This is a genomic window from Candidatus Uabimicrobium amorphum, from assembly GCF_009002475.1.
Taxonomy (GTDB): Bacteria; Planctomycetota; Uabimicrobiia; order Uabimicrobiales; family Uabimicrobiaceae; genus Uabimicrobium; species Uabimicrobium amorphum.
This window is the reverse complement of sequence record NZ_AP019860.1, coordinates 6,606,613-6,664,283: the sequence shown is the minus strand read 5'-3', so window position 1 is coordinate 6,664,283 and position 57,671 is coordinate 6,606,613. Positions and strand designations below refer to the sequence as shown.

39 protein-coding genes (2 of these 39 only partly in view) are annotated in these 57,671 nt (G+C 39.2%); 16 read left to right on the top strand and 23 right to left on the bottom strand.

Features of this window, described 5'->3' with window-relative positions:
* The 8 genes from UABAM_RS23535 to UABAM_RS23500 form a co-directional block, all read right to left on the bottom strand.
* On the bottom strand, positions 1-6,551 hold the 5' portion of the coding sequence (locus tag UABAM_RS23535) for a type I polyketide synthase (RefSeq protein ID WP_173013528.1). The gene continues 1,021 nt to the left of window position 1, outside the view; the window shows 6,551 of its 7,572 coding nt (coding positions 1-6,551); the start codon lies at positions 6,549-6,551; its stop codon lies beyond the left edge, outside the window.
* A gap of 111 nt (positions 6,552-6,662) precedes the next feature.
* Complete coding sequence (gene ribA / locus UABAM_RS23530) at positions 6,663-7,583, bottom strand: GTP cyclohydrolase II RibA (protein WP_151970444.1); 921 nt, start codon at positions 7,581-7,583, stop codon at positions 6,663-6,665.
* A gap of 31 nt (positions 7,584-7,614) precedes the next feature.
* Entirely contained in the window at positions 7,615-8,520 is a 906-nt protein-coding gene (locus tag UABAM_RS23525) for a class I SAM-dependent methyltransferase (protein WP_151970443.1), read from the bottom strand.
* A gap of 14 nt (positions 8,521-8,534) precedes the next feature.
* Positions 8,535-9,155, bottom strand: coding sequence for a CDP-alcohol phosphatidyltransferase family protein (locus UABAM_RS23520; RefSeq protein ID WP_151970442.1), 621 nt, complete (start codon positions 9,153-9,155; stop codon positions 8,535-8,537).
* 370 nt (positions 9,156-9,525) lie between these two features.
* Positions 9,526-10,254 carry a hypothetical protein gene (locus UABAM_RS23515; RefSeq protein ID WP_151970441.1) on the bottom strand — a complete coding sequence of 243 codons (729 nt, stop codon included), beginning with the start codon at positions 10,252-10,254 and terminating at the stop codon, positions 9,526-9,528.
* A 38-nt stretch (positions 10,255-10,292) separates the two neighbouring features.
* Positions 10,293-10,850, bottom strand: coding sequence for a hypothetical protein (locus tag UABAM_RS23510; protein WP_151970440.1), 558 nt, complete (start codon positions 10,848-10,850; stop codon positions 10,293-10,295).
* An 86-nt stretch (positions 10,851-10,936) separates the two neighbouring features.
* Positions 10,937-12,349 carry a C39 family peptidase gene (locus tag UABAM_RS23505; RefSeq protein ID WP_229759436.1) on the bottom strand — a complete coding sequence of 471 codons (1,413 nt, stop codon included), beginning with the start codon at positions 12,347-12,349 and terminating at the stop codon, positions 10,937-10,939.
* A 326-nt stretch (positions 12,350-12,675) separates the two neighbouring features.
* Positions 12,676-13,221 carry a hypothetical protein gene (locus UABAM_RS23500; protein ID WP_151970438.1) on the bottom strand — a complete coding sequence of 182 codons (546 nt, stop codon included), beginning with the start codon at positions 13,219-13,221 and terminating at the stop codon, positions 12,676-12,678.
* A gap of 291 nt (positions 13,222-13,512) precedes the next feature.
* Between UABAM_RS23500 and UABAM_RS23495 the strand changes: the two genes are divergently transcribed.
* The gene (locus tag UABAM_RS23495; RefSeq protein WP_151970437.1) at positions 13,513-14,832 is read left to right on the top strand and encodes a hypothetical protein; all 1,320 of its coding nucleotides are present in this window, start codon (positions 13,513-13,515) and stop codon (positions 14,830-14,832) included.
* Between the two features lie 251 nt (positions 14,833-15,083).
* Here the strand turns inward: UABAM_RS23495 and UABAM_RS23490 are convergent, their stop codons facing one another.
* Together UABAM_RS23490 and UABAM_RS23485 are read right to left on the bottom strand one after the other, a co-directional pair.
* Complete coding sequence (locus tag UABAM_RS23490; RefSeq protein ID WP_151970436.1) at positions 15,084-15,776, bottom strand: formylglycine-generating enzyme family protein; 693 nt, start codon at positions 15,774-15,776, stop codon at positions 15,084-15,086.
* Positions 15,777-18,002: a WD40 repeat domain-containing protein gene (locus tag UABAM_RS23485; protein ID WP_151970435.1), complete on the bottom strand. Its 2,226-nt coding sequence runs from the start codon at positions 18,000-18,002 to the stop codon at positions 15,777-15,779. It abuts the gene before it with no gap.
* Positions 18,003-18,345: 343 nt separating this feature from the next.
* On the opposite strand from UABAM_RS23485, the gene UABAM_RS23480 reads away from it, so the two are divergent.
* Positions 18,346-19,230 (top strand): phosphotransferase, encoded by an 885-nt coding sequence (locus UABAM_RS23480; RefSeq protein ID WP_151970434.1) that lies wholly within the window; start codon positions 18,346-18,348, stop codon positions 19,228-19,230.
* Positions 19,231-19,296: 66 nt separating this feature from the next.
* On the top strand, positions 19,297-20,853 hold the full coding sequence (locus UABAM_RS23475) for a flavin monoamine oxidase family protein (protein ID WP_151970433.1): 1,557 nt from the start codon (positions 19,297-19,299) through the stop codon (positions 20,851-20,853).
* A 29-nt stretch (positions 20,854-20,882) separates the two neighbouring features.
* On the opposite strand, the gene UABAM_RS23470 is transcribed toward UABAM_RS23475, so the two are convergent.
* The 5 genes from UABAM_RS23470 to UABAM_RS23450 all read right to left on the bottom strand — a co-directional run bounded on the left by UABAM_RS23470 (position 20,883) and on the right by UABAM_RS23450 (position 30,237).
* Entirely contained in the window at positions 20,883-21,587 is a 705-nt protein-coding gene (locus UABAM_RS23470; RefSeq protein ID WP_151970432.1) for a hypothetical protein, read from the bottom strand.
* Positions 21,588-21,707: 120 nt separating this feature from the next.
* Positions 21,708-26,171 (bottom strand): protein kinase domain-containing protein, encoded by a 4,464-nt coding sequence (locus UABAM_RS23465; RefSeq protein WP_151970431.1) that lies wholly within the window; start codon positions 26,169-26,171, stop codon positions 21,708-21,710.
* Between the two features lie 651 nt (positions 26,172-26,822).
* Entirely contained in the window at positions 26,823-27,557 is a 735-nt protein-coding gene (locus UABAM_RS23460) for a methyltransferase domain-containing protein (RefSeq protein WP_272483566.1), read from the bottom strand.
* A gap of 97 nt (positions 27,558-27,654) precedes the next feature.
* On the bottom strand, positions 27,655-29,493 hold the full coding sequence (locus UABAM_RS23455) for a serine hydrolase (protein ID WP_151970429.1): 1,839 nt from the start codon (positions 29,491-29,493) through the stop codon (positions 27,655-27,657).
* An 81-nt stretch (positions 29,494-29,574) separates the two neighbouring features.
* A complete protein-coding gene (locus UABAM_RS23450; RefSeq protein ID WP_151970428.1) occupies positions 29,575-30,237 on the bottom strand; it encodes an STAS domain-containing protein in 663 nt (220 codons plus the stop codon).
* Between the two features lie 165 nt (positions 30,238-30,402).
* Between UABAM_RS23450 and UABAM_RS23445 the strand changes: the two genes are divergently transcribed.
* The 5 genes from UABAM_RS23445 (at position 30,403) to UABAM_RS23430 (ending at position 33,529) form a co-directional block, all read left to right on the top strand.
* Positions 30,403-30,705: a hypothetical protein gene (locus UABAM_RS23445; RefSeq protein ID WP_151970427.1), complete on the top strand. Its 303-nt coding sequence runs from the start codon at positions 30,403-30,405 to the stop codon at positions 30,703-30,705.
* A gap of 12 nt (positions 30,706-30,717) precedes the next feature.
* On the top strand, positions 30,718-31,167 hold the full coding sequence (locus tag UABAM_RS23440) for a hypothetical protein (protein ID WP_151970426.1): 450 nt from the start codon (positions 30,718-30,720) through the stop codon (positions 31,165-31,167).
* A gap of 10 nt (positions 31,168-31,177) precedes the next feature.
* Positions 31,178-31,333 (top strand): hypothetical protein, encoded by a 156-nt coding sequence (locus UABAM_RS33555; RefSeq protein WP_173013527.1) that lies wholly within the window; start codon positions 31,178-31,180, stop codon positions 31,331-31,333.
* A 37-nt stretch (positions 31,334-31,370) separates the two neighbouring features.
* A complete protein-coding gene (locus tag UABAM_RS23435) occupies positions 31,371-32,360 on the top strand; it encodes an NAD-dependent epimerase/dehydratase family protein (RefSeq protein ID WP_151970425.1) in 990 nt (329 codons plus the stop codon).
* Positions 32,361-32,461: 101 nt separating this feature from the next.
* A complete protein-coding gene (locus tag UABAM_RS23430; protein WP_151970424.1) occupies positions 32,462-33,529 on the top strand; it encodes an LVIVD repeat-containing protein in 1,068 nt (355 codons plus the stop codon).
* Between the two features lie 115 nt (positions 33,530-33,644).
* On the opposite strand, the gene UABAM_RS23425 is transcribed toward UABAM_RS23430, so the two are convergent.
* A complete protein-coding gene (locus UABAM_RS23425) occupies positions 33,645-34,082 on the bottom strand; it encodes a hypothetical protein (protein WP_151970423.1) in 438 nt (145 codons plus the stop codon).
* Between the two features lie 226 nt (positions 34,083-34,308).
* Here UABAM_RS23425 and UABAM_RS23420 point away from each other — a divergent pair, with 226 nt between their 5' ends.
* Complete coding sequence (locus UABAM_RS23420) at positions 34,309-37,257, top strand: protein kinase domain-containing protein (RefSeq protein ID WP_151970422.1); 2,949 nt, start codon at positions 34,309-34,311, stop codon at positions 37,255-37,257.
* Positions 37,258-37,511: 254 nt separating this feature from the next.
* On the top strand, positions 37,512-39,923 hold the full coding sequence (locus UABAM_RS23415; protein WP_151970421.1) for an alpha/beta hydrolase family protein: 2,412 nt from the start codon (positions 37,512-37,514) through the stop codon (positions 39,921-39,923).
* Positions 39,924-40,001: 78 nt separating this feature from the next.
* On the opposite strand, the gene UABAM_RS23410 is transcribed toward UABAM_RS23415, so the two are convergent.
* A complete protein-coding gene (locus tag UABAM_RS23410; RefSeq protein WP_229759435.1) occupies positions 40,002-41,897 on the bottom strand; it encodes an eCIS core domain-containing protein in 1,896 nt (631 codons plus the stop codon).
* 460 nt (positions 41,898-42,357) lie between these two features.
* On the opposite strand from UABAM_RS23410, the gene UABAM_RS23405 reads away from it, so the two are divergent.
* Together UABAM_RS23405 and UABAM_RS23400 are read left to right on the top strand one after the other, a co-directional pair.
* Positions 42,358-42,783: a hypothetical protein gene (locus UABAM_RS23405; protein ID WP_151970420.1), complete on the top strand. Its 426-nt coding sequence runs from the start codon at positions 42,358-42,360 to the stop codon at positions 42,781-42,783.
* Between the two features lie 199 nt (positions 42,784-42,982).
* Positions 42,983-43,939: an aldo/keto reductase gene (locus UABAM_RS23400; protein ID WP_151970419.1), complete on the top strand. Its 957-nt coding sequence runs from the start codon at positions 42,983-42,985 to the stop codon at positions 43,937-43,939.
* A 57-nt stretch (positions 43,940-43,996) separates the two neighbouring features.
* Here UABAM_RS23400 and UABAM_RS23395 read toward each other — a convergent pair whose 3' ends face one another.
* Positions 43,997-45,022, bottom strand: coding sequence for an Lnb N-terminal periplasmic domain-containing protein (locus UABAM_RS23395; protein ID WP_151970418.1), 1,026 nt, complete (start codon positions 45,020-45,022; stop codon positions 43,997-43,999).
* A gap of 141 nt (positions 45,023-45,163) precedes the next feature.
* Here UABAM_RS23395 and UABAM_RS23390 point away from each other — a divergent pair, with 141 nt between their 5' ends.
* Positions 45,164-45,793, top strand: a complete 630-nt coding sequence (locus UABAM_RS23390) for a class I SAM-dependent DNA methyltransferase (RefSeq protein ID WP_151970417.1) — start codon at positions 45,164-45,166, stop codon at positions 45,791-45,793.
* 10 nt (positions 45,794-45,803) lie between these two features.
* Here the strand turns inward: UABAM_RS23390 and UABAM_RS23385 are convergent, their stop codons facing one another.
* Together UABAM_RS23385 and UABAM_RS23380 are read right to left on the bottom strand one after the other, a co-directional pair.
* Complete coding sequence (locus UABAM_RS23385) at positions 45,804-46,838, bottom strand: amidohydrolase family protein (protein ID WP_151970416.1); 1,035 nt, start codon at positions 46,836-46,838, stop codon at positions 45,804-45,806.
* 390 nt (positions 46,839-47,228) lie between these two features.
* Positions 47,229-50,192: a tetratricopeptide repeat protein gene (locus UABAM_RS23380; protein WP_173013526.1), complete on the bottom strand. Its 2,964-nt coding sequence runs from the start codon at positions 50,190-50,192 to the stop codon at positions 47,229-47,231.
* Positions 50,193-50,481: 289 nt separating this feature from the next.
* Here UABAM_RS23380 and UABAM_RS23375 point away from each other — a divergent pair, with 289 nt between their 5' ends.
* On the top strand, positions 50,482-52,227 hold the full coding sequence (locus UABAM_RS23375; protein ID WP_151970414.1) for a metallophosphoesterase: 1,746 nt from the start codon (positions 50,482-50,484) through the stop codon (positions 52,225-52,227).
* 21 nt (positions 52,228-52,248) lie between these two features.
* On the opposite strand, the gene UABAM_RS23370 is transcribed toward UABAM_RS23375, so the two are convergent.
* Positions 52,249-52,455: a hypothetical protein gene (locus UABAM_RS23370; protein WP_151970413.1), complete on the bottom strand. Its 207-nt coding sequence runs from the start codon at positions 52,453-52,455 to the stop codon at positions 52,249-52,251.
* A 105-nt stretch (positions 52,456-52,560) separates the two neighbouring features.
* Positions 52,561-53,451, bottom strand: coding sequence for an SEL1-like repeat protein (locus UABAM_RS23365; protein ID WP_173013525.1), 891 nt, complete (start codon positions 53,449-53,451; stop codon positions 52,561-52,563).
* A gap of 334 nt (positions 53,452-53,785) precedes the next feature.
* Here UABAM_RS23365 and UABAM_RS23360 point away from each other — a divergent pair, with 334 nt between their 5' ends.
* On the top strand, positions 53,786-55,792 hold the full coding sequence (locus tag UABAM_RS23360; RefSeq protein WP_151970411.1) for a serine/threonine-protein kinase: 2,007 nt from the start codon (positions 53,786-53,788) through the stop codon (positions 55,790-55,792).
* Between the two features lie 149 nt (positions 55,793-55,941).
* Positions 55,942-57,558, top strand: a complete 1,617-nt coding sequence (locus UABAM_RS23355) for a serine/threonine protein kinase (RefSeq protein ID WP_151970410.1) — start codon at positions 55,942-55,944, stop codon at positions 57,556-57,558.
* 49 nt (positions 57,559-57,607) lie between these two features.
* On the opposite strand, the gene UABAM_RS23350 is transcribed toward UABAM_RS23355, so the two are convergent.
* Positions 57,608-57,671, bottom strand: the 3' portion of a protein-coding gene (locus UABAM_RS23350) for an FHA domain-containing serine/threonine-protein kinase (protein WP_173013523.1). The gene runs 1,478 nt beyond the window's last position; only the last 64 of its 1,542 coding nucleotides appear in the window; its start codon lies off the right edge, out of view; it ends in the stop codon at positions 57,608-57,610.

Below are 57,671 nucleotides of genomic sequence, written 5' to 3'. Positions count from 1 at the left end.
TAAAGGCCAATGGCCTGCTGTGCCGCTTCGCTTACATAAGGGTGACCGGACAAACCAATGTAGTTATAGCTAGAAAAACTAATAAGCTCTTTGTCTTGTATCTGAGTAGTTCCTGTGGTGATGGTTTCATTTACGCGGAAATACGGATTTTCGATTTGTAAATCTTGAAGAATAAGCTTTTGTTTTTCTAAATCCACACACTCCACAAAATGGTCAGGACTGTACAAGTTTTTGGCAATTTCTAATTTTTGAGTTTGAGGCATTTGTTGTTCTTTTGCTGGTTTATCTTCGATAATTTCCACTTCAGGTATTGACTTTTCTGTCCCAACAAGTTGCGAAGTGTCTATCTTTGACATGAGTAACTTAGAAAGTTCTGCAACTGTTGTTGCTCCCATTAGTTCGACATTAGACAACTCTATTCCCGTCTCTTCCCCAATGAAAGTTTTCAGCTCAACAGTCATCAAAGAGTCAATTCCCAGCTGATTTAGCTTTTGATGGATGTCTATTTTCGCTGTGGGAAGTTGTAAAATCTTAGATAGTATCTTCTTTATAATATTCTCAATATGCTCTTGATGTTGTTCCTGCGAAAGATGCGCCATAGAACTACTTAATCTTTCCAAACCAGGATTTTCATTTGCCAGATGCACAACATCGCGAAAACGCGTTGTTGTCGCAATGCGTGTATTTAGCTTTGCCCACTTATGCCAATCCACATCAAAAAATCCCAATTGCGTGCATTGTGACGCTTGCAGTATATGCTCTAAACCATCGAGAAATTTTTCATTTTGTAGCCCGCAAATACCACTTTGTTCGAGTATTCTCCGCACATCTTCATTGCGCGTGGCAACTCCTGTTTCCGACAGTACCCCGAGATTGATCGTCGTTGCCGGCAACTGCTGTGTACGGCGATAGTAAGCAAAAGCATCGAGAAAAGCATTGGCAGCCACATAGTTTCCTTGGCCGGCGTTGCCGATCACGGAAGAAATAGAGGAAAAGCACACAAAAAAATCGAGAGACATCTTCTTGGTTGCGTTATGCAAATGAATCGCTCCTGCCACTTTAGGTTGCATGACGTATCTAAAGCGTTCCTCGTTGAGATCATGGATAAAGCCGTCATCTAAAACCATTGCTCCGTGGAATATTCCTTTTAGAGGAAACATTTCATTACGCACGCGCTCTATGATATTGTAAACAGCCTCCTTGTCACTAACATCCATGGCCTCTACATGAACTTTCGTCCCAGCACGTTCCATAGAATCTATCTCCTGTTGCAACACAGGGGAGTTTCCACTACGACTGATCAAAACGACCTGACCCGCCTTTTTTGTCGCCAACCATTTTGCAATGACAACACCTAAACCACGTGTTCCCCCGGTGATTATATATGTACCTTGGCGATCAATCCCCACATCTTCTTTTTTCGCTACCGGAACTTGTTGCCCTTGCATTTGAATGACCACGCGTCCAATGTGCTTACTCTGAGAAAAGAAACGAAAAGCATCTGTTGCTTTGTCGGCAGGAAAAACGGTGACAGGCATCGCATAAAAATGTCCTGCGGCAAAACATTTGCTTATTTTTTGGAATACAGATTGTGCCAGTTTCGGTTTTTCGGCAAACATTCTGTCAACATCAATCGCGGCAAACGTCAAGTTGTAGTTAAAGCGCTCCATGGGCAATAAGCTATTGTTGGTAATATCTCTTTTACCAATCTCGATAAAACGTCCAAACGAAGCCAACAATGAAAAACTTTGAAAAAGAGCCTCTCCCGAAATGGCATTTATTACAATATCAACGCCTTTACCCGCGGTGAGATCATATATCGTTTGCGCAAATTTCAAGTCGCGAGAGTTCATTACGTGCTCGATTCCTATAGAGCGTAAATAGTCACGCTTTTCTTCTGTTCCTGCGGTGGCAAAGATTTTGGCTTTTTTCCACTTTGCAATTTGAACCGCTGCAAGCCCCACTCCACCACTTGCGTTGTGGATAAGAATGCTCTCGCCTTCTTTGATTTTGGCAATATCAATAAGTCCGTAGTATGTTGTTAAATACGAAACATAAAGCGGTGCTTCGTTAAAACTCAAATAATCTGGTTTGTGCACGACAAATGTCGGAGGCACCGTAATATAAGATTGAAAACAACCTGGAACCGTGGCAATCACCGCGTCGCCCACCTGGAAATGTTTAATATTCTCGCCAACGGCAACAATCGTACCCGAACATTCCATACCAATCGTCGTTCCAAGGTATGTGTTCTCAATCGCTTTGCGATCGATTTGCCCATAGACTTTTAACATATCTTTAAAATTCAAAGCGGTGGTGTGAATTTTAATTTCAACTTCCCCTGGACCTGGGGCACGACGTCCCACTTCACGGTACTGTAGGCTGTCCAGTTTACCTGTGTGGGGAACAAACAATTCGAGATTCGCGTCATGCATGTCTTGCATGGATACCTGAGATGTTTTGCGTTGCAGTTGCTTTTTTACTAGACGTTTCACGTAACGTTTATCGCGTAGTGCGATATCGGTGTCGTTGTCCTTCACCATAATCTCATTTTTTACTTTTGCCATGATCGCATCATCGCAATGTAGGGGAATGTCAATCAAACGCGTTTGTAGTTGGGAATCTTCATTGGTAATCAGGTACCCTAAACCCCACAAAGCAGAGGACGTTAGGTTTGTCACTTTATCGTTTTCGATTACCTGTTGTGCGTTACATGTCACAACGCAAATCTGTGCTTCATGCCCCTTCTTAGACAACAACTGTAACAAATGGAGAAATCGTGTTGTTTGTTCTAAGGTATTTGCAAACGTGACATCTTGCCCATGGAGTCCCCATAAGTAAACAATTTTTGAAAACGGCGGTAGATCGGTGAACAAAGCGGACAGACTGTCACTACTTTGATAGTCATCTTCCGTTATAACAGAACAGTCTCCTGTCTTAAAAAGATCGACCACTAATTTTTGCGCCAATTCACTTTTCTCTGCAAAAACAAGCACATGTTGCGAATATTCTTCCACGGAAATTTCCGGCGTTTCTTGCCAGTCGTACTCATAAAATAAATTCGTCTTGTTCTCTTTAGATGCGGCAATGGCTTGACACGTGACTTTGTGCATTTCAAGAAGAACCGTACCATCATTGCGAAAAAACTGTATATTACCCTTTATCTGATCATCGCTCACCTCTGTTACAACCACATGACACCAACACGCTGTTCCTACTTCCTCGAAAAAAGTCATGCGTTCCACAGAAATAGGAACCATCAATTTCTTACCTCCGGTATTTTCTACCGCAATCATTGATTGAAAAGCCCCATCTAACATTGTAGGATGGCAAAAATACGGCTGTGACTCATGGCCGTTCAATCGCGCCAAAACTTCATTTTTACAGCGACTAAGAGATTGTATTGTGCGGAAATGAGGACCATAAACAAGTCCTTGACTTTGCAGTTCACCATACAAACAATCGATATCCACAATTTCTCCACATCTTTGCTGTAATTGCTGTATGTCAACCTTATGTGTGTTTGTCGCAAGCGCCTTGTCGAGAATACGACCCGACGCATGCATTTGCCATTGTGGATTATCTTTGTCTGTTGTGCTATGCACAGTAAAGGTCTGTGTTTTTTCGTGCCACGAAGTTCTTATATGATTCACGACATCGTCTTCCACCGTAAGTATTTGATGAAAGCGGATAGATTCCAAGCTACAAGCTTTTTCACCTGTCAATTCGCTGTGTAAAGCTAAGGCTGCCTCAATATAAGCGGCCCCTGGCCACACAATTTTGTTTTGCACGACATGATCGCGAATATAAGGAAAATAGTGCTCATTTAACTCCACTTCCCAAGCAGGGTGAGGTGAGCGGCAACTCGATATCAAAAATGTATGACGTGAAGAACCGATTCTGTCCTCTATGGACCTGATCGTTTCCTGCCAGTAGCGTTCCTTTTGCCAAGGATATGGAGGTAACTTTACATATTGTCCTTGTGGCGATAGAGTATTCCAATGCAAAGAGTAATTCAACAAATGCAACTGCCCCAAAGATTGGTACATAGATGAAAAATCACATTTACCACGTTGCAAAGAGAACATCTGCACAATTTTTGTCCGAGCGTGCTGCGCGCATTCATAAAGCGCGTTTTTGAGTACAGGATGTGGTCCCACTTGTAGAAAATTTTTATAGCCATCGCTCATTATCTTGAGGGTTGCTTTTGCGAAACAAACCGGCTCACGTACATTGTTCCACCAATAGTCACTTCTTTGTTCAGATGTCATTTCTCCGGTTACCGTAGAATAAAGTGGTATCGTAGGTGTTTGTGGTGTAATATGTGCTATCGCGGCCATAAATTCGTCTTTTATTGTTTCCATCACAGTACTATGGTAAGGAATATTGACATCTAAAAAGCGATAAAACACTTGGTGCTGTTCCAGATAATCGGCGATTTTCGTAAGTTCTTGTTTACCGCCGGCAAGCGTAACCGCAGATAGGCTATTGATGGCTGCAATCGAAAGATCAGGATACTTTTCTAATAAATTTTTCGCGTCTTCTTCCCCCAGACCAACGGCAAGCATATCTCCACAACCAACCGTTGTTTTCTGCAAACGACTTCGATGATAACTAACGAGAATAGCATCTTCTAAAGTCAAAGCTCCTGCAACATAAGATGCGGCCACTTCTCCTACGCTATGCCCAACTACGGCATCTGGAGAAATTCCCCACGATTCCCACAACGCCGTTAAACCTACCTGTAACATAAAGTTTGCGGGCTGCGCAATTTGCGTTTCGGTGATACGCGAACTCTCTTCGTCAGCAAGAAACTCTGGTAAAATAGCGTATCCAGCGATTTGCGCAAACAAACGATCACACTCTTCGATTTTGCTACGGAAAATTTCGTTGGCAAATAACTCTCGGCCCATTTTCCACCACTGTGGTCCCATGCCCGTATAGACGAATACGATTTTGTCAGGTTTTTCTATCGTACAATATCCTTCATACATACCATGCCCCACAAAAGCATCCACAGCATAGCTATCTAGTTTATCGCGTAAATCTCGTAGCGAACTTGCGGCAACTGTTAAACGATAGTTATGGTGACTACGACGACAGTTCATCGAATATGCAAGGTCAGCAATCGAGACTTCAGAGTTCAAGGATAAAAAATCTCGATAAGAAGATGCAAGACGCTGTAATGTTTCTTGGTTGGCTGCGGAGAGAGCAAAAAAGTACATATCTCTATCAACAGTGGTGGATTTTATTTCATTGTTGTGCTGTTGTAATAATACGTGAGCATTGGTACCACCATATCCAAAAGAATTAATCGACGCCAAGCAATCTTTATCTTGCGGAAGATTTTGCAAACTCGTTGCAATTTCAAAATTTTCCGTATCTAAATCAATATCACCATTGCGCTCATTTAAATGAAGATTCGCCGGGACTTGATTGTGACGCAAACACAAAGAAGTCTTGATCAAACCAGCAATACCAGACGCCGCTTCGAGGTGCCCAATATTTGTTTTGACCGATCCAATGACACACTTATGATCGCGATTTTCGCCCAAAACAGCTTGTAGAGCTTTTATTTCGATAGGATCACCCACTTTTGTTCCCGTACCGTGAGCTTCCACATAAGAAATGTCTTTACCTCTTACTCCAGCATTTTTATACACTTTTCGTATAAGATCTTCCTGAGCTTTTACATTAGGAGCACTAATACCTTTGGTTTTCCCATCCTGATTTACTCCAACGCCTTTTACAACCGCATAAATAAAATCGTTATTCTCCAAAGCCTGCGCTAAACGCCTTACAATGACAATCCCTGCACCTTCTGCACGTACATAACCAGCAGCATCGCTGTCAAAAGCTTTGCAACGACTGTGACTAGACAAGAAGCCGCCTTTACTCATCGTAACACTATATTCTGGGCGAAACATAATATTCACACCGCCGACGAATGCGATGTCACATTCCTTATTCCATATGCTATTACACGCATAGTTACAAGCAACTAAAGAAGACGAGCATGCCGTGTCAATAGACAAACTAGGGCCCTTCAAATCAAAGATATATGAAAGACGATTCGATAACATGGTCATCGATGAGCTAGTAGGACTCATCGCACCGATCGTATCGCGATTTAATGGGTTTAGCTTTTGCACGAGATTATCTACACAGAAACCACCAACAAAAACTCCTGTAGTTGTCTGTTGCAGTTGTTGTAAGGTAATCCCCGCATCTTCAACGGCCTCATACGCCACCTCTAACAAAATTCGCTGTTGTGGATCTAAGAACTCAGCTTCGCGTGGCGAGATCCCGAAAAACAACGGATCAAATTCATCAATTTTTTCCTGTAAAAATCCGGCTTGTTTTGGACGCATTTTGCCGGGCAGGTTTGCGTTCGAACTATAATATTTTCTCATATCCCAACGATCTTGGGGAACATCTATAATCGCATCTGTTCCATTTAACAAGAGCTCCCAAAATTTCTGTGGATGTGAAGCACCACCAGGAAAACGACAGCCAATGCCAACAATCGCAAGGGGTTCATTCTTATGCATATCTTTATTCCTCTTCATCAAAAACCTACAAAACCTAGTTGGGTCTAGAAAACATCATCGTAGCCACAAACGTCACCGTGACCGTAGCCATAATCGTAGCCGTAATCGTAATTATCTCAACATAGAAAACTCCGCCTGAAAATTATGATGATTCTTTTCCATTTTGGTTTTCAAATAATCGCGATTGTGCTCATTGATTGTTGACAACAACTTCACCGTCTGTACAACCGCAACACCCGCATTTTTACAAGCAACTACTTTTGTCGGATTACTCGTGATTAACTTTATTTGTGTTATCCCAAAATGAAAAAACACATCCTTTAGATAATCATACGTCCGCAAATCATTGGGGAAATTCTCTAAATGCTGTGCTTCCACAGTATCCGCACCTTTTTTTTGATGTTCATAGACTTTTATTTTGTTTAAAGCGCCAATGCCACGTCCACTTTGCTGCGAATAAATTAAAATCCCGCCTTCTTCATTTATTACTTTAAGTGAGTTTTCTAACTCTTCACGGCAATTGCAACGCAGAGAATGAAATATATCACCGGTATAGCACATCGAGTGAACACGCACTAAAGGAGTCTTTGGCAGAGACAACGTACGAACTCCCAGCACCTCTCTTTGGGACATTCGCGATTGAAAACCAAAGTACATAAAGTTTCCATACTGCGTGTTTAAAGTAGTCTCGTCAAAAAAAGAATATAATTCATGATTTATCGAATGGTCTGCCTCTATTTGCCATAAGAACTTCGCTAAACGTTTCTTGGTCAATTCATTTGGTTCATCAAAAAAATCAAGAGATGTAAAAAAAGAGCTTTTGTTTGTGGCGATTATTTGTGATCGTACCTTTTTTAGATTGGTACTCACCACAGATGTATCGATTGCAAATACATCGTATGCTTTTCGTATAGCGTCTTGTATGTTGTTTTCTATTTCATAGCGATACTCATGGCAATCTAACGATTGCACTAGGCAATCAGGAAGCGTTCTTCTCTTTGTCACCATAGCTATCTTACGTTGTAAATTCATATACACTCCTTAAAGATTGTGATCACCATTTCTAAACAGTACCGAAAAAATCGAGTTGATGAGCAATATACACAAGTTCGCCATTTTTTATTTGGTCATGGCGCGCGGCAATCCATGAATCGATGTTATAATTTATTTGGTTTTTTAAGGTTTGGGATACGGTATCGATAATGCAGTGCAGAAAGTAATTCTCACGATGGGAGTAACGGTTTCCGCTAGGAAACACCGTCCAGTCAGAACTTCCGGCTTCCATAATTTCCCCACCGGCGTTATGTATATAAGAAAATAAATTACGTCCCACATTTGTGCCCGATACAGATTTTCCTTTTATTTGTTGTTCATCCATTACCCGATGGTAATCGTAAACAATTTTTTGATCCAAGTTTGCGCTGATTTGTGGAAGAAAAATGGTTTCTCCATCAAAATTGATAGAAAAATAGAACGCTCCTTTGTCGTTTAAAGCACCAAATAGAAACGGCAGCAATTCTTCAGTATCCACTAAGTCCAAAAAAGCATGGGCAATAACTAAATCGTATTTTTTCGATGTTCTGGAAAAAAAACGCGTCGCATCCGCAACACAAAAATCTATTTCAAATTTTTTGTCACGCTTTTTTAGAATAAATTTTTCATTGCGTTCCGTGAAATCTACATTTTTGCGCTTTGCCCAAATTTGTATTCGTTCTTTCGCACGAAAAATGTACTCTTCGCTGACGTCCACCATTGTGTAAGTTGTACTGGGTAACAAATCCCAATCAATAAGACGTTCCAGCATAGTGCCTATACCAGCGGCCATTTCTACAATATGCAAAGACTTTTCCTTTGTCACTTCGTACAAGTAGTCACACATTTTCTTCAAAACTACGCGGTTTAAAGCGCGGTCATCTACGGTTTTTTTCGATTCTAAATAGTCGATAAAATTAAAAAGTTGTTTATTCATTTCCGCCTCACAATCTAGGATGTTTCATCTACATTATCGTTTAGAAGTACTTTGATGAACACGCAAAGCATGCCAACGCTAACAATTTCATATACAATGATTCCCGGCAATGCAATACAACCAAGTGTTGTCATTGAGCCACATACGAAAAACGTGATGGGAAATACAAAATGCGCTAAGTTGCAGTATTCGCAAAAAATGTTGTATTTCATGGGTTTATAATAGACGCGTGTTAACCATCCCCCTTCGTTTGCCAACATCTTTTTCCAACTGGTGTCCTCATAAAGAGTAAAAGCGGCAATGTATAAGGCCACTACCCACTCAAAAACAAGTATCACAGGAGCTATTGCGAGCCCTGAAATCGACCACACAACGGTATGAACCAACATATCGATGGTTAACTCGAATAGCGCCCCAAACTTTGTAGCGTGTCGGTATTTTCGTGCCACATATCCGTCTATGGCATCAATAGCGGAAGGGCCAATGAAAAGCCATATAGCTACGGCAAAACGCAACTCATAACCAAAAGGCCAATTGTTATAATGGTAAAAGTAAATAAAAACGATGGCACACAACAACATAATCAGTCTTATATAGCCTAGAACATTGCATGGGTATAAGAGTATTTTGTTCATTCCTGCTCCTTTTTTGTATGTAAAAGAAGGAGCAAAGCAATTTGCATACCAAACAAATTTATCTGTCAAACATTCTTATTGAGAAATAGTAGAATAGAGGTTTAGAGAAGAAATTACAGGCTGAGGTAGGCGAGGTTAATTAAGTGAGATGTACAACAAAATTTATCGAACTTGATAAAAACTATCAAGTTCATAAGATATGGAATCCAGTAACAGTATGTCGTAATATTAAATTTCAAACATCGTTTAAAGATAGACATTTACTAATATTTGGTGGGGGAGGTGACGAATGAAAGAGTGTTGAAAAACACACTTCCATTCGCAAATTTTTATGATGGCGTGCTCGTCCAGCACACCATCATCTAGGAGATTAAGGTAGGCGTATTCTCTGGCAGCAAACCCAACAAAAACCACAATCTGAGTAATCCAAGTCACGAACGCTACCAATGAAGCGCATTAAACAAGTACCCGTACTTAGACAATGTGATAAACCAAAAGTGTGACCATATTCATGCATGGTAATTTTATACAACCGGCTGCGAAATAATTTTGAGTTCTCTTTACGATGATAATATGATTCGCGAAGACGCGTAAGAGACACGACGAAAACATCTCGCGATAACGAAGCAAGGCCAAACAAATACGCATGAGCGGGAACCGCCATATCTTCATCAATGACACCCATAAGTTTAAAATAATTTTTTCTTTGGCCAGCCAAATAATCATTTAAAAGTCCTGCGCTGTACTGCTTACGGTCTTCCATAAAGGTCTTTTTCGGTATGGGAATAACAGGCAAAACTTTCGTTTCGATATCATACAACTCTTTAAATAAGCGACTAATAGAATCTATATGTGTTTTTTCTATTTCTCCCATTGGTTGAATCGCAATAACTTTTCCGCTAAATCGTTTATCTTGCATCCGCGCGATTACAGGTACTTCTTGTATATCAATTGTTCTATAGTACCAAAAATAATAGCCTGCAAAACCAATAATGGCCAAGCTAAGAATAGTGATAATTCTGTATTTTTGTTTTATCTTAATCAGGATACCCTCCTCTTTGATGGTGCTATTACTTATACTATATTCGCTTTTGCGCAACTAATCCAAAACAACAAGCACCTTTGGAACTTGCGACACTATTTAAATAGCGTACTTAAAAACGACTTTCTTATTACTTTTTCTTCTACTATGATCGAGTTTTCCATCTGTACATTTTCCATCTCTGCCTTCTGCAAAATTCTCCAACAATCGACTACCGGTTTTCTTATATCACCGTTCTCGCAACGCAGCAATTGGACATCGCAATTACTGCATATAAACGGAATATTCCTATCAAACTTTACAGATTTCTTTTTTTCTGACGGCGAAATATCCTGATCTTGCTCTATCTTATAATTTAAAGGTATGCAACATAATAGATCATTTTTACAATGAGGACATAAATATTTTTTTATTTTTGGGTGTTGTGAAAAATCTTCTTTGCAAATTGGTAATGATCGAATACTCCAGTCAATTTTTCTTTGTCCTAGTTTATTTATTACAGTTTTGACAATCTCTGCTTTGCAATCAACACATTGGTATTCTTCACGATGCAACATTCCACCGGTCTCACCGTATAAAGGCCCTCCATTTTTTTTCGATAATTCTTTTTTACAAAAAGGACAGTTTTTCTTTGTTTTTAATTTTCCAAACATGGAATCCTCTATTTTTTTAATTTTCCAGGCGATTCTAAAAGTAATTCTCAGATAAGAATTTGTATTCTAGTAAGAACCGTATTTTTTTATCTTTTAAACCTCAAACTTAATACAAATTTTTGCCACTCACGTTGAAACTGACTCATATCATGCGTTGATAAAATCTCTTTTAGTGTAGCGTAGCCCGTGGGGTCTTTTGCATAATTTTTTCTGAAGGTATGATAATATTTGCGCAGCAACTTCTTTTCTTGCAAGTAGTAACACAAATATCTTGCTTGACTGTAGTTGGTACCCGAATCTTCATTGTAAAATTGGTACCGCGTAGTGGAAGTCAGGGTTTGAAACTTGGGAACGCGATTTGCTAAAATAGCATGTTGTAGTCCTTTTAAACGCCAATTTGTCGAACCGAGTATCAAACCTTTTTCTTCGCGAGATTGTTCGTAAAGAGAGGCCAAACCTTCGTCAAACCACGACGGACATTGCGGAAAATTCGCTCGCATAAACGGATGGACTATTTCGTGAACCAAAGTGCCTCCTCCGGTGCGAATGTTCATAATGAGTACCTTATCCGCGCGTGAGTAGTAACCAAAAGGAGTGTGTGGCTTCGAACCAAACAATTTGTAGGTATTTTGCATATAACTTGTTCTATTGCGAAATAGCCAGATATCGATAATGTCTTCGGGATCTTTACTAAAATAATCCTTTTTCAGTAAATTCACCGCCCATCTCACTGTACGCACAGCACGCGATTTCACCACAACGGGATACTCATCTCCAATAACGACAAACGGCTTTTCAATCACAATGGTAAATTTTTGATTCCCCAAAGTCTTTCTTAGTTTTTTTTTCAATTGTATGATATGTTGTGCATAGTCGGCCTTGGTAAATCGGTGTGTTTTTTTTAAGCGTTTTACTTGATTAATGTCGATATTCATGGGAATACGGATTACTGTCCATGCCACGGATTTGTATTTTAATGGCCACAACTTCAAGAATAATGAACGTTTCATTTTGCGATACGCGCCATTTGCCACGGCGGGTTCATGGTAAATCACTTCATCACGCGTAGCGTCGTAACCTGTGACCAAACGAAAATGCTCGGTGGTATTTGGTTTATCTGCGTAATGCATACATACCACAGAAGGTATTCCACACAACAAGTCTTTATACAATTGTCTCCATTGTTGCAAAACACCTTGTTGGTAGTTGGGGGCTTTCGCTTTATACCATACTTTACCTATTTTGAAACCAATATTTTTCATAGCCACCGCAAATTCAGGAGTATAGCAACCACGCCCCAACTGAGCCTTCGTGGGAGAAAAGTTAAACACTTCATCTTGGGTAATATCAAAACCAAATTTTTGCAGGTACATCGCCACACAAGCCTCTCCACAAAAGTCCGGTTTTTGTCTAATATGCGGAATATCGGCAATCACAATACTTTTCTCTGCCGCAAAACATAAGCTACCAACGAACAGCAGCAAGCAAATATTTTTCATCACAGTCCCTCCATATGGAATTTAGAATTTCCCTAGGGTATACTTCACAATGCGTCACATCGTAATTATATTAATTGTAATACTTTAGGAAAGTAGACTGTATAAAATTTTATATTTTTTACACTGTATGTCAGAAAAAATATCTCACATTTTCGGTATCTGTTACCGCTGCATTGTTTCTATTTATTGTATCGATAAAATGGTGATATTTGAGAAACAAGGCTATCTCGTTGGGATTTCAGGTTCGATTCTTGGCGTGGCCATTCACCAACTCTTCCTTAAAATTGCTATACGTTCCCCTGTATAGGAAACAAACAGTTGCTGAGCTACTCTATAATTGTATCTGAGTGTTCAGAAAGTTTTTTAAAATTCAATAATTGACGACGCATCATGAAAAGATCTCCCCATGCTAAAATTGGTCCAAACAGCCATTTGACAATTGTGTTGGGATATTGAATCACCAATTTTACAACTAAGCGGCAACCACTCTTGTCAGGAAAAACGCAGTAGCTTACCACAACATAACCAAACAGCTTTGCCAGAAAAGATTGCTTGCGCGTATGAATAGTTATGTGTTTATTTTGCTCAAAATCGACGATGTTAAATATAAACATAACGCGTTGCCCAATTTGAAGTTGATCGAGTCCAGGTATGATTTTTTGCGGGCTTTTTCGCCCTAAATTATCGATCAAGTCATAGCTGTAAGGTGCAACACGCATCTGACACAACCAACGGAACACTGTTTTTGAACTTGCGTTTACCGAAACCGCACGGTATAGAGCATCATCACGCTCCTGTAAAACCCCATCACAAGGAAAATCAACAAAATGTTCTTCTTCTCTCATTCCCCATGAACGACTTATTGATCTCATAGCTTTATCCCAAAAAATTGAGTGCTTGTGACTTTGACAAAGTTACTCTATGTACAATACTATCATATACATCGCTATTCTACACCACTTCTTTCGCAGTGTTTGTGAATGGATCTATCTAAATTTTGCGACTCCGTCAGCAAAACCATTGCAATAACACGGTAATGCATTACAATATTCTATCTATAACAAGTTATCAATACACAGTGAAGCTTTCTACTTTGCCGCATCTACACCCCATCATTGATAACCTCTTCAATTCATCAAATTTACCTTACAGAGGAAACTCACATGAGAAAAATATTTTGTTGTTTTATTCTGTTGTCCACTAGCGGACTTCTATTTGCAAATAGCGAAAAAAACGTAATCACCATGATTTTGCAAGATGCAGCTAGTTCAGATTTTTACTACCAGTACACTGACAATATCGCGGATATGATGGAAGAAACTTTTGGAGTGGATCGCCCGGTCGCCATAGACATTCAAGAGACCATTCTCGCAGAAATAAAATCAAACCGCACGCAATACCACGACTATAGCGAAGGTAAGAATTTTGGAGCTATTCGCACAATCATAGATAAAAAACTACCACACAACTCATGGAATACCATACACCGTTTTTTGCGTGCTGTACGCGCCAAAGATGCGGACACAGCGAAAAAGTTTGTTCACGTTGAAGAAGGCAAGTCTTTCAAAATCGAGGATTTTGACGTTACCGCCATTGACAATATGCTCACCAACAAAAGTAACAGACACATCTGGCCCGAGTTTGAAATGGAAATTAAGATGGAATTTGCAAACGGTGGTGAAGTAGAGCAGGAAGCCACATTAAGGGTAGATGAAAAATGGGCGTCGTCCTATGGTATGCAAAGCAAACTTAGAAAAACTGCAAATAAGTTATTTCAGTGGATGGTGTTAAGTTCTGACCTAGACAAAGTTGACGGTGACATCAAAGTAGAGTACCAATTTGAATGTGAAGGCTCTCACAAAACCAAAACGGAAATCACCACCGCACGTAAAAATGGTAAATGGGGTGTACTTGCCATAGATAGAGCTCATATTCGAAAAGCGACACCAGCAGGGGGAATCGGAGTCGATGGTCCAGGTCAACAAAATTGGACTTCCCCCTGGGAAACCGTTCAAAAATTTGTCGCGGCAATCGAAGCAAAAGACCAACAAGCTCTAGAAAAAGTCGCTCACTACAAATCCACCCGAAAAAATTATTTCGACGTCAAACGCCTTGATTTTGACATAAATAGCGATGTCACTGATTTAAAAAAATGGGTCAGCGCTAAACCTTTAGATGCCTCGGAAATCTCCGTGGAATGTTTGTACGGGACAGACGAAGCAGACGAAGCATTTGCGATGGAAACGCAAGTAGAATTCTCTAATTGTCCACCAGCTGCCACAACAAAAATACACCAAAACGCCCACAAAGCCATTCAACATTTATTAAACGACAATGATTGGATGGAATATGCCGTAAGCGATCAAACCGTTGTGGGCTACAAACTAAGTCTCAAGACAAAAGATGGCAAAAAGTCACACGTACGTTTATTTGTCGACTGGACTGGCGACAAGTGGATGGTAACCGGCTACGATCACCAATAAAAATTTTCAGACAGGATTGACAAGACGAAACAGGATAAAAAAGATACATCAACTAGGAAGTTAAAATCAAATTACAAAAAACAAATTTGTTTTATTTTATCCTGTCTATCCTGTCTATCCTGTCTATCCTGTCTATCCTGTTAATCCTGTCTAAATTTCTTTTTTCTTGATTTGGACATGTCCCGTTTCGTAACTCAATATACCAATCACTCGGCAAGGTCATTTTGATCCTTTCTTTGCGCGGCGGCTATCTAATTGTTGTAATCTTTACAACACATAACGGTACGAAAACCAATACATTCAGGACGTGGATAATGATGCATTGCTATATTGTGAACGTCCTCTCCAGGAAGACGCATAAAACTGTCTTGGATAACTCGATAGCCTTTTCTTGTGGTACCTGTGGGGTTTTTTTCTGGCATGTATCTATAGTAGCCTTCGTCGTAGTAATCACTGCACCATTCCCACGCCATTTCTGGTACATTGATCTGTGGAACATACCGATCTTCTAAACCACCGCGATTCGCTTTCACCCACTGTGCTTCTGTCGGTAATTTCTTGTTGCACCACATAGCATAGGCATTGGCTTCGAACCAACTTACCGCAGTAACCGCATCGTAAGGATGACTTTTGCCAGCTTTATGGCGCTCCTCTTGCAATTGTTTATATTCCGTACTTTCTCTAAATGGCCAGTATTCTTCTTTTTCGTACCCACCACACTCGATAAATTTCGCGAATTGTTCGTTGTTCACAGGATTGAGATCTATAAAATAGCTGTCGAGATATATCCTGCGCAAAGTGTCATGAATAGTCCCTAGCTCCCAATCTAAAGCCGGTCCCATCGAAAACCACCCTTCGGGAATATAGGTAAGTAATGAATTATCTTTTTCACAAACAACGTGCTTGCCCATTTTGTAAAATCCTTCGGGAAGTATTTGCTGCATTTACCAACCTCCGCATAATTGAAGTATATAAACATTTTTTCCTAAAAAGCCTGTAACAATGTTGTTTGGCGCTAGTTGCACGTCGCGAATAGCCGGGCAAAAAAAGGCAACGGTCTTTTTTTCCTTTTGGCACTTCACCAGTATTTTTTGTTTTTGGACTTCCAACAAGAACCTCTCAGGCTTTGCACTTTCTATCGCCAAAGAATTTTTTTCCTTTTCATGCTCCAAACACACTCCACTTTGTGCGTCCCATATCTTTACACTACCGTTTGAACAAATACTCGTAAGTTTATTGTCTTCACTCCACATTACACTTTTTACGTATTCTCCGTGTTTAAGTGCATGAACAAGCTGCCCCTCATTATCCCAAATCTTTATGGTTTCTTTCTCTACGGGAATTTTCTGTTCGGGAAAGGTTATTCCAAAGGGATTAGACACAGGGGTAATTCCGCATACGCTATCGCGAATGCTTTCGCTTGATTCAAAAAAGTATGTGTCCCCTGATATAGTAACAAGCATTGTGTCGTTGTTGTTCCAACTTGCAAAAGAAGGATCTTGACCGTGTTCCACGGTGTACAATATCTTCTCATCTCGAATATCTATTACCTTTACAGCACTGTCTTCTGATACTACGGCAATTTTGCGATTGTCACAACTCCAATGCACATTAAATATAATCTCTTGCGTAGTAAAAGAGCAAATAGGTATACCTGTTTCGCAATCCCATATCATCAACTCGCGCTTCGCAATAGAGGCCAGGTATTTACCATTTTTACTACGACTGAGTCTTTTTATTCGCTCTTTATGTCCCAAAAGTGCACAAGTAAAATTACTTTTCTGATCACTCCATACCCTGACAACACAATCTCCTGCGGCATGGATGTACTTATTCTTCGCTTGATGTGCATTCTCTGAATACTTACTCGTATCCAGCAATTTTTTACTCTGCACATCCCACACACTTAGTTCGCGATCACATTGTTGGTAGATAATTTCTCTATCGTTACCACTCCAGTATACATTTTCCATTTCCCACCACATCTTATCGTGAAAAGGATGCGATTCTGTTTCCAATATATACAACAACTCTCCATTTTCTCCATCCCACACTCTCACCTTGTGGTCGTCTAGCGTAGAAGCTATTTTGCGACCATCGCAACTCCAACTTAGATGAATTCCTTCTATTTTGTAAAGAGTTTTCCCTGTAATCACACTCCAAATCTCTTGATTACAAGCTATTTTTTCACTTTTAGGATGCCAACATATACTGCAATGCATTTCACGAGTGATGTGAAAAGTGTTTTGCTTTTTCCCAAGTGAAACATCCCAAATGGTCACCTCATCTATCCCAGCACAAGCGATTTTGTTGCCATCAGGACTCCAACTTATACTGCGAATCGCTTTTTCTTCTGTCAAAATACACAATTGCCTTTTTGTCTCTATATCCCAAATAAAGGTATTTTTAGCGGCAACGATGGCTACTTTTTTTCCATCATGGCTAAAACTAAATGTCGTTTTTACCTGTGAAAAAGAATGCAGCAACTCTCCTTTTTCTGCGTCCCATATTTTCACTTCACCATCATACGCTCGAGAAATAAGGCTGCTGCCATCATCACTCCACTCTAACTGAGTGATATTATCTTCATGACCTATCAATCTATACAAAAGTTCCCCATTTGTTTTCCATATGTGAATGACATTGTCTATTGCCGCAGCAATGTGAGCCCTGTTCGAAGTTGTTATACCGATTTCCCCCCTACAATCCCGCAAGACATGTAACCATTTATCATCGAGAAAAATAGGTAACGGACGTAGTGATTTTAACCATTTATGACTTTCTATTTCTTTTTGTTCACGCCAATATTCAACTACATGACATAATTTATTTTCTGAATCCGGTACTCTTCTAGCAGGGCAATGCACGCTAGCTTCAGGAGAATCATACCAATAACCATAATTCCACACAGTTTGAAATACGCTTTGAGGGTGATCACAGAGAAGAGTTGCCTGTACTTCGAAAGCACGTACCAACATTTTCAATACATTGCCATCAACAGAAATGTTAGGAACCACCTCAATACAAAATTCATCAGGAAGCTCCTCCACAATTTGTTTGTACTCAGCGATAACCTCTTCAAAATTTTCCTTCGCAAATTTATTCTCAATCACTTGGATTTGACAAAGCTCTTTTACCTTTTTATTGATTTTTTCTTCTTTTGAGATCATACTTTCCCCATTTTATTTAGAGTATGTGTATTCCGTGTATTATAGACGTGTGAATTGTATGTTTATTAAAAACACTAGATAGAATAACTCAGGCCTGTTGAACTTTTCTTGGCGTGCACAAGCATAAGAACTCTCAAAATCAAGATCGGTCGAGAATAAAAATTTGTAAAGAAATGAGAAATCTACAGCAAAATCGAGGATGGTGTTTGTAAATACAAGGCATAGATCATTATGACAGAACTAAAACAGATTGTAAACACTCTCATCAAAATTACCAGTACCCCATTGAAATAGTGATGCAATACACTACAATAAAACTAAATTCACTGATAGAAAGGTAGCTATGTCTTTAAACGAAAATCCAAATCAAGAAGTCATTTCACGAATAGAAAAAATAGCTGGTACTCGAATAGAGAATTATTCATTGGCAACCACTGGCTATACCCCGGCACTGCGCTTAGTGTGCCAAGGTAAGGATAGTCGTTTTTTTGCCAAGGTAGGAGTAACATCCGCAACTAGCCAATTTTTACGCCGAGAAATAGCAGTTTACAAAAAACTAAATGAGGACTTTATGCCAAAATTAGTGGGCTATGACGAAAGCGAAGTAGACCCCATCCTTATCATAGAAGACCTTTCCCATTGTCACTGGCCACCTATGTGGAATCAAAATTACATTGAACTTGTTCTCGAACAAGTAGAAAAGATGCACAACACACAAGTGGATATGGAAAGCTTTCTACAAGTTCACGGAGAATGGAATTCGAGCTGGAAAGAGGTCGAAAAAAATCCAAGACCTTTCCTTTCCATCGGTTTCGCAGATGAAAAATGGTTGACGAAGAATCTTCCTCTACTCATAGAAAACGAAATGTCCTGCTCCCCAGAAGGAAATTCATTCATACATCTCGACTTACGTAGCGATAACATTTGTTTTACCGAAAACAAATGCCTTATAATCGATTGGAATCATTCTTGTTTGGGCAATGCAAAACTTGATCTGGGATTCTGGCTACCAAGCCTTGCATACGAAGGTGGTCCTAATCCCGAAGAAATACTACCCGATGCCCCAGAAATTGCCGCTTGGATTTCCGGTTTTTTTGCCGCAAATGCGGGTTTGCCAATGATAAAAGACGCCCCGCACGTTCGTACGGTGCAAAAGAAGCAGCTGAGAACCTCTCTCGCTTGGGCAATTAGAGCTTTGGGATTGGAGCCATTGGAAAATCTGAAATGATAAAATTCTTTCGTAGTTAAAAAGTATCTTCAACGTTATTGATGTAAATTTCAGAAAGAGAATGTTATGAATCAAAATTCTATGTCACGACGAAATTTTTTAATAGCACTAGCAGAAGCAGGCGGTGCTAGCGCCCTTTATGGAGCGATGGTTACGATGGGATTAATGGCAACACCCACAGCGTATGCTGGTCCACCGGAACTACCTGCTGGTTCTGGTAAAGGGAAAAAAATTGTCATTATTGGGGCGGGACTAGCGGGCCTAGTTGCGGCATATGAATTGTCAAAGGCTGGTTATCATTGTACTATTCTCGAAGCTCGCGGACGTTGTGGGGGGCGAAGTAAAACTGTTCGCGCGGGTGACAAGATACATGAAAGTGACAGTGTACAAATATGTAAGTTCGATTCAGGCAAAGAGATGTATTGCAATCTCGGCCCCGCACGTTTTCCAACCGATCATTCCGCTCTTATCGGATATTGCCAAGAACTCGGTGTTGAGTTACAAATACTAAATAATCATAATCCCTTTGCTTATTTACATGATGACTCCGCTTTTGCCGGTAAACCTCTACAAATAAGAGAAGTCTCTACAAATAGTCGCGGTTTTATCAGTGAATTGCTCGCGAAAGCCATTAGCAAAAATGTTCTAGATAAAGAGCTCTCCAAAGATGACAAAGAAAAAATGCGAATGCTTTTAAAGGCATATGGTGACCTTAATGACGTTTTCCTTTACAAAGGTTCGGACCGTTCTGGCTATGCGAAAGGCGGGAGAGTAAATCTTGGTATCAAAAAAGCTCCTATTGACTTATCCGAGTTATTGAAGTCCGATTTTTGGCATTATAAAATGAATTGGGGAGAGATACTAGGTCAAGGACCGATGATGTTGCAACCTGTTGGCGGAATGGATATGATCATCAAGGGTTTTGAGAAAAAAGTTAGCCATCTCGTTACCAAAAATGCCGTAGTCAAAAAAATCATCAATACCACCAAAGGAGTTACAGTCGTATACCACGAGAAAAAGGAAGAAAAGACAATCCATGGCGACTTTTGTATCAATACAATTCCCATACCTGTTTTAAAGGGTATTGAGACAGACTTTTCGGCTGAATTTAATCGCGCTATGCATGCTGTACCTTATTTAAATTATCTCAAAATTGGTTTTCAAGCTAAACGGCGATTCTGGGAGAAAGATTGTCACATATATGGAGGGATATCTTGGACAAACCAGGACATCACGCAAATATGGTATCCTTCCAGTGGTTTTAATTCACAAAAAGGTATTGTCGTTGGTGCTTACATTTTCGACAATGCCATTTCGGAAAAAATAGGAAAATTGACTCCTACGCAACGTCTGGCATTGGCAAAAAAGCAAGGCCAAAAAATTCATCCTACTTATAGTGATGATGTCGAGCATGGTGTGAGTTGTGCTTGGCACAAGGTACCTTATAGTTTGGGAGCAATGACCATTGAGGCGGAACATCTCATTCCGATTCTTGAGAAACCACAAGGACACACCTATATGGCAGGCGCAGATATCAGCTACCTCGGACATTGGCAGGAAGGTGCCGTGTTGTCTTCTCATCATACAATAGAAAGAATTCATCAGAGAGTTCAAAAAGAATAGTTACTTCATTGGGATAACACAGCCTAAATTCACCCAAAACTTTTTGTTATTTGTTGACGAATTTTTTGTGTAAGATCTTGTTGGGAAATAATGTCACCGTGTGCAGGTATTAAATTTTGTGGAGGGTGAGAATCTAGTAGCCCTAAAATCCACTTACGAAAATTGCGCCGGCTCTTTATAAAGAGCCATTTCCACTGACGGGTAAAACGCAATCCAGGAGCCATGTTTAAAAATCTGAGCAAGGTTCTACCAAAAATGTTTTTTGGTAGAATACAAATATTCATCATGCCATCGCAAACAATCCAGGTCGTTCCTTTTTCACCTTTGACAACAAACCAAATTTCCCCAAGGCGCGAACCAGGAACTTCTACGATATTGATATAATCAGGAAGTAAAGTTTTTAGACTTTTCAAATTTTGCATATTTGTATGCCCCAATTTACGCAAACGTTTTTTCGCCGCATGGGAACACACGGAAATTGCATTGGTAAAAGATTCTTGCCACGCTTTCAGTCCCATGTTATGGACGCTATTTGGGGCCACTAAAATTTGTGGAACATTTTTTGCAAAAAAATCTTTCGATTTTGTGGCGAGACTTTTTCCAGGACTGACGATAGCATAATTATCGTTTACCAGACGTACGCATATCGAACGCGCACGAGCGGCTCCCACACGATAGTCCGCAATCCAAATTCCTGCTTGTTCATCAAAAACAGACCAAACTTGAGTTGACATTATTCTAATCCTAATAGATGTTACACGATTGATTTAGTAAAGTTCCAGAAGTCCCTCTTGATTTTAGGAGTGAGAGGATGATGGCGAAAAACTCGATCTTCAGCTACACAACTGTTTTTATTACTCTAGCCTCCATAAACGTGAAGGTAAATCAAAGTTTTCGACCTGCTGAAAAGGAGAAACTTGTTTTCCAAACAAATATTGCGTAAAAAGTTTTGGATGGGTGTTGAGATTGTACTCAATTAACCATCCAGGTATATCTAAACGATAATCGAACATGGAATCTTTGGTATATTTTTGTTTTTGCGGTGGCATAAAATTACGTGTCCACAATGGCAAGGGATGTGTGGCTTTACGAATCGTTGGAGGAATAACTTGCGAAATGCTGATTTTATCCTCAGAAGGGTAGTTCGTAAGTATTGCCTGGTCAGCAGAGTCTAACTGGGTGACTTCCGCGCCTTTCTCTGGTTTGTAGATCGTTCGCAGTGGCGCTTGTTTTTTCACATCCCAGATCACTGCTTGGTCGGCCGTTTCACATAATAAATAATTGCTATCGGCGAGAAAAAATCTTCTCTCGATAGGTTTTATATTATCCAGTTTGTACGTCCTTTTATCCTTTAATCCATTCACAATTAGAGCTTTGCCTTTTTTGTGTACAAGATAACGTCCATCACCACTCACCATAGGTTTTTGTACAAGAAATCTGTTCGTGGTTTTGCTATCTTTGGCATCGTTAAATAGGGCCAAACTTTCTGACAAAGAAGCGAATCCCTGGGGAATAAAAAAAGCCGACACGGATCTGGATTGAGGATGTTCCGCCATTTTGTGGAGAAGTTTTTTGTCCTGGAAACGCCACAACGCGACCTCTCCCTCCGACGTGCTGAGAAAATGCTTTCCATCTGTGGAAAAAGTAATGTCCCTTATATACGAAGTATGCGCTTGGGACAATAACTCTACTTGTTTTTTTCGATAATTCCAAAAATACAAGTCGTTGTCTCTCGCAACAATGGCAGAGGAATTGTCTATCGCAAAAGCAAATTCAGAAGGCCGCGTGTGGGTTTCTTTCTCCAGAGAAGCGATTTGCCTTCCTGATATGATATCGACAATACTACATTTTATTCCGGAAGAAATAAACACCACCTTGTCGTGTACGATTACCTGATTTACGGGGGCGGTATTTTTTTCTACGTAGGTGAGTAATTTTTTTCCCGAAGTATTCCACACAAATACTTTATTGCCTTTGTGGGTTACGAATTTTTTATTCCCTGGAAGAAAAGCATTCTTGCCATACAAATAACTGAGAAATCTACCTTCGACAATGACCGGCTTACCCAAGCTAGCTATGTCAAATAGTGCAATGGAGGACTTTGTCGTGTCCAAATAAAATCGATTTGACTTTGTGGATCCGACTAAAAATTTGTTGCTACGATCAAATACAGTAAAACCACTGAAATAGAAACCGCTTTTTTGCAAAGTAAAGTCGACAACCCTAATTCGTCCTTCCTCTGTACATAGTAACTGATTGTTACCGTGAAAGATGGCATTTCCAGGACTGTAAGATAAAGACTTCTCTGTTTGATTGAGTAACTTTTTATGCAGTTGTTTTCCTGTAGACACATCGAAAAAACTCACTGCATCAAACTGTCCAACAGCCATCACCTTACCATCTGTAGAATATCTGAGCGATAGAACTTGACCAGATACAGGTACTTTATACAAAATTTTATGTGTAACAGTGTCCCATACCAAAACATTTTTATCCTGGCTCGATCCGGATACGGCTATTTTTTTTCCATCTCTACTAAATTGCACCTGGCTGCAGTATAGTAGATTTTTCCCATTTTTTAAACTGACAATGTCATAGTCGTTCGTTATATCGCGAAGCACGACTTCGCGTGCTTTCGCAACCGCAAGAATTTTATTGTCAGCGGACATATTTATCTTGTAAATAGCATTATAACCACCGCGAGCGCGACTTTCTCTGTTTGGCCGCTTATATATCTGTTTTATGAGTTTACCGCTCTGAGCGTCGTGGACGAATATTTTGAATGGGGTTGCGACGATCAGCCATCTACTGTTGGGGCTGAGTAAATAATCGCTAATGCCATCGTAGTAACTGAGTTGATATTTCTCCTCACCACTTTCGATATCCCACATTGTTACCCGCCATGAATTTTTGATGGCTAGCGTTTTTTCATCTGGGCTAATTTGTGCAATGTCTTCCGGCAAGTATTGGGAAATCCTTCTCACCGTTTTGCCTTGAATATCTAAAGTAGGAACATTGTGCGAAAGGTTTTTGAGATAGACTTCTTGCGAACGTGTGTTTGGCCTTCCAGGAGAACACAACCATCTTTTATTGGCAATATCCCATAGGTAAATATGACGGCTTCCATCGCATATGGCTACAGCCCAGTGTGAAAATGCAAAATCAATATGTGAAACATCGTTGTAAAACTTATATTCCCACATCTTTGTGCCCCGAAGACTGTAGAGCACCACTTGTTTTTTATCTACGACAACAATTCCGATAGGAGAAATTCGTATCTTTTGTCCCTTAGTATTTATTTTAGACAACGGTTTACTTTTGTGCCACAGCACCAACTGATCTCCCGTAAGAGCGGCGATATTACCGCTGGTTGGATCTACCGCTAGTTCGCGAATCTTTTCTCCAACGGAAAACTTTTGATATGCTTTTTGCGCTGCCACGTCTCTAACAAAAACCTGGTTGCCTACAGCAAATGCAATCTCATTTTTCGATAGAAAAGCCGCCCCATTTCCTTCGACCATCCATTCTTCGGCTTTTGATTGATTTTTGATATTCCACAGGGTGATGCTTTTCGCGGACTGGGTAACAAGAAAAGTACTGCTTTGGTCAAAATCAATGCTGGAAATACCTTTCTTTTCCACACGCCATTTTTCTACTCGCTGAGGAATGTCCCAAACAATAATACTGTTTTCATCTACGGTGGCCAAATATTTGCTATCCGTGCTAAACTTGACGAGATTTACATGGCGAATGTGACCGGTTAAATCCAATATCTTTTCCCCATCTATGTGGTACAAGGTCAGGCCATTTTCTCCGCGAGAGGAAAACGTAACCACATACTGATTATCAGGGCTGAAATGAATCATGTCATAACGTAATCCACGACCATAGTTATACTTCTGACTTAAAACACCAATATCCTGTAAGCAAGCACGAATATAGCCTTTTCCTTTTTCTCTAAGACACGAAACATCTTCGCCCTCGATATTTTTGATGTACTCGAGTGCTGTCCCCACGAGAGCACCACATTCTCGCCACTTTTTGTGATGATAACTTTCTGCAGCCTGACTCATGGAAATTTTTGCTAGTGCCACAGCTCTTTCCCTTGCTAGTTCGGTTTTTTGTGCTTTTTCACGCTCGGCACTCTTCCACTGGAAAGCAGAGAAAATAGCGCCGGCAAACACCAATAGATACACAGCAATACCAGTCAATACAGCGAACCGGTGTCGTAAAATAAATTTATAGGTTATATTCCACACAGAAGGTGACTTTGCGCTTACAGGACGATTTTCAAGAAAGTTTTGCAGATCTTTGGCCAGTGCTTTTGCATCGTCATAACGCCGATCAGGATTTTTTTCTAAACATTTTAGACAAATCGCCTCTAGTTCTCCCGGTACATCTGGGTTCAAAACACGGGGACGAATAGGCTCTACGCTTAAAATCTGCATAACGATATTGATGTAAGTTTCTCCTTGGAAAGGAGGACGTCCCACAAGAGAGGCGTACAGGCTAGCTCCTAGAGAGTATATATCGGAGCGCCTATCTATTTTCTCCCCATTTGCCTGTTCCGGTGACATATATAAAACCGTACCCACCACATTTCCAGTTTTGGTCAAACTGTTTTCCTGATTTACCTTGACTAAACCAAAGTCCATTAGTTTAGGTTGACCTTGCGAATCCATCATGATATTTGCTGGTTTGATGTCGCGGTGTATGAAGTTTTTTTTGTGCACGGAATGCAACGCCAAAGCCACTTTTTCCATAATCCGCGCATATTTTTTAAACTCTCGCACCTCTTCACCTAATAGGTCTTTGAAAGTTTTTCCCTCAATATATTCCATGGTAAAAAAACAATTTGGCTGGTCACCAACTTCTAAAATTTTCACAATATGCGGGTGGTTCAGTTGCGCGGTGACAGATGCCTCTCGCATAAATCGTTGCGCTTCTTCGGGAGAAAAATCAGCATTTAGCATCAACTTTAAGGCCACAACACGTCGCAATTTGGTGTCAAAAACTTTATAGACGACTCCCATGCCCCCTTGCCCCAATTTTTCTTGTATCTCATAGTGGAGAAACATTTTGTTTTGCGGCATTACCTTTTCAGGAATAACTTCTTCTACAGAAACATTGTTCGTCATATCCATGATTTCTTGAATTTGTTGTGAGTTGAGAAGATTGTACTTTTGGAATATTTGCATCAGAGTGGCCTGTGGATATTGCTGCTGTATTTGCAAAGCTTTTTGCAGATGCTCAGGTTTAATAAAACCAAAAGACACAGCTCTCTGCGCCATTTCTAAGTCATGATTTTTGGAGTGCATTTTTTCTATCTTTTTGGTGAAGGTTTTTTGATTTTATTATACTTTAGGCTTTGCAAAATTCTAACAAAATTAGAAAGTGTCATTACTGACTCGAGTTTTCGCTATATTCAAATAATCAAGTCTGTCACTCAAAATAAATACAAGTCTGTCACTCACAAACGAGTCTGTCACTCAAAATAGATACTCAAAATAAAAATACAAAAGAGTCTGTCACTCAAAATTTGTCCTAAAAATTTGTAACTCAAAATTATAAAAATTAGTCGCTTTGTACCAAAATTTTGGTAGTTTAGATAGGCCTTCTATATCAATACTAGGTATCTAAATGACTCTTTAGAGAAAGTACAAACAAGCAATCTACATTTACAAGTGAAATAAGGACCTATCAATGGATGAAAACAGACAAAGAGCAGGACAAATTACGTGCCTGATGTTACTCTACTTTGGAGCAGCGATTTTTTTTGGTTTCAGAGCCTCTGTTCCTTACTCACCGTAATATCTATTTTGCAAATTTTGTTACTTAATGACGAAGCGTTTTCTGATTCTTTTACTTCGTAACACGATAAAAAGTAGTACCCATAAGTAACATTTATTTTCTTTTGCCTACTCATGTTACAAATGGGATTTACCGCAGAACTGTTTTATTTCTAAACTTTAAATTTTCGTTGCACGAAATAGTGCACCAACTGTAAATTTAGAGGTAGCTACACCAGTCATTGCCACATGTTCAACTTGTGTAAAACCAACTGTTTGCATCAACTCGATAAGATTCCAAACTGGAATCGCTCCCCCTACTCAGTCAGACCACGCATCCAGGTTGTTGGCTATTTTATCAGGTAGGTCTTTGTCTAGAACGATATCGGCAAATTGAAAGCGACCGCTGGGTTTTAGCACACGGTAAATTTCCTTGAAACTCTCGCTCTTTAAAGGAGAAAGATTCAACACTCCATTAGAAATGACAACATCAAACGTGTTGTCTGCAAATGGAATTTTTTCAGAACTACCAATACAAAGTTGACCATTTGTTACACTCATTTTTTCCAGGTTAGTCCGCGCCTTGTTTACCATCTCAGGAGTTAAATCAATTCCATGTACTTGTCCTGCTGCACCAACGAATTGATGCGCAAAAATAAGATCAAACCCCGCACCGCAACCCACATCAAGAATCACTTCTCCCTCATTAAGCGGACCTAGAGAAAAAGGGTTCCCTACACCGCAAAAAGATACGAATATCTCATCGGGGACATGCCCAAGTGTTGATAAATCGTATCCCAATGCCATAGCACCTTCTTTTGCCGTGCGATATTTGAATTTACCTTTTACTGAATGAGATACTTCGGTGTATTTTTTTCGTATTGCGTTGCGAATCTCTTCGATATTCTCTGTCATCTTTTATCCGTCCTGTTTATACAATTACATGTACAAAAAAGTAACCCCAACCAATTAGAACAAAGCAATTAGGAACAAGTTTGTCTATAGTTTGTTTCTAACGTTTTTCTGATTTTCCTTCTGGAGATTTGTTGTTTACTTTTTTTATAAATTTGATTTCAGCAACTCCTACTTGTAGTAAAGCTGATACACTTGCTATTTCACCGGTAGCACTTGTGACAAATGTCCATAGAGGTTTAACTCCCTCCCATGCTGTTTGTGACTCCGTGAAAAAGGTATCATAATGACCATGACCTAAGCTGGTCGATATATTGTTGTAAGTTAAATGTAGTTTATGGTCTTTCATTTCCACAACAAGTTCTCCGTAACCAGGGTTTTCATATGTCCCTACATAATCTTTTAACTTGTGTGAAGGGGATGTTCCTTGTACAAAATTAACTTTTTCTGCTGGCTTGATCATTTTTTTGGCTGCCTGAATCTGTGCCCATAATTTCGAGTGGCGATCAACAGGCTTTTTATCTAGGAGAACATCGGTAATATGCAACGATGCAAGGTTGGCAAAAACATTGTTGCTGTTGGTAAGAATCGCCATGGCAAAACCCTTTTTGGGTAAAACGGTGACTTGGGCCCTAAAGCCATCTATCGATCCACCGTGTTGTGACAAATATTCTCCACGATATACATCAATAAACCATCCCAATCCGTAGCCGATGGCAATTTTATCATCTTTAGAATATCCTTGCATAGTCATATGCGCCGTGTGCATGTCCTGTAAGCCTTTTTGGCTAATAATGCGTTTGCCATTAAATTCCCCATGATTTATATGAAGTTGTAACCACTTTGCCATATCTTGGGCATTGGAATTAATAGAACCTGCTGGCCCTATATTGTCTATTTGACGCAGGGGAATTTCCTCAAGTTTTTCGTCATGTATGTGGTAAGGAGTTGCAAAGTCAGCTGCTTTTTGAGAAACGTCTACAGAAAAATTGCTGTTGTTCATCCCTAGAGGAGCGAATATTTCATTGTGCACGATGTTTTCCCAGGTACTATTTGCGACCTGACCTGCGATATAGCCAGCAGCCATGTACATGTGATTTTGATACTGCCAGGTGGTACGAAAAGGTTTTGTAGGTTCAAGGTAACGCAAGCGCTGAAATAACTCTACGCGAGATACGGAAGAGCCGTACCACATCAAATCGTGACGGGGAAGACCACTACGATGTGTCACCAAGTCGCGCAATGTCATGTGCTTACTTACATACTCATCTTTTACAGCGAATGTGGGGACATAAGTTTGAACGGGAACATCCCAATTTAGCTTACCTTTGTCTACTAAAATACCGATAGACATTGTAGTAAAAGCCTTACTAGTAGACCCAATGGCAAACAACGTGTTTTTCGTTACCGGAAGTTTTTTTGCCATGTGGCGATATCCATAGCCTTTGGTAACGAGAACACCATCCTCGGTGACAACAGCCAATGCTAAACCAGGAACATTCCACAACGGCATTTTTTCTGTGATATAAGCATCGATATTTTTCAGTGCTTTCTTTAACTTTTGACTCTTTGCCTCTTGAACTTCCTTAGATTCCAACTTCAAATAGAAGGTAAATTTTTGCCCTTGTTGCACAAAATAGCCTACGAGGGTATCTTTGCTTTTTTCGCCTTGAAAAGAGGCGTTTCCCGATGAACCCGTAATCACAAATGTCACTTTGTTTCCTTGTGTGTTTATCTCGTAAAGAGGTAAGCCCTTAACCCCCTGTTGTGGAATGTCCATTTTCCCCTGCCATTTTTCGCCATCAAGGTGAAACTTGGCGTGTATTTTCAGCTGTGTTCCTGGTATTTCAATATGTCCGTTCCATTTTCCGGAAAGATTCGCGTTTTGAGCTTGGCAAATCGCGATAAAAAAAACAAATAAAAGTATAATATTTCTCATATTTATACGACAGGTAAAACCTGTGCCCCTTCCTTGGTTGATATTCAAAAATCTACAATCCGTTTTGTACGTTTAGGTTGATTACATTGTGCAATCTTCTAATGCGGCTTCTTCGTCAACGTATATACCGGGGAAAAATCTATCGACACCTAGCATTTTAAACACGATCATACGCTTTTCAGGTATGGATACAAATTTTGTCGCCACTCCTTTTTCTTTACAGCGATCAACAATATTTACCAATCCACTATGCCCACCCATTTTGGCATAGCGCATATTCTGAAAATTAAAAATAATCACTGTGGCACCTTTTTTAACCATGTCATCTACTAGATTTTGTAAGACACTCATAGTAATGGGAGTGAAGTATATTACTTCTATACGAATTATTTTATCTTCTTGTATACGTGATATCTTGAAATAGCCGTTACACAGAGAAAGAGAGTATATGTGTGTCGTAAACCACAAATCTTGATAACCGCTACCTATATCTAGATGAGTGATGTAACCATTTTGAAAAGTACTCGATTTCATCTCTCCGACATGTAAGGTGGCAAAATGGCAACTACTAAAGTGACAGTTCTCCATTTTTTCTACATCAAAATCACTACGAAAGCTACAGTTTTCAAAGACACTATCACGAAGAAACACCTGATTCTTTGTATATATGGAGCAGCCACGGTATTTCGTATTGGTCGCAATAGAGTTTGATATATTTTGCAGAGCTATTTCTCTATCTAGCATTATGATAGGCTCCTTGAATACAAAGTTAAGTAAAAAATTATAAAAAATAATCTGTTCATTGAAAATTCGTTCTATAAAAAGCAAAATAAAGAAAATCGAAGATTTTCTTTTGAGATTTTAAAAGTAACAAACTAAATTGTAAAGATCATGCTCAAAGGACAAATAATGAAACCACTTATATATTTAATTCTATCCTGTTTCGCATTGCAAGGATGCTATATTGCTCCAAACAAGGATGGAAAAACATTTGACGAGAAGTATGGAGAGCACTTAAAGCATCACTACTCAGAAAACCAACGCCAACAGCTTTATGAAGTGATGAAGAACGAACCGCTCAAAAAATTCGAATTGATTCACTGGGAAGTAAATCCTCAGATTGCAATCGCGACTGCACAACAACAGCAAAAGCCTATTTTAGTGTTTTTCTCGGTAAATGAGTTTGCCAAGAAAGATACCGAGCATTGCTGACTTGGTGGACGTGTGACGAAGAGCAGTGTGCTCTCTGACGATCAGGTAATTCAATTTATCAATAATAACTTTGTTGCGTTGTCCGTCAACATAACCACCAACGGTTTTCCGCCAGAGATAAGAGGATTAGAAAAGTATCGCAAAGCCTACAAATCACTGGAGTTTATTCTTGAAAACTATTTTTTTGGGCATGTTGTGGTTGGCAGTGACGGAAAATTTATGTTTGGCCACTCTGGCAGCGGTATAAAAGACCTTTACGAAATATCTCCTTGCTATCACCCAGACAAATACCTACGTTTTCTACAACGCAGCTTAGTCCTCTTTAATCGCTGTCAGAAAATTCGTAGTGATATGACACTCAACTATCAGGAGAAATATGCACGCCTGGAAGTCTTAGGTCAAGAGATTGTCGATTTTATCAATGTATATGACAATTTACAGGCAAACAAAGACAAACTTTGAGGAATTTCCTATGAACAGAAAAAGCTTTATATTTATATCAATTTTCAGCAGTATTTTCCTCATTTCCTGTCGGTATATAGAAGAGCAGAAGCAAATCAAAGAATTTGCCACCTACTACGCAGGTCATCCTTTGCCTTCACAAATAGAAAAAGGTGCTAAAGAATAGTTTATGGGGTATTGGGAAAAGATGATAGGACAAAGAAATGGACGTAAAAAATAAATGTATCGCGATTACCGGTATCGGAGGTTTCATCGGAGCGAGGATGGCACACCGGGCTTTACAAAATGGTATGCGCGTTAAAGGCTTAGAAATCTGCGAACAAAAAGCAGAACAAGTACGGCAAGAAGGTGTAAAAGTCATTGTCGGAGACATTAACAATCCAAATGCTGTAGAACAACTATGCCAACAAAGTGACGTCGTGTTTCACACCGCTGCCATCGTAAAAGAGGGGGGAGACTCAGCTCTATTTCGCAAGGTAAACGTCGAAGGCAGTCGTCTAGTGGCACAAAAAGCCATCGAGAATAGTGTACGACATTTTATTCACTTATCCTCGGTGATGGTCTACGGTTTTCACTATCCACAAAACGCAACAGAAGATACACCAATGAGTGAACAACAAAATCCTTATTGCCAGACAAAAATAGAGGGAGAACAAGTCGTAATGGCTTTTCATCACCAGGGCAAACTAAAAGTCACAGTAATACGTCCGGGGGATGTCTATGGTCCTGGTTCCATTCCTTGGGTCGTCCGTCCTATACAAGAAATGCGTAAAGGCATTTTACCTGTTCCCTCGACAGGGGTTATTAATCATGTCTATGTGGATAATCTCATTGATTTCGTGTTTCTTGCTATGGAAAAAAATCTCTATGGCGAGGCGTTTAATGTTACCGATGGCGAGGCAACTTCTTTGCTCAAGTTCTTCGGTTACTATCGTAAAATGATTGGCAAGGGTAAGTTACTTGCTCTATCTCCTATGTCACTTCGTTTTTTATGTCACATTGTGGAAAAATTTTATACATTCATTGGACAAACCCCCACCGTAACGATAGATTCGGTAAATTTCTTAAACCGCAAGAACGCATACTCGATCGTTAAAGCGCAACAACTAGGCTATACACCTAAAATTAGTCTAGATCAAGGAATGTGTTTTATACAACAGTGGCTTCACGATAGTGAAAATAAAATGCTTTGAGTTACTTATAAATGAGTAACCATCACAAAAAATCCTGGTCTAAATCGTATTTTCTATTTAAAATAGATGTAAATTAAATACGATTTGTTAAGAGGATAAACATGAAGATTATTATTTTTTTATTGGTCGCAATGAGTTTTATATATTGCGACGAGCATACCATATTCGCTACAGTGAACCACCAAAGTGACAATATCACTTTCCTTGATTTAAAAGACCCAAGTAATCCCACCACTATTTCCCATGAAAGTATAGAATCACCCACGTACATAGCTTATGGTGACGGTATTTTTATTGTGATTAGCCAAAATGGTCTTTTAGCAATTGATCCCAATAACACCAAAGATATTATACCTATCCAAAATAAACACTTGTCAAAGCCAAGCTCTATTACCTTTGGTGGTGGTTATTTTGTTGTAAACAATTTTCCGAATAAGAACCTTGTTTTCATCGAATCTAAAGCTCCCTATAAAGCAACATCTATACCACTGAAAAATACTTCAGTAGGAGCTCATATTGGCGATGGAGTATTTGCCGTATCAAACGGTGAAAAAGGTGTTCTCCTTGTTGATGCAAAAAATCCGACAAACATAAAAAAAATCATACCCGATGTAGAAACTTCGTATAGCATGGCTTACGGCGGAGGCTTTTTAGGCATTAGCACCCAAGGATATCAGAAGGCTGGCAAACCAGGGACAATCATTTTAGTTGACATGAAAAATCCAGACAAACAGCCTGTCATTATTACAGATGCGAGAGCAAGTCGCCCCATTAGAATTGCATATGGCGGTGGGTTTTTCATAGTTCTCAATTATTGGAGTAATAACTTCACGTTAGTAGATCCCCAAAACCCAAAAAATTATTTTGTTTCTGAGAGAAATGATGAATACTTTTCATTTCCATCTGATGCGGTTTTCGGAGATGGTGTATTTGCGATTCACAATGTGCACAACGAATACGCTGTATTCGTTGATCCAAAAAACCCGCAAAAGTTAAGAGCTGTTTGGTCTGGCCCCATTCGTCAAATCGAATTTGGTGGTAACTGCTTTGCAATGATCCATGACAGCGATGTCACGTACATAACTCTAGCGCGCTCCCAAGGTAAAAGCACTTCAACTGTCATAGATTGGAATGCAGAGTTTCTGTATGACATGACATTTTCAAAGTAAGCTGATAGGAAAATTTAGGATAAAACCTATGGCAAAGCTTTAGAAGTCGCGGTCGGGGCTTCTAAAGCAAAATATTTTAAGGTATGTACGTCAAATTAGCAAAATACAACTTCATCTAATTATTTTCACCATTTTCGAAATCACGAACACCAATAAGAAGTTTTTTTAAGCCACTCAAAAACAAGACGATGCCAAGACAAATAAAAACCACCCCACCATATTTGTTATCGTAAACAAACTTTGTTTTTAGAAGTCTCGCCAAATCCCACACGCTATCATTTCGGGAAATCACATCACATCCAATAAACGTCATGTATCCACACCCAACTAAAATAAAAATCTTCAAAGTGTCATCAAAACAAAAAGTAGCGGTTACCATCTTTGGTAGGATCAACAAGTATACCGTTGCCATTACTAAGCAACCTGTTTTCAGGATAGATGAACGTTCTGTGATAAAACCAAAATAGATAAATGCACAGCATGCCCCTAAAATTCCGATGACAACCATACTTCGCAAAAGTGTTTTTTCCATTGGACTTGGTTCAAAAGTCATTGATTTTCTCCTTTTTTCGTCACGTTTCCCCCCCAATTATTATCTAATATAACAAAGTTTTTCTGGCAGCACACTTTACTAAATTTTACAATGGCAAAAGTCATTCGAAAGTACAATCATAAAAACTATTTAAGTCGATAACTATTTGGTTTTTTCGGTGTATTTATGCACTGGCATGATTGTTATTAGGCAAATGGCGTCTAAGCAATCATTTTAGGGAAAATTTATGGAAAATGATCATCGAACATCTTTGCCTTCAAGCACTAAGTCGCAAAATCAGGGTACAAACAAACAGCCACTCATAAACTTTGGTCGATACAACTTACTACAAGAACTCGGACGTGGTGGAATGGGAATTGTTTACAAGGCTTATGATACAAAGCTCAAGTCCGTGGTGGCACTTAAAATAATTATGAGTCGCGAAAAAGAATACCTTGAGCGCTTTTTTATCGAAGCGACCATAATTGCCAAACTAAACCATCCGCATATTATTCGATTTTACGAATGTGGTGGAACACCGCGACCGCATTTTACGATGGAGTACATCGAAGGAGTTACTCTTAGCAATTTAATCAAAGAGCGTAGTATTACACCATCGCAGTTGGTAGATCTGATGATACCGTTATGTGAGGCCTTACACTTTGCACATCAAAACAACGTAATGCACCGTGATATCAAACCAGGTAATATTATGATTACAAATGATAATATCGTAAAAATTATGGACTTTGGTTTGGCGAAAACTAGCGATGCGACGCAACAACTATCTCGATCAGGTCAGATTTTGGGTACAGTACATTACATGGCCCCTGAGCAAGTGTTGGGTAACGCTGATTATGCCAGTGACATATATTCTCTCGGCGCATCGATGTACGAAGCATTGACATTTCGTACCGTATATCAGGGGGCACTTGATGTGAATATCATTGTACAGGTCACCGATAGTACGCCCATTCCTTTGCGCCAACTCAATCCGGATATTTCCCCATATCTTGAGGCAATCTGCCTAAAGTGCTTGCGGAAAAATCCGCAAAAACGATATAACAATTTTGCGCAACTCGCCCAAGAATTACGAAATTATAAAGAAAATAAGCCCATTATTGCACGTAAATATAGCTCATGGGATGTGGTGAACAATTTTATAGCCAAACACAAAATCATATGTGGAAGTTTGTTACTTATCTTTGTCATTTTGATTACAGCACTTGTGGTTACAACTGATGCACTGCGCTATGCCGAGAAAGAGCGTGTAGAGGCTGACACGAAAAGTAAGGAAGCTCAGGAAGCCACATTACAAAAAGAAAAAGAAAAGCAAAAGACAAGGTTAGCTTTAAATAAAGTAATGAAGGCATTAAGTTACGCGATAGAAGAGCATCGTAGTCTACAGCAAGACCAAAAGTTTGCGGAGTTGTTTTCTGAGATTTTTCTTGATATTGAAGAGTATGGAGAAAATCAAGATTGGAGCTTTATCAAAGGTTATATCACCTCGAAGATCGGGAAATCCCAAAAGAGTATTGAATATTTCTCGAAGCGCATACAACAAACCCCCAATAGTTCTTATGCGTATTTGAATCGTTCGTTGGTGTATACCGAATTGGGAGAGCACAAAAAAGCATTATCCGATATAAATAGAGCCGTCGAAATGGATGCAAACAATGCGCAATTTTGGCATTGGCGTGGATATATTTATTTTCAAATAAACAATTACCAAAAAGCCGCTAAAGATTATAAAAAATCGATTATGTTGGCTCCTAAAAAAGCGCAAGGGTATCATAGTTTGGCTTATCTTTACTATCGGCAAAAAAAATATCACCTCGCAATTGAAAATTTTAATGCGGCAATTCGATGCGATCAAAATTCGGCCTCAGCATACAATAGTCGCGGCCTAGTTTATTTTGTTCGGAAACAATATGAAGTCGCGCTGCGCGATTACAAAAAAGCCATTGTTTTAGATCCAGAAATGACCATTGCATATGTAAATAGCATTAGGGTATATCTGCAACAAAATAAATATCAACAAGCACTACAATATTTAGCGGAATTGCCACCGTCAGCGATGACGTATACCTGTCGTGCGATGGTCTATGTTCATCTTGGTAAAGAAGAAGAGGTATTGGCAAACTTAAATCGCGCTATTGAAATGAAAACTTCGCTTTTACATCCTTATACACTGCGTTTACAAATTTATTTGAAACAAAAACAATATGCGAAAGCGTTGGAAGATGCCAATAATGCCATTCGCCTTGCGGGTAGTTATTCATATAAAGATCGTTGGTTACAACAAGAAAAGTCCATCGATTTCTATAGTAGTAAACCTACGACAACAAATTCGAACATTGCACTTAGTTATTATAATCGCGGGGCTGTTTACGATAAAATGCGAAAATGGCCACTTGCCATTACTGATTTCTCCAAAGCCATTTCCATCGATGCGAATTTCACCGAAGCCTATTTGGGCAGATCGTTGTCATATAGGCGCGATAAAAAGTATCCTCAAGCTCTACAAGATATCAACAAATGTATTACTCTACAGCCGCAAAATGCCAATCATTACTATATACGTGGTAAAGTATATACTTATATGAACAATGACGACCTAGCCAAATTAGACTTTGATAAAAGTATATCGCTCGATTCACAACACGCTAAAAGCTATTACTGGCGCGGACGAATGTATGATTATCAGGAACAACATGAGCTCGCAATCGCTGACTATAGCACGTGTATTATTTATGATCCACAACATAAAAATGCTTATTTTCGACGTGGAAACGTTTATGAACGGCAGCAAAAGTACCAGATGGCGATTAAAGATTGGCAAGCAAGTGCAAAATTGGAATCCGACTATACACGTGCCATCAAAGTCAAAATAGCTAACGCGACACGCAAAATGAACGGCACTTTTGTGGCAAAACAACATGACAGTATTAAAAGCGCTGTTACATATCACTATAACAACGAAGGAGAATGGGCAGGGGTTTATAAGGTGGATGTGATTGAAAAAATGGAGATGCAGTGGCAAAAAAAAGATCTCATAAAAATCCATGCGCAATATACATACGCACCAATTGTGGCGGGGAAAAATTCTGGAATAGATCGGCGGTATTTTATTTTACGTAAGCGCAATTTTTACTATGCCGTAATTGAAATGGGAGGAGCAGGTTCAGGGAATTAATAAAGTTACATCTACGAAATCATATATTTTTAATTTACAAATACGATTGCAAATTGACATTTACATATGTGTAAAACTTTAAGGAGCACGCCCCAAAAAGTGGCTATAAAGAACTTGTTGTAAAAAAGAAAAAATAACCATTTTCACAAAGACAAGTGGGGGTGTCTTTTGTTAGTTTAACTTGTTTGTTAGTGGTGTGTCGTGACGCGCCCCTATATGATAACCACAAAAATATTAAAATAAAGGATGTTGTTATGTGCAAAATTTGGTGGATGTGCTTACTTATATGGTTTGCACCGCTTAGTATATATTCGCAAACTCATTTAAAATACCAACAACCGGCTAAAGAAATTTTGGATTTGGCCACTGCAAAGCTACCACCTTCTGTTGTGATGAATGATGATGGTACACACATGGTTTTTCTTTATCGCAATAGGTATAAGAGCTTAGCAACTTTGTCAGAGAAAGAGATGCGTCTCGCAGGACTGAGAATAAATCCTGTCACAAATATCGGAAGTAGAAGTACATTTTATAGAGATGTCACGATGGTGATGGTTGGTAGCAAAGAAAAAATAAATATCAAAGGACTCCCAGACAATCTTCGTTTGGCACATTTTAGCTTTTCGCCAGATCAAAAAGTTTTCGTATTTACCAACACCACTTTAAAAGGTGTCGAACTGTGGTGCGTAGATATAAAGAGTGCTACCGCCAAAAAACTCACAGAAGATACCTTGAATGCCAATATGGGAACGCCTTATCAGTGGTTTGCAGATAGTAATTCTTTGTTGGTGAAATTTTTACCAAAAAACCGCGCAACAATTATCGACAAAAGATCTACTCTGCCTGCTGGCCCAAGAATATCTGTAAACTCCGGCAAAAAGGCACAAAATAGAACCTACCAGGATCTTTTAAAAGATCGTATTGATGAGGAAAATTTTCAGACTTTAGTAAAAGCCGAGCTGCACAAAGTGGACTTAGATGGTGGAAAACAATTATGGCTAAAAGCGGATTTATACAAAAGAATCTACTTTTCCCCCTCTGGAGACTACGTTCTGGTGAGTACGATAGAAAAGCCCTTTTCTTATCTGGTGACATACAACAGATTCCCTTCTACGCTAAAGCTTTATGATAAAGAAGGCAAGTTGATCAAGACAATACTGAAAGTACCCTTGATCGAAGATTTACCAAAAGGATTTATGGCAGAACGAAAAGGTATGCGCAATGTTTCATGGCGATTAGACAAACCGGCGACTCTTTACTGGGCAGAAGCTTTAGATGAAGGTGATCCGGCGGTCAAGGTAAAATATCGTGACCAGGTGTACGAACAAGACATGCCTGACGGCGAACCGCGAAAATTGTTCAAAACCATCAATCGTTTTTATGTTGTGTATTGGGGCAACGACAAATTGGCCATTGCCGCAGATTATTGGTGGAACACCCGCAATAAAAAAACCTATATTGTCGATCCATCGGCAACAGATACAACGCCAAAAGTAATTTTCGATAAAAACTACCAAGACAGATACAATGATCCGGGTAATTTTGTAACCGCAAAAAACAAATTCCATAAAAACGTATTATACGTCAAAGATGGAAAACTTCTCCTCCAAGGAAATGGCTATTCCCCAACAGGAATTAGACCATTTATTGATGAATATTCTATTGCCACAGGGAAAACAGAACGACTATGGCGGGCAAGTGGAAAAACGGCACTTGAAATGATACAAACTCCTGTTGATCTCGAGAAAGGAATATTTCTAACTTCTGTACAATCAAAATCTATCTTTCCCAATTACTATTTGAGAAATATGTTTGAAAAAGATAAGAAGCCTGTACAAATCACTTTTTTTGAAAATCCTTTTAAAAGCATCATGAGTGTACACAAGGAATTGATCAAATACCAAAGAGACGATGGACTAGATTTATCCGCTGTTCTTTACCTGCCCATCGGCTACGAAAAAGGTAAAAAATATCCCATGTTGTTATGGGCTTATCCGCGGGAATTTAAAGATAAAAAAAGTGCCAGTCAGGTCACTTCTTCCCACCATCAATTCGTTTATCCACGCTACTCATCTCCTATTTTCTGGGTGACGCGCGGCTATGTTGTTCTCGACCGTACGGCGTTTCCCATCATCGGAGAAAAAGACAACCAGCCAAATGACAGCTTTGTGAAACAGCTCGTCGCCAACGCCAAAGCGGCTATTGATGCTGTGGATACACTAGGCTACATAGATCGAACACGAGTGGCAGTAGGAGGACATTCCTACGGCGCGTTTATGACCGCCAATCTTCTCAGCCATTCCAATCTTTTTGCCGCAGGTATCGCAAGAAGCGGTGCGTACAACAGAACACTAACGCCTTTTGGTTTCCAAGCAGAAGAACGCAGCTACTGGGAAGCCCCACAAATTTACTACCAGATGTCGCCATTTATGCATGCGGATAAAATGAAAACACCACTCCTTTTGATCCACGGCGAAGCCGACAACAACTCTGGAACCTATCCGATGCAAAGCGAACGATACTTCAATGCTCTCAAAGGACTTGGCGCCACAGTTAGACTGGTCATGCTTCCAAAAGAAAGTCATGGCTACCGAGCAAGAGAATCGGTGTTGCATATGTTATGGGAACAAGATAGCTGGTTAGAAAAACACGTAGGTAAAAGGTAAAAAATAGAATAAATTCTAGAAAACGGTCCTTTTTTTAGGGCCGTTCTCTTTTGTCTCAATTACTTTTCACAGGAGTATTTATTTAGTTATCTCATCTTTGTTTCCCATTACGTTTCTGTTCTCAAAAGACACATCCAATCCCTTAGGAAGTTCATTAGGATTATCATCTGAGCTACCTTGACTTTGCGTTTTAACTTTTTTGAGTTGTTCATCATTTATTTTACTTTGGATCTCGACAAAATGTCCAAAGTACTCGCCCTTCTTTTTTGTCCATCCATGACTTCTCTGAACTAACTCGTAAAAAGCTCTGTAATCTTTTCTTACTTTATCTAATAAATCCCGATATGGATTCTTAACTTTTTTATCACCTTTCGATAAGTCAAAAAGCTCATGCGAAAGAATATGAACGTTATTTATTAGTTTAATCTCTGATATATTTTTTAGAGCTAAAAAGTTCAAATTCTCTCTTCTTTTTTGGTCATTTGTTAACTTTTTATTTTTCTTTCTTATCTCATCAATCGATTTATTCTGTTTCAGCAAATACTCTTTAAACCTATCAATAAAAAGTTTGGTCTTAAAAATTGGTACAGTTCTACCATCTTCTATTCCAAATGTACTCGAACTTACTTTATCTGTTAAATCTTTTGCGTTGAACTCTTCGATATAAATGCTTCCAGGCAATTCATCGTCATCACCCGTCGGAGCTTTAGGAAGCTCTCCTTCTTTTGTTACAATAGCCATTTTAAGGTCGAATTGAATTTCGGCATGTATAACACTTGGAATAGATATTGTACTATCGTTCTTGCTAGCCTCTTCCTGCAATGGTTTTACAATCTGCTCAGGAATGATCAAATCGGCAACTATTTTCGCATCTTTGTAACCCCGTTTTACATTGCCGAAATTAGTTTCGATTTTTATCATGGGAATATCGTGCTTTTTAAAATACTTGAGAGCTTCTTTAAAACCTTGCGTTAGATCATTAAAATCTTCGTAAATGATTCTCCCGCGTAAAATATCCTTGACCTTATCAATTAATTTGTTGGCATCAAATACATAAGCCTTATTCTTTGCCTCAAGTTCACCTAACTTTAATAGCGTTTTGGTTTTTATCTTCTCTAAACCTTTTACCGGCGGAACATTCGCAAATCCAAAGGTCTTATCGGCGAGTACAGTAACGGCTTTTTTGAATCGCGAATGTAATTGGTCTGCTATTTTTTGATATAAAGTAGCATATTCTTCTATTTGCTTTTCTTTTTCATCTTTGGTTGGACCAACCGATTCACTAGCCTGGCTATTTGTAGTCACTTCATCTACACGCTGGATCACATTTGACTGAGCAACTCGTTGCACGGCATTATCGGAAGATGAAGCCATCTTTTGTCCCAAATTGACTGCCTTCTGTCCCATTACATCGGCTTCTCTTTCGAGTCCAGCGTTATCGTTCACTGCCACACCATTCTTCAACTGCATAGTGGGTTTGACGCGTCCTTGCTTTTGTTGTACGGTATGCCACCCTTCGTGAGGCAAATGTTTTTCTTGTCCACGTCCAACAAAAATATCAGTGCCTTGGGCATACGCAAGAGCCCCTACCGATTTCGGTTTTGGTGAGTTGTAGTGGACTTTTACATCAGAGAGATTCATTCCCGATAGCTGTTCTAAACCGTTTTGAAGTTCTCCTGGTAATCCGTCTTTTTTTTGGATAGGTGTGTTGCGATTGAGATTACTCGTTGTTGTTTGTACTAGTCGTTGTATGACATTATCGACCGGTGCTTGAGAACTCGAACCATCGTTAAATAATTGCACAACTGCCCGATTGCCAACCGTATTTTGTAACTGCATAACATCCTGATAGTTCATTGATGACTGGTCAATACTTGCCTTCTGAATCACATTTACAGAAGGAGTGTCCTGTGTTGGTTTGGGAGCAGTTTGTTGTTGTTTGTTTATACGTTCTTGTTTTCGATATTTTTGCATCACACAACCTTACAAATCTGTTTATTTGAAACTAAACAATAACTTTTTTCCTTAGTAATCTTATCTTGCAGAGGTCGATCAAAGAATAGCCAACTCTAGATAACACATCTTGCACACTGTTTTTTTAATTATACTTTTACGGCGTTTTACGGTAAATTGTTTATGGAGTTTTTACATTCTAATGAAAAACACAATATTTTTCAATAGAGTTTACAATTCAATACCCTCATCATAAGCCCTAGAACAGGTTACAAACCGTCGAAAAAGTTCTTAGTATTTTTCATTTTCATTGCGTCAATTTCCCGGGAAAATCCTTCGAATATTGTAAATAGACTGTCCAACCCAGAAGCGTTGCGCGCTTGTCATCTCATTTTGTTAAAAATTATTTCTTGGTACGGCAATTGCTATTCTTTTAGAATAAATAAAAAATTTGTTAACAAAACATTTTTAGGAGTACAGTATGAACCCTTACAGTATCATCTTAGCAGCTACTATGCCCATAGTAATTTGGGCGATTTTCACTAAACTACGATTACCGTTCATGATTGTCTTTTCTTTGTTTTCTGGTTTATTTGGGGCGGCTTTGTCTGTCTACAATGGAATTGGCAGAGGCGAATCAATGACAACGGCGATCGTAGGCGCTGTTGCAACTGTTGTTGCTTTTGCGGCAATGGTGCGACAAATTAAACATTGTAAAAGTGGTGAGCGCGGCTTAGAGGGATTAGTGATTATTTTTATATCGCTATTTATTACCTGCCTTATGGTATTCTTAGCGATGTATGCTCTTTTCGAATCAAAATCCATACCATTTACAATAGGATTCGGAATAATTGCTTTACTTGCTTTTTTTAAAGCTGTTCATCGCCAAGTTGTCTATTCACGTTGATTGCAAAGTTCACTTCCCATGGCAACATAAAGCCTGAACTGCTATTTTCGGAGGAGAAAACGAAAGTCCTAATTTTCAAAGTCAGTGCAGTTATTTGTCGCATGGGACAGAACTTTTAGTTCATAGACAGCCTCGATCAAATTTTTTATAATTAGGCACAATATCATCATTTCATTACTAGAAGTAAAAGGAGACAGAGATGAACAAGGCAACATTGGGGGCTAGCGATTTAAGCGTATTTCGCCTGGGTTTAGGGTGTATGGGTATGTCCGAATTTTACGGTGCCACCGATGCCGAACAGGAGTCGATTCGTACACTACACAAGGCCCTAGAAATGGGTATTAATTTTTACGACACGGCTGATATATATGGCAATGGACACAATGAACAACTTGTAGGAAAAGCTTTTCACGATCGACGAGATCGCGTAGTATTGGCGACCAAATTTGGTATCGTTCGCGATGAACAGGGCAATTTCCAAGGGATAGATTGTAGTCCAGAATACATAAAAAAAGCGTGTGATAGAAGCCTCAAGAATTTGGGACTTGATGTCATTGATCTCTACTATGCGCACCGGCTAGACGACAAAGTTCCCGTCGAGGAAACAGTAGGAGCGATGAAAGAGCTTGTCGCAGAGGGAAAAGTACGCTATCTTGGTCTCAGTGAAGCACCTGCTGCGCAACTGCGACGCGCTCATGCCGTCCATCCAATCACCGCACTGCAAACAGAATACTCTATGTGGAGTCGCGAACCCGAAGGGGAAATTTTAAAAACTTGCCAGGAACTTAACATTGCTTTTGTTGCTTACAGTCCTTTAGGACGCGGTTTTTTGACCGGCGCTATTCCATCACGTGATACCCTAGACAAAGACGACTGGAGATTGACCAACCCGAGATTCCAGGAAGAAGCGATGGAAGAAAATAAAAAATTCGTTGTTCTGATTGAAGAAATCGCCAAGGAAAAAAAAGTCACTCCGGCCCAAGTTGCTTTGGCCTGGGTTTTACACCAGGGACAAAACATGTTTCCTATTCCCGGAACGCGCAAAGTTTCGCGACTCAAGGAAAACATGGAGGCAGCGAACATTCAATTCAGCGAAGAAGAACTCTCGCAAATTCAGCAAAAACTACCAAAGGCTACTGCTGGCGAGCGTTATTAAGTTAAATATGCTTCACCTTCCATAGTAAATATCGAGCCTGAAAGCTCGATATTTACCTCATTTATCTTCCCACAAACCTTCGCGAATTTGTTTGGAAAACTCCGCAATATTTTTACATGCCTGTGCTTGTTCATTGATAAAACTCTTTTTACGCAGCTCTTTGAATGGCAAGTTTCCCTTCAACAAATTATTTTCGTGTAGATATTCATCCAGGTAACCATTGAGTATAATTCGCCAGTTCCACGAAAGTTGCCCGCCTGTACTGCGATTGTGATAGTGCACCATTGTTGTACAGTTGTGTGATAATGCATTGTACCATTGTGGAGTTTCTGCCAGTGCATTGATTTGATTGAGATAAGCTTCTAGCAAACCGCGGATTTTTGCGACAGGGGCGTTCATCCTATATAAAAATACCTGTTCGCCGCGATGGTGCGTACGTAATCGAATGACATCTCTTTCATCCGCCACCACATAATAAAGTTCAAATTGGCGAAAAAAACCGAGCGTTGTGGAATAGGTTTCCCCTTTTTCTTTTCGCGTTTCAATGGATATCGCGAGAAATCGTCCATCGTCAAAACCCCAACTGAAAATGGGATGGGCAATTTTAGGATCTCCCCAGTAAACCAAAAACATATCAAGTGAACGCAGCTTTCCCAGATCATACGTACGCTTTTCCCATCGTTCTGTGTAGTCTACAGTCGAACGATACTCAAAATTTCGCAGATGGTATATGGTCAGCAGGTCACCTTCCAAAGTTGTTCTTGGAACACATGCGACATCTTTTAGCCAATCTCTATTGTCCTGTGCAGGAATCATTAGCCACCAGGTTACCACCGACAAAAACATAGCAAGATGTATCCATAAAGCACGGAGATACGGACGTACATAGATGACATTTCCGATTGCTGCCAGTACAAAGACGCAACTCATCAGAATAGCTAGTATACGGCTAACGGAGACATCGATCCACAGCGCCGCGGCTGACCATGTGGTTGTCAGAATAAAAGTAGGTACCATAAGTATCCATACCAATATTTGTACATATTTCAATTTGTTTGTTATCTTTTTTTGATGTGGTGTCATGATTTTTTACCTGTTATTTAAATAAAAATGTAAACTATCTTACCAAATATTGAAGCGAACCATATCTTGAAATTATGTCTTCAAAAAGTTATTATACTCATACTTTATAGCGCGCCAAGAGGCACATTTGAGGAAACGACTATGTCAAAGCAATCACAAGAGCATCTCGACGAAATAGAAAAGTATACCATTGGACACTATGACGATCATGCACAATCCTATTGGTTGGGAACCAAAGATCATGATGTCAGCCAAAATATAGACGCTTTTTTGCAAGCTATGCCACAAAGTAAAGCTTTGGATATTTTGGATTTGGGATGTGGTCCAGGTAGGGATGTTTATACTTTCAAATCCCTCGGGCATAAACCTACCGGACTAGACGGGAGCAAGGAATTTTGCCTCATTGCGCAAAAGTACAGCAATTGCCCTATTTTGCACCAGAACTTTTTAAAACTGGATCTTCCTGAAAGTTCTTTTGATGGTATTTTCGCCAACGCTTCACTCTTTCATATACCAAGCCAAGAACTACATAGAGTTTTGTGTCAATTACACCAAGCTTTACGACCCGGAGGAGTACTATTTTCCTCAAATCCCAGAGGCGATGCCGAAGGATGGCAAGGACAACGCTATGGCCACTTCATGGAGTATGAAACTAGTAAAAACTACCTCGACAAAGCCGGTTTTCAAATCATTCACCATTACTATCGTCCCAGTGGACAGCCAAGAGAAAGACAACCATGGTTAGCCATTGTTAGTCAGCGTAAAGACTAAGACAATGTTGTCATGTCGTAATGTCTATGCCTAACCAATCGGTCACGTTCTTGTGCCAAATTTCTTCTCCTTCTTGCTGTGTAAGAATACCTGTCTCTACAGCATAGTCAACAACGCGTCCAGGATAAGACGTTCCGACACCTTCCATTTCTCCTAGTGGATACGGATCATCCAACCCCATAATAATTTGGCTAGCTCCTACTCGTTTCTTGATCAATTCGAGAGTATATGCATCGTGAACTAAGGTGTCGAAGTACAGGTTTTTATGCCCAAGTGTTTTTCTGGGGTCCTCCAGACCTTCAAATATATCTTGTCGGCCGTCAAATCCTTGAATTCTGCGTCCATAATTGGCAATCCCCAACATTCCTCCATGTGCAAAACTGGTCCGCAGTTGTGGATACTTGTTTGGTAAATCGCGCAAAGTAAACAGATGAAGAGTATCCGCACATTGGGCCATCATCCAAATCAAATGAAATCTCCAATATTGATTTTTCAAAGCGATCATCTTCTCTCCATCGTATGGATGAATTTGAATGGCCAATTTGTATTCATTCGCTAATTCGTATATCGGATCAACTTCTGCTTCGGCAACAGAGAGCCATTCTTCATTTGCATTCAAGAAATGGGTGGGCAAACAAAGCATTTTTAAACCGAGTTCATTCACACATCTATCGATCTCTTTTAGAGCTTGGTCCAGGTACAATGGTTGCACAACGAAACCACAAGTAAATTTACCAGGGTAATCTGCTTGAACAGAAGCATTGTAATCATTCTGAAAACGAATTCCATCATAACAATCTTGTTGTTCCCAACCGTTACAATACAATTGAGAGAGACAAAGCATTACCCCATGATCGATGTTGTGACGCTCCATCCACTCTAGCTTTTCTTTAATAAAAAAACTAGGGTCGGTAATTGGTCTAGACCAACTGCCTTGCCTCATAAATTTCTTGTCGTTATCAATCCAAAAAAGTTTTTTGTCTTTCATGAACTGAGGAATTTGAGTAGGCTCTGGTAGTATATGTCCATGTCCGTTGATTCGCATAATGTTTGTACCTCAAATTTGTTGTGTGGAAATTTGGTTAGTTAAGGTTATGTTGCAAACTTTATAATAGAGACTATCTCTAGCGGAAATTTTGGCGATGGAATAAACAATAAAATCCCCTGGGTAAGTTTATTGCAACAAGTATAACTGTAGAGCTTTCATTATACAAAATTGAAAATGACTGGATAATATTTTTTTGAAACGCAGAGGATAAACATGTCTTACTTATTACGAAAAATTGTCAGAGTAAATATAGTTATTGTGGCCTTTATACGATTTAATATATTTTACACATACGAACAGAAAGGTGACAGACTCAACACACTGCATCTCATAAGTGTTTCGTTCACAATGCCATACAGATTTTTCTAGAAAAATCCCAACTCGATGCTATTGATTTCTTAATTTTTGGAATTTCTGGAAGTGGTACTGTGCTTTTTTTTGATTACGTAGAGCGTTGTAGCAGACGTATAGGCCATAATGAGCTTGCCAGACATTTGGAGATAACGCTGTTACTTGTAAGAAATCCGCTTTTGCTAGTTGGTACTTTCTTTGGTTAAGGTAAAGACTTCCACGACTATTGTAACCTTCAAAATTTTTAGGGTTTAACTCTATTAGTTTGCTAAAATCCGCCTGTGCTAAGTCATATCTTCCTATGTTAAGATAAAGAATTCCGCGTTTGCTGTAAACATTTTCATTCTTGGGATTGACGGCGATTGCTTTGCTGAAATCAGCTAGAGCTAAATTGTACTTTTTAAAATTGAAATGAAGACTCGCACGATTGACATATGAGTTGGCATCTTTGGGGTTTATATCGATCACTTTGTCGTAGTCAGCCTTTGCCAAGTTATACTTTCCTTGATTTCCATAAAGGCTAGCGCGATTGATGTAAATATTCACGTCTTTGGGATTAAGCTCTATTGCTTTACTGTAGTTAGCTTCTGCTAAGTCATATTTTCCCATGCTGTGATAAATATACCCTCGATTGTAGTAGGCATCAGAATCTTTTGGTTTGAGTTCTCTTGCTTTATTAAAGTCTGCTAAGGCCAATTGATATTTTCCTGAATCGCGATAGAAATATGCGCGGCTGATATAGGATATATAAACGGAAGGATCTATTTCAATTGCTTTGCTAAAGTCTGCCAAAGCGAGATGCGGCTTTTTGATAATACGATACAGATTTCCACGGTTGCGATATGCGTCATAGTTTTTATGGTCAATGGTAATGGCCTTGCTGTATTCAACTAGCGCCAAGTCATAATTTTTTAAAACACGATGAATGTTTCCGAGGTTGTTGTACGCTTCCGTTTGTTGAGGATTAAGAGTAATGACTTTGTTATAGTCTACGAGCGCCAAATCATACTTTTCTTGATGCATATAGACATTTCCACGGTTGTTGTAAGCTTCTACGAATGTAGGATCAAGTTCTATTAACTTGTTGAAGGTGGCCAGTGCTAAGTCATATTTTTTTTGACTTAAGTAAATATTTCCACGGTTATTGTAAGCATTGACAAATTTAGGATCAAGTTCTATTGCCTTGTTGTAATCAGCTTCTGCTAGATCATGCCTTTCTTGATGTACATAAACATCTGCACGGTCAAAGTAAAAATCGACATCTTTGGGGTTGATGGCGATTGCTTTGTTGAAATTCGCCAAAGCCAAATCATATTTTTTTTGAATTGCATAGAGATTTCCGCGGTTTCTGAAGGCATTTGCCTCCTTGGGGTTAAGGGTAATGGCTTTGTTAAAGTCAGCCATTGCTAAGTCATGTTTCCCTTGACGGAAATAAAGACCTCCACGGTTGTTATAAGCGTTTGGGTTCTTGGGATCAATTGTAATCGCTTTGTGATAATCCGCCATGGCTAGGTCATATTTTTCTAAATCATGATAGACACTTCCACGGTTTGTATAGGTATTCGCTTTATTAGGATCGATGACCATTGCTTTGTTGAAGTCGGCGATTGCCAGATCGTACTTTCTAAGATTTCGATAGAGAACACCGCGGTTGTTGTGGGCATTTAAATTATTGGGGTCTAACGCTATGGATTTGCTAAAGTCACTTAAGGCTAGATCGTACTTTTTTAATTCGCGGTAAAGAACCCCACGGTTGTTGTAAGGACTTGAATTTTCAGGGTTGTTTCTGATTTTTGTGGTGTAATACTCAATACTTTTTTCGATATTACCGGTTTGTGCGGTGATGAATCCTTTCACAAAGCTCCAATCTTGGTCTTCTCCATAATTTTCGACATCTTCAAAAACTTCCGAAAATAATTCCGCAAATTCATCATCTTTTTGCAGAATTTCATATTTTCGTAGAGAGTACTTCAATGCTGTCATTACTTTGTTTAGGGCCGCCTTCGTTTTATTTTTTTCCTGTTCTGTTTTTTCATTTGCCTGCTGAGCATAGTTTAGTGCTCTTAGAGTAACCCCAAGAGAACATGCCAGAATGATGAAAATCATCGCTATGCTGCTACAAATTACTTTATGTTTACGAATAAAATTGGATAGGACATCCCAAGAGTTGTACCTGCGAGCGATGATAGGGCGACGCGCTTTGAAGTTTTTTAGCTCTCTCGCAAGTTGTTTACAATCTTTATATCTTTTTTGGGGATTTCGCTGCAAGCATTTTAGGCAAATGGCTTCTAAATATTGCGAAATGTCTGGGTTCAGTTGCCGTAGGGGAATGGGAGTACTTCCGGTGATTTGCACAATGATATTGATATCTAACTCTCCCTGGTATACCGTTCGGTAAGTAAGAGACTCGTACATAGTTGCTCCCAAAGAGTAGACATCACTAGCAAAACTTGCCTTGCCTTCTACTTGTTCTGGAGCCATATAGTAAACCGATCCCAGTATTTGGCCTGATTTAGAAAGTTGTTTCGATTGCTCGGATTGTTTTGCCAATCCAAAATCCATGATTTTAGGGACCCCGTCTTTGGTAATCATGATATTCTCTGGTTTTAAATCGCGATGAATAACATTATGAGAGTGCGCATAATAAAGCGCTTCACAAATGGGAATCATTAAGTTAACGAGTTGCATAGGTTTGATTTGTTTATTCTTGATTAAGTGTGCTAGTGTTACTCCCTCAATATACTCCATCGTAAAGTAAGGTTGAGGGGAATTCCCATATTCATAAAAACGTACGATATTAGGATGATTTAACTTGGCAATAGTTGCGATCTCTAAAAAGAACCTATCCAGGTTCTCTTTTTCTGCACGCGTAACGATCTTTAATGCCACAGTTGTTCGAAATTTCGTATCATACGCTTTGTAGATACTTCCCATTCCCCCTTGTCCTAATTCCCCTAGGATTTGATATCTGTTCAGACCTTTTGAAAGTTGATCTTTCATCGCATTCATTCCTTGATTCATAAGGTACATTTTATGTACGCATCTCGATTTTGTGCTGTTGTAGCTTAATCATATACTGTTATTGCTATTATTCTTACAATGAACAAAACCTATCATTTTTACTTTAAACGCAAACGCAAAGCTGATTCTATAAATGTGCATGTTTCAATGAAAACTCTTTACATTTTCGACTTTCAAACTATCATATTTTCAATACTTGATCTACAGATAAATGCGAAATGATACGTCTCTCATCTCTTTCCAAATTTCTTTTTAGTTGATACAAAAAATGAAAATACTCAGTCCTAACCTTGGGTGCCCGCTTGTTGTAGACGTACAAGGAGAAGATTGTTCTCTACCAGTCATAGCGAGTTTACCTATAACTTCATGGAAATCAGATATAGAGGCCATGGAAGTTCAAATAGTTCCCTCGCATTCTCCCGATGCACCTAAATTCTCTTTACACATTAAAAATGCATATTGCATTGAACATCCTGATGGCACACGTAGTTTTTCCCACATCGAACAAACACGCGATGTGATTTCGTTAGCGGTGCAACAGGCACTAGTACCATCTGACCACACAATCGTCCATTTAGAATTCTGCCTAAGCCACGTTGTTGATTTTGTGAAAGAAAAACACAGCAACCAGTTGTTCGATTTGCAAGTGACCTTCGAAGGTCGCGTTGTCGAAAACATACAGTCGTTGTATATTGCTTCTCTCGGCAACCGTCCCGTTCGCCTTTTACAAATAAACGACCTACACCTTGCAAAGCGCAATGACACCTTAGAGTCCTATGCCGCAACGTTTGGAGAAAACTCTTTTATTAACTCCAACCGTCATTTCCGCCATGTGCTACAACAAATCAACTGTATGGCCCAAAAAGGAGAACTAGATGGGGTGTTGATCATTGGTGACCTAGTGGATTTTTCGGGAGTAAAACTCGAAGAAGAGATTCCAGGAAAGGACAACAACTGGCAACTATTCCTCAAACTAGTTCGCGAAAGTAAACTTTCTGTTCCTATTTTTACCTGCACAGGCAATCATGACTGGCGTGTTTATCCCTACAATCTATTCCATTTTGGTTACCACAAAGACTTTGGTATCTCCAAAAAACTTCCCTTTGATCCCTATCATTTAAATTCTCCTGCCGAAGTAAAAAAAACGATAAAAAAATTCGCCAAAACATCTCCTGTAAGATCTGCGTGTATAGCCGCCAGTATTTTCGCTTTTGTATTCCTTATAGGAATTTTGTGGGCTACGTGGCCGATGACTTCATGGCAACTCTCCTTATCTCTATTGCTGTATGTTTTTGTTCAGTATGGAATCCATACATTTTCTAGACTTTTTGTAATACGCGGAACTATTCCGATGTGCTCAGACATTCGTTCATTGATTCCCTACTTTGAAAATATCACCCCCTATTTTAATCTTGCCGTACGCTTTGGGCAGTCTACCATTATCTTGATGGAAAGCGGGGCGGATATTTTCTACGAAGAGACCATCACTCAGCAATCTCCTCATCTGCAAAAACAAATTAACATTTACAAGGGTATTTCCGAGGGAATAGTGAAAACAAATGGCTTTTGGGAGAAAAACTTATACAGTGACTTTCCCCAATTACATTGGCTGGAGGAAGTCCTTAAACTGAATCCCAAAGGAACGATTATTGCCATGCACGCATCTATCGTTTGCGATTTTAGTACCGGGACAAATCAGATTTTGCTAAAGGAAAGAGAAGGCTACGTTGGTCATAACAGAGAGTTATTTCTGCAAAAATGCGATAAAAAAGTGCTTGCTATACTGACAGGTCATGCGCACGAAAATGCACAAGTACTTTTATGGCGCGCTACCAACGGTGAATTTTATCTGCGAGAGTGTTGTGGTTTTGCGAAACTGCCGTCCTCGATTCTTTTGACAACGACAGCGGCGGTCGGACCAAAGTACCACAAAGCGGAGAAACCTCCCTACTCCCGACTATGGGAAATTACACCGACAAAAATTATTCGATTTGACTTACATACAGGAGAATAAAATGAATGTAGAAAATGTCAGCTATTCTTCATAGACCACTGTTCCAGAGGAATCCACAATTTTTACATACTCAATATTGACAACAATTGGCTTTTCTTCAGAATCAATGTCAATAACAACAGAGTCATCAATATGCTCAGTATAATCCCCCTCATCTAATATTTGATATACCATATCTAGATCATCGGCATCGACATCTCTTTCAATCAATGCCGATTGATTCAACAACTCGTTCTCATATTCAGATTCTAGTTTGAATGTAACTTTAAAAATTCCCATTGACCTGCCTTTAATAAATTTCAGTGAAAACTAGACACAATAGCAAATAAAGTATTACTTAGGAGATTTCTTCCATTTTTTCAACTTCTCTATTGCTTGAATATTTCCTTGCTGTGCAGCTTTGTTATACCAATCGAAAGCCTCACTGTAACTTTTGCTTACACCTTTTCCTTCTTCATACATCTCACCTAAGTGATACATTGCGTCCGGATCATAGCTGATCTTTTTATAGCATTCAACCGCTTTTGCATAATCCTTTTCTTTCTTGCATTTCTCCGCCAGAGTAAAGTAATGTTTCTTTTGGTTTGCGATATACTTTTTTTTACTCAGTTCTTGCGCGTTTTTTATGTATACCACTGCCCAAATGACAAACACTATAAATAGAATTGCAATGATGATGTAGGTTAATTTACTTGCAAGCTTAGTTGTATTTTCCTGGGGAGATTCATGATGCTCTATATCTCGTTGCAGTGAAGATGGATCGACATAATATTCGATGGTTACCTGTGGCAAAGATTTTTGCAATTCTTCTATTTGCTCTTCGCTTACCTCTGACTCACTCAATTTAAGAATTTTGAGATTGGTGAGGTTTTTGAGATATACGAGTCCTTCATCCCCTACCGTTGTTGCTCCTAGGTTAAGTTGCTGGAGGTTAGTGAGGTTGGCCAAGTGTACCATTCCTCTATCTCCTACATCTGTACCAAACAGATCAAGATCTGTCAACTGAACAAGATTTGCCAAATGAACCATATCTTTATCAGTTACACTCGAACGTCCCAGGTCTAATTCACAAAGATTGACAAATTTTGCCAAGTGCGCAGCATCAAAGTTTTCCGATTTGCGTAAGCTAAGTCCTGTAACCTCGTCGCTTTCCAGTTCACTGATCTCTTCATCTACTGAACCCCAAAGACGACTCAGGTCGACAAAATACTGTGGTTTTTCCATTTTTATTTCCTTGATTTCATCCATAAAGAAAACTCGCAAAATTTTAGACGCTCGATGAGTTTTACTTCTCGATTTTTTTTGTTTGTATCTATGCGAGTCTATCACTATATTTAAATCTTTATTTACATGAGTCTGTCACTATATTTTGATTCCCCACGGAGTGATTGTAAATTCATGCGAGTCCGTCACCATATTTACTCCAATGTTTTATAAACACATACAGATATTTGTCTGTGTACTCTCGGTGGTTTCATTTTAGTCGTTATACCAATAAATTCAATGGTTTTGTTGGAGCTAGTAAAAAAAATGGCTGAAAATTTTCAACGGAGAATTCATGACATTACTAAATAAACGGTACATTATACAAAAAAAACTTGGGCAGGGCGGTATGGGGGCTGTGTACCTTGCGCAAGATACACACATCAATAACTTCGTGGCTATTAAAGAGTGTATTCTAGAGCATGATCAAGAAAACTTGGTGAAGCGCGTCAAACGTGAATTTTATTTCATGAGAAAAATCCAACATCCCAATGTGATACGTGGCCTAGATTCTTTCGAAATCGGTAACAAATATTTTATTGTCATGGAATACATTAAAGGTACTACGCTTGATGAGTTTATTCGCAACTACCCACAATCCATATCCTTTGATCATCAATTGGAAATCGTAAAACAAATCTGTAGTGCTTTGGTTGCCATACATCGCGAAGGTATCATTCATCGTGACCTAAAGCCGTCAAATATTATGCTCACCGGAAAGGAACTGACTCCCAAAATCTTAGATCTTGGGCTGGCAAAGTCGACCAATAAAGAACTACTTACCATCACCAAGTCACGTAGTTTACTGGGAACACCTCCTTATATGAGCCCAGAACAAATAGAGCCCCATTTAAAGGTAACAGCAAGCTCAGATGTTTTCGCTCTTGGAATTGTGTTCTACCAGTTTTTTGCGTGGTTACCGCATTCTCCTTTTATGGCGAAGGGTTTTACTGCGGTGATGAAAAATGTATTGTCACTTGAACTAGCTCCTCTGTTTGCCGCAAAACAAGAAAAAAAATTCACCTATATTGCCCAAGTTTTGTCATTGGCTTTGCAAAAAAAACAAGAGGATCGCATACAATCTTCACCAGAACTTCTGGCATTGTTCTCAAGCAAAAACTTTGTCTTGCCCGCTCGAAGCACAAAAAAAACTACGGTAAGTAAAAAAACAACTGTTATACGTAAGGATTATCGTAAAACAGTAGAACAAAAGTCAAAACGCAAAGCCAAAAAAACAAACCGTAACCTAATTTTACTGAGCATTACCATTTTTACGGTACTTGGTTTGATTCTTTTATTTTCCGAGATGTCCACCACAGAAAACGCCAGAAAACTTTCCAAAAAATATAATCAACAAGGCTACAAATACTATGAGGAGGGCAAATACGACCTAGCGATAAAGACTTATAGCAAAGCCATTGCAAAAGATCCGGAGAATGCAACGGCTTATATGAATCGCGGGTTCTTGCATAAAAAACGAGGAATGAAAAACGAAGCCCTCCAAGACTACAACAAAGCAGCGTCCTTAAAACCAAATAGCTCTATATACAACAACATTGGCTCGCTGTACTACTCGCTAGAACTCTTTGATCTGGCACTACAAAACTACAATAAGGCCAATCAGCTTGATCCGAGAAACTACAAGGTATACAACAATCGCGGAAGTTTATACTATGCGCAAGGAAAATACGATTTAGCACTCAAGGACTACTATCAAGTTGTACGCATAAAACCAAAAGATTCCAACGTATACAATAGTATAGGGAATATTCATTATGAAAAAGGAGAGTACGATCTCGCTTATGTAGAATACCAAAAAGCGATTGTAATAGATCCCAAAAACGTTACTCTATACGTGAGTCGCGGAAATTTATACTATGTAGAAGGAAAGTACGCTTTGGCATTACAAGACTATAACAAAGCAGAGCAACTCAAACCCGATGATCCTTCCATCTATGCAAATAGAGGTTACCTGTATATAAAACAACAAAAATACGACTTGGCCATCCAAGATTACAACAAAGCGCTCCATTTCAACTCTCGGGATGCCTTTTCATACGGCAGTCGTGGATTGGCTTATAAGAAATTGGGAAACTATAAGAAGGCGCTTGAGGACTATAACAAAGCCTTGCAACTCAATCCAAAAGATACCTTTTGTTATACAAATCGCGGTGTTGTACACTGTGACTTAAAAAACTACGCGGCAGCGATAGCGGATTGGGAAAAATCAATTTCCTTAGGTGGAGATAAAAATACTTTACAGAAGTGGATTGCTCAGATAAAAAAGATTCGTAGTGAATAGACGTATAGGTTTTTATTATTTTCAGTCAATATTTTTAAGTCTGACCGAATTTAAAAAACAATTTCGAACATTGTGGATGCCTAGTGCTTTTTTGACATTAACTATTTTAGGATCTATCTGGTATCTGATGTTCTACAATCAAACTACTCATGAAGACTTCACAGGTGGTGATTAAAGTGCTAGATAAAAACATATTTAAAAGTTTAGAAATGCTTAAAAGGGGTGTCAAATTATATAAAACAATGGCACATTCCCCTAATACTGTGGAATTTTTTGGGTGGGGAAATTTTGATGATACCAAACTATTTTTGGTTATGGAATATACGGATGGTCAAAGTTTGCAAGCACTAATGACCCGCAATATCTCTATTAAAAGTAGTATGAAAATTGTATTTGCACTAATTTACGCATTAGAATATATGCATGGGCACAAAATTCTTCATCTCAGTTTACAACCGTCCAAAATTTTAATAGACAAGCAAAGTCGCAAAGTACAGCTGCTCGGTTTTTCTTCCAGAAAATATACAACAAACTTCGCTTCTTTAATACATAACTATATGGCACCAGAACTAATTCAGAATAGTGAGAAAATAAGTGCGCAAGCAGATATATATTCACTGGGAGCTATTTTATACCATCTTCTAAGCGGCCAAACTCCATATGGAGAAATCACGAGAACATCCAAGATGTTAGATGCGAAACTCAAGCAAGACCCTTTGACTCTCAACAATAAAGCAAATATTTTCACCGAGATTGTTAAAAAGGCAATGGCACCAGAGCCACAAAAACGCTATAAAAATGTCAGCTGTATGGCTCATGCGCTGCAAAAAGCAATAAATACCTACATAAAAATTACAAATATCAACATTGACTTTAATAAGTTTGTCTACAAAGCAGAGATTATACCCAACAAAGTGCACTTAGCACAACATCTGGATTATAACGTTCAAGCAGTCTTTAAAACTTTACCTAAAGGGTATTATAAAGAGGTAGTAAGAGGCTCCAGAGCCAGAGCGCGTGATAACTTTAACAGTTTTAAGACAAACATAGAGTCTATTCGTACAACATTGGTGCATCCAAATATCATACACATTTTTGGGTGGCATACAAGTGAACAAAAAGGGTGGCCTACAAGTGAACAAAAAGTATATCTCGTCATGGAGTATTTCAATGCTTGGAGCTTGGAACAGCTGATGGCAAAACTCAGAGTCATTCCATTGAAGTATAGTATACAGATAGCTGTTTGTATTGCAAGTGCGTTGAGTTGTATGCATCGCCATAAAATCCATTCTGCCCATCTCGCACCTTCTAATATTTTCATAGAGAAACAAACCGGTATCGTAAAAGTAAAAGTGCGGATGGAACAAGAAAGTTTTTGCCGATATGCGATAAGCATGGATGAAATACGAAGCACGCGAGATTACAAAGTAATGTTATACAAGGCGCCTGAATGTATAACAGGCCAAAATAAAAAATCTAAACAGGCCGATATATACTCATTAGGAGCTATTCTATACCACACTGTTGCTAACAAAGCGCCTTATGATGAACCATGTAAACATAAATATATAGAGGATATAGATGTAGTTATCAAGAATAAAGTAATGAGCCAAGATCCTATTCCTATTCAACAATTGCGAAAAAATATACCAGATGCTCTGGCTAAGACTATACACAAAGCACTCTCAAGAGACCCGGCAAAGCGCCACCAAAGTAGTGATGAGTTTGCGAAAGAATTACAAAAAGTTTTAGATGTCATAACGTAAAAGAATTGCTGTAAAACACAGACTAAATAGAATGGCAGAGTCTCTTGATTTATAAATTCTCTAACATATGTACCACCTCTTGCGCATTTTTAAACCTTTGCTCCATATTCCGT

Bases quoted from the DNA above. Each gene is read 5' to 3' on its own strand.
- UABAM_RS23425 (WP_151970423.1), bottom strand. From the start codon at position 34,082: ATGACTTTTGAACCAAGTCCAATGGAAAAAACACTTTTGCGAAGTATG.
- UABAM_RS23510 (WP_151970440.1), bottom strand. From the start codon at position 10,850: ATGTTTGGAAAATTAAAAACAAAGAAAAACTGTCCTTTTTGTAAAAAA.
- UABAM_RS23430 (WP_151970424.1), top strand. From the start codon at position 32,462: ATGAAGATTATTATTTTTTTATTGGTCGCAATGAGTTTTATATATTGC.
- UABAM_RS23480 (WP_151970434.1), top strand. From the start codon at position 18,346: ATGTCTTTAAACGAAAATCCAAATCAAGAAGTCATTTCACGAATAGAA.
- UABAM_RS23360 (WP_151970411.1), top strand. From the start codon at position 53,786: ATGACATTACTAAATAAACGGTACATTATACAAAAAAAACTTGGGCAG.
- UABAM_RS23495 (WP_151970437.1), top strand. From the start codon at position 13,513: ATGAGAAAAATATTTTGTTGTTTTATTCTGTTGTCCACTAGCGGACTT.
- UABAM_RS23365 (WP_173013525.1), bottom strand. From the start codon at position 53,451: ATGGAAAAACCACAGTATTTTGTCGACCTGAGTCGTCTTTGGGGTTCA.
- UABAM_RS23415 (WP_151970421.1), top strand. From the start codon at position 37,512: ATGTGCAAAATTTGGTGGATGTGCTTACTTATATGGTTTGCACCGCTT.
- UABAM_RS23470 (WP_151970432.1), bottom strand. From the start codon at position 21,587: ATGTCAACTCAAGTTTGGTCTGTTTTTGATGAACAAGCAGGAATTTGG.
- UABAM_RS23455 (WP_151970429.1), bottom strand. From the start codon at position 29,493: ATGAGAAATATTATACTTTTATTTGTTTTTTTTATCGCGATTTGCCAA.
- UABAM_RS23500 (WP_151970438.1), bottom strand. From the start codon at position 13,221: ATGAGATCAATAAGTCGTTCATGGGGAATGAGAGAAGAAGAACATTTT.
- UABAM_RS23485 (WP_151970435.1), bottom strand. From the start codon at position 18,002: ATGATCTCAAAAGAAGAAAAAATCAATAAAAAGGTAAAAGAGCTTTGT.
- UABAM_RS23420 (WP_151970422.1), top strand. From the start codon at position 34,309: ATGGAAAATGATCATCGAACATCTTTGCCTTCAAGCACTAAGTCGCAA.
- UABAM_RS23355 (WP_151970410.1), top strand. From the start codon at position 55,942: ATGAAGACTTCACAGGTGGTGATTAAAGTGCTAGATAAAAACATATTT.
- UABAM_RS23385 (WP_151970416.1), bottom strand. From the start codon at position 46,838: ATGCGAATCAACGGACATGGACATATACTACCAGAGCCTACTCAAATT.
- UABAM_RS23400 (WP_151970419.1), top strand. From the start codon at position 42,983: ATGAACAAGGCAACATTGGGGGCTAGCGATTTAAGCGTATTTCGCCTG.
- UABAM_RS23405 (WP_151970420.1), top strand. From the start codon at position 42,358: ATGAACCCTTACAGTATCATCTTAGCAGCTACTATGCCCATAGTAATT.
- UABAM_RS33555 (WP_173013527.1), top strand. From the start codon at position 31,178: ATGAACAGAAAAAGCTTTATATTTATATCAATTTTCAGCAGTATTTTC.
- UABAM_RS23380 (WP_173013526.1), bottom strand. From the start codon at position 50,192: ATGAAAGATCAACTTTCAAAAGGTCTGAACAGATATCAAATCCTAGGG.
- ribA (WP_151970444.1), bottom strand. From the start codon at position 7,583: ATGAATTTACAACGTAAGATAGCTATGGTGACAAAGAGAAGAACGCTT.
- UABAM_RS23445 (WP_151970427.1), top strand. From the start codon at position 30,403: ATGAAACCACTTATATATTTAATTCTATCCTGTTTCGCATTGCAAGGA.
- UABAM_RS23390 (WP_151970417.1), top strand. From the start codon at position 45,164: ATGTCAAAGCAATCACAAGAGCATCTCGACGAAATAGAAAAGTATACC.
- UABAM_RS23525 (WP_151970443.1), bottom strand. From the start codon at position 8,520: ATGAATAAACAACTTTTTAATTTTATCGACTATTTAGAATCGAAAAAA.
- UABAM_RS23410 (WP_229759435.1), bottom strand. From the start codon at position 41,897: ATGCAAAAATATCGAAAACAAGAACGTATAAACAAACAACAACAAACT.
- UABAM_RS23475 (WP_151970433.1), top strand. From the start codon at position 19,297: ATGAATCAAAATTCTATGTCACGACGAAATTTTTTAATAGCACTAGCA.
- UABAM_RS23465 (WP_151970431.1), bottom strand. From the start codon at position 26,171: ATGCACTCCAAAAATCATGACTTAGAAATGGCGCAGAGAGCTGTGTCT.
- UABAM_RS23375 (WP_151970414.1), top strand. From the start codon at position 50,482: ATGAAAATACTCAGTCCTAACCTTGGGTGCCCGCTTGTTGTAGACGTA.
- UABAM_RS23505 (WP_229759436.1), bottom strand. From the start codon at position 12,349: ATGAAAAATATTTGCTTGCTGCTGTTCGTTGGTAGCTTATGTTTTGCG.
- UABAM_RS23395 (WP_151970418.1), bottom strand. From the start codon at position 45,022: ATGACACCACATCAAAAAAAGATAACAAACAAATTGAAATATGTACAA.
- UABAM_RS23490 (WP_151970436.1), bottom strand. From the start codon at position 15,776: ATGCAGCAAATACTTCCCGAAGGATTTTACAAAATGGGCAAGCACGTT.
- UABAM_RS23435 (WP_151970425.1), top strand. From the start codon at position 31,371: ATGGACGTAAAAAATAAATGTATCGCGATTACCGGTATCGGAGGTTTC.
- UABAM_RS23520 (WP_151970442.1), bottom strand. From the start codon at position 9,155: ATGAACAAAATACTCTTATACCCATGCAATGTTCTAGGCTATATAAGA.
- UABAM_RS23450 (WP_151970428.1), bottom strand. From the start codon at position 30,237: ATGCTAGATAGAGAAATAGCTCTGCAAAATATATCAAACTCTATTGCG.